Source organism: Sphingobacterium litopenaei, from assembly GCF_014692495.1.
Classification (GTDB): domain Bacteria; phylum Bacteroidota; class Bacteroidia; order Sphingobacteriales; family Sphingobacteriaceae; genus Sphingobacterium; species Sphingobacterium litopenaei.
The window spans coordinates 1-57671 of record NZ_JACOIJ010000021.1; the positions used below are offsets into that span (position 1 = coordinate 1).

44 protein-coding genes, 1 tRNA gene, 1 pseudogene and 1 riboswitch (1 of these 47 running past the window's edge) are annotated in these 57671 nt (G+C 35.8%); of the genes and pseudogenes, 26 read left to right on the plus strand and 20 right to left on the minus strand.

Annotated elements, in window-relative coordinates:
• The 4 genes and pseudogenes from H8B04_RS11215 to H8B04_RS11230 all read right to left on the minus strand — a co-directional run.
• Positions 1-268 (minus strand): annotated as a pseudogene (locus tag H8B04_RS11215) (transposase); the annotation flags it as partial.
• Positions 269-401: 133 nt separating this feature from the next.
• Entirely contained in the window at positions 402-989 is a 588-nt protein-coding gene (locus H8B04_RS11220; RefSeq protein WP_190302405.1) for a YceI family protein, read from the minus strand.
• A 96-nt stretch (positions 990-1085) separates the two neighbouring features.
• On the minus strand, positions 1086-2204 hold the full coding sequence (locus H8B04_RS11225; RefSeq protein ID WP_190302406.1) for an MBL fold metallo-hydrolase: 1119 nt from the start codon (positions 2202-2204) through the stop codon (positions 1086-1088).
• A gap of 127 nt (positions 2205-2331) precedes the next feature.
• Positions 2332-3045, minus strand: a complete 714-nt coding sequence (locus tag H8B04_RS11230; protein WP_223815389.1) for a FadR/GntR family transcriptional regulator — start codon at positions 3043-3045, stop codon at positions 2332-2334.
• A gap of 151 nt (positions 3046-3196) precedes the next feature.
• Between H8B04_RS11230 and H8B04_RS11235 the strand changes: the two genes are divergently transcribed.
• From H8B04_RS11235 to H8B04_RS11260, 6 genes are read left to right on the plus strand one after another with little or no spacing between them, the layout of a single operon-like run.
• The gene (locus tag H8B04_RS11235; protein WP_190302407.1) at positions 3197-4132 is read left to right on the plus strand and encodes a dihydrodipicolinate synthase family protein; all 936 of its coding nucleotides are present in this window, start codon (positions 3197-3199) and stop codon (positions 4130-4132) included.
• Between the two features lie 37 nt (positions 4133-4169).
• Entirely contained in the window at positions 4170-5240 is a 1071-nt protein-coding gene (locus tag H8B04_RS11240) for a Kelch repeat-containing protein (RefSeq protein ID WP_190302408.1), read from the plus strand.
• A 21-nt stretch (positions 5241-5261) separates the two neighbouring features.
• Positions 5262-6488: an MFS transporter gene (locus H8B04_RS11245; RefSeq protein ID WP_165290835.1), complete on the plus strand. Its 1227-nt coding sequence runs from the start codon at positions 5262-5264 to the stop codon at positions 6486-6488.
• Positions 6472-8541, plus strand: a complete 2070-nt coding sequence (locus tag H8B04_RS11250; RefSeq protein ID WP_190302409.1) for a GDSL-type esterase/lipase family protein — start codon at positions 6472-6474, stop codon at positions 8539-8541. The genes H8B04_RS11245 and H8B04_RS11250 overlap by 17 nt, the downstream gene beginning before the upstream one ends.
• A 21-nt stretch (positions 8542-8562) precedes the next feature.
• Positions 8563-10512, plus strand: a complete 1950-nt coding sequence (locus tag H8B04_RS11255; protein WP_190302434.1) for a family 20 glycosylhydrolase — start codon at positions 8563-8565, stop codon at positions 10510-10512.
• A 12-nt stretch (positions 10513-10524) separates the two neighbouring features.
• The gene (locus tag H8B04_RS11260) at positions 10525-11685 is read left to right on the plus strand and encodes a sialidase family protein (RefSeq protein ID WP_190302410.1); all 1161 of its coding nucleotides are present in this window, start codon (positions 10525-10527) and stop codon (positions 11683-11685) included.
• A gap of 69 nt (positions 11686-11754) precedes the next feature.
• On the opposite strand, the gene H8B04_RS11265 is transcribed toward H8B04_RS11260, so the two are convergent.
• Positions 11755-13146 carry an arginine decarboxylase gene (locus H8B04_RS11265; RefSeq protein WP_165290832.1) on the minus strand — a complete coding sequence of 464 codons (1392 nt, stop codon included), beginning with the start codon at positions 13144-13146 and terminating at the stop codon, positions 11755-11757.
• Positions 13147-13254: 108 nt separating this feature from the next.
• Between H8B04_RS11265 and argS the strand changes: the two genes are divergently transcribed.
• From argS to H8B04_RS11305, 8 genes are all read left to right on the plus strand, one after another.
• Positions 13255-15039: an arginine--tRNA ligase gene (gene argS, locus H8B04_RS11270; RefSeq protein WP_190302411.1), complete on the plus strand. Its 1785-nt coding sequence runs from the start codon at positions 13255-13257 to the stop codon at positions 15037-15039.
• A 111-nt stretch (positions 15040-15150) separates the two neighbouring features.
• Positions 15151-16233, plus strand: a complete 1083-nt coding sequence (locus H8B04_RS11275; RefSeq protein WP_190302412.1) for an oxidoreductase — start codon at positions 15151-15153, stop codon at positions 16231-16233.
• A 250-nt stretch (positions 16234-16483) separates the two neighbouring features.
• Positions 16484-17677, plus strand: a complete 1194-nt coding sequence (locus H8B04_RS11280; protein ID WP_190302413.1) for a BaiN/RdsA family NAD(P)/FAD-dependent oxidoreductase — start codon at positions 16484-16486, stop codon at positions 17675-17677.
• A 280-nt stretch (positions 17678-17957) separates the two neighbouring features.
• Complete coding sequence (locus H8B04_RS11285; protein ID WP_190302414.1) at positions 17958-18371, plus strand: response regulator; 414 nt, start codon at positions 17958-17960, stop codon at positions 18369-18371.
• 75 nt (positions 18372-18446) lie between these two features.
• The gene (locus tag H8B04_RS11290; protein WP_165290828.1) at positions 18447-19259 is read left to right on the plus strand and encodes a hypothetical protein; all 813 of its coding nucleotides are present in this window, start codon (positions 18447-18449) and stop codon (positions 19257-19259) included.
• 25 nt (positions 19260-19284) lie between these two features.
• Positions 19285-20373 carry a ThiF family adenylyltransferase gene (locus tag H8B04_RS11295; protein ID WP_165290827.1) on the plus strand — a complete coding sequence of 363 codons (1089 nt, stop codon included), beginning with the start codon at positions 19285-19287 and terminating at the stop codon, positions 20371-20373.
• Positions 20374-20391: 18 nt separating this feature from the next.
• Positions 20392-22551 carry a sensor histidine kinase gene (locus H8B04_RS17280; RefSeq protein WP_165290826.1) on the plus strand — a complete coding sequence of 720 codons (2160 nt, stop codon included), beginning with the start codon at positions 20392-20394 and terminating at the stop codon, positions 22549-22551.
• Positions 22552-22564: 13 nt separating this feature from the next.
• The gene (locus H8B04_RS11305; protein WP_223815390.1) at positions 22565-23647 is read left to right on the plus strand and encodes a hybrid sensor histidine kinase/response regulator; all 1083 of its coding nucleotides are present in this window, start codon (positions 22565-22567) and stop codon (positions 23645-23647) included.
• A gap of 8 nt (positions 23648-23655) precedes the next feature.
• Here H8B04_RS11305 and H8B04_RS11310 read toward each other — a convergent pair whose 3' ends face one another.
• From H8B04_RS11310 to H8B04_RS11335, 6 genes are all read right to left on the minus strand, one after another.
• Positions 23656-24114, minus strand: a complete 459-nt coding sequence (locus tag H8B04_RS11310) for a response regulator (protein WP_165290825.1) — start codon at positions 24112-24114, stop codon at positions 23656-23658.
• Positions 24115-24257: 143 nt separating this feature from the next.
• Positions 24258-24890, minus strand: coding sequence for an MCP four helix bundle domain-containing protein (locus H8B04_RS11315; RefSeq protein ID WP_190302415.1), 633 nt, complete (start codon positions 24888-24890; stop codon positions 24258-24260).
• A gap of 59 nt (positions 24891-24949) precedes the next feature.
• The gene (locus tag H8B04_RS11320; RefSeq protein WP_190302416.1) at positions 24950-25504 is read right to left on the minus strand and encodes a DUF4256 domain-containing protein; all 555 of its coding nucleotides are present in this window, start codon (positions 25502-25504) and stop codon (positions 24950-24952) included.
• A 146-nt stretch (positions 25505-25650) separates the two neighbouring features.
• Complete coding sequence (locus H8B04_RS11325) at positions 25651-26031, minus strand: DUF423 domain-containing protein (protein ID WP_223815391.1); 381 nt, start codon at positions 26029-26031, stop codon at positions 25651-25653.
• Complete coding sequence (locus H8B04_RS11330; RefSeq protein WP_165290822.1) at positions 26031-26711, minus strand: thioredoxin domain-containing protein; 681 nt, start codon at positions 26709-26711, stop codon at positions 26031-26033. The genes H8B04_RS11325 and H8B04_RS11330 overlap by 1 nt, the downstream gene beginning before the upstream one ends.
• A 50-nt stretch (positions 26712-26761) precedes the next feature.
• Positions 26762-28924, minus strand: coding sequence for a S46 family peptidase (locus H8B04_RS11335; protein ID WP_190302417.1), 2163 nt, complete (start codon positions 28922-28924; stop codon positions 26762-26764).
• A 126-nt stretch (positions 28925-29050) separates the two neighbouring features.
• Between H8B04_RS11335 and H8B04_RS11340 the strand changes: the two genes are divergently transcribed.
• Together H8B04_RS11340 and H8B04_RS11345 are read left to right on the plus strand one after the other, a co-directional pair.
• Entirely contained in the window at positions 29051-29992 is a 942-nt protein-coding gene (locus H8B04_RS11340; protein WP_190302418.1) for a hydrogen peroxide-inducible genes activator, read from the plus strand.
• 10 nt (positions 29993-30002) lie between these two features.
• Positions 30003-31790, plus strand: a complete 1788-nt coding sequence (locus tag H8B04_RS11345) for a chloride channel protein (protein WP_165290819.1) — start codon at positions 30003-30005, stop codon at positions 31788-31790.
• A gap of 18 nt (positions 31791-31808) precedes the next feature.
• On the opposite strand, the gene H8B04_RS11350 is transcribed toward H8B04_RS11345, so the two are convergent.
• The 4 genes from H8B04_RS11350 to H8B04_RS11365 form a co-directional block, all read right to left on the minus strand.
• Positions 31809-32399: a riboflavin synthase gene (locus tag H8B04_RS11350; RefSeq protein WP_165290818.1), complete on the minus strand. Its 591-nt coding sequence runs from the start codon at positions 32397-32399 to the stop codon at positions 31809-31811.
• 772 nt (positions 32400-33171) lie between these two features.
• Positions 33172-33243 (minus strand) — tRNA-Arg (locus H8B04_RS11355).
• Positions 33244-33293: 50 nt separating this feature from the next.
• On the minus strand, positions 33294-33887 hold the full coding sequence (locus H8B04_RS11360) for a hypothetical protein (protein WP_190302419.1): 594 nt from the start codon (positions 33885-33887) through the stop codon (positions 33294-33296).
• Between the two features lie 12 nt (positions 33888-33899).
• On the minus strand, positions 33900-36200 hold the full coding sequence (locus H8B04_RS11365) for a TonB-dependent receptor (RefSeq protein WP_223815392.1): 2301 nt from the start codon (positions 36198-36200) through the stop codon (positions 33900-33902).
• Positions 36201-36370: 170 nt separating this feature from the next.
• On the opposite strand from H8B04_RS11365, the gene H8B04_RS11370 reads away from it, so the two are divergent.
• On the plus strand, positions 36371-37426 hold the full coding sequence (locus H8B04_RS11370) for an alpha/beta hydrolase (RefSeq protein ID WP_165290815.1): 1056 nt from the start codon (positions 36371-36373) through the stop codon (positions 37424-37426).
• Between the two features lie 13 nt (positions 37427-37439).
• Here the strand turns inward: H8B04_RS11370 and H8B04_RS11375 are convergent, their stop codons facing one another.
• Together H8B04_RS11375 and H8B04_RS11380 are read right to left on the minus strand one after the other, a co-directional pair.
• Positions 37440-39089, minus strand: coding sequence for an ABC1 kinase family protein (locus H8B04_RS11375; RefSeq protein ID WP_190302421.1), 1650 nt, complete (start codon positions 39087-39089; stop codon positions 37440-37442).
• A 101-nt stretch (positions 39090-39190) separates the two neighbouring features.
• Positions 39191-40204, minus strand: coding sequence for a hypothetical protein (locus H8B04_RS11380; protein ID WP_190302422.1), 1014 nt, complete (start codon positions 40202-40204; stop codon positions 39191-39193).
• A gap of 123 nt (positions 40205-40327) precedes the next feature.
• Positions 40328-40395: riboswitch (Fluoride riboswitch) on the plus strand.
• A 35-nt stretch (positions 40396-40430) separates the two neighbouring features.
• Between H8B04_RS11380 and H8B04_RS11385 the strand changes: the two genes are divergently transcribed.
• Positions 40431-41723, plus strand: coding sequence for a voltage-gated chloride channel family protein (locus H8B04_RS11385; RefSeq protein ID WP_165290812.1), 1293 nt, complete (start codon positions 40431-40433; stop codon positions 41721-41723).
• Positions 41724-41727: 4 nt separating this feature from the next.
• Here the strand turns inward: H8B04_RS11385 and H8B04_RS11390 are convergent, their stop codons facing one another.
• Positions 41728-42513: an ATP-binding cassette domain-containing protein gene (locus tag H8B04_RS11390; protein WP_190302423.1), complete on the minus strand. Its 786-nt coding sequence runs from the start codon at positions 42511-42513 to the stop codon at positions 41728-41730.
• Positions 42514-42824: 311 nt separating this feature from the next.
• Between H8B04_RS11390 and H8B04_RS11395 the strand changes: the two genes are divergently transcribed.
• On the plus strand, positions 42825-43079 hold the full coding sequence (locus H8B04_RS11395) for a uroporphyrinogen decarboxylase (RefSeq protein WP_165290810.1): 255 nt from the start codon (positions 42825-42827) through the stop codon (positions 43077-43079).
• Positions 43080-43115: 36 nt separating this feature from the next.
• Here the strand turns inward: H8B04_RS11395 and H8B04_RS11400 are convergent, their stop codons facing one another.
• Positions 43116-44954 (minus strand): UbiD family decarboxylase, encoded by a 1839-nt coding sequence (locus H8B04_RS11400; protein ID WP_190302424.1) that lies wholly within the window; start codon positions 44952-44954, stop codon positions 43116-43118.
• Between the two features lie 276 nt (positions 44955-45230).
• On the opposite strand from H8B04_RS11400, the gene H8B04_RS11405 reads away from it, so the two are divergent.
• The 5 genes from H8B04_RS11405 to H8B04_RS11425 all read left to right on the plus strand — a co-directional run bounded on the left by H8B04_RS11405 (position 45231) and on the right by H8B04_RS11425 (position 53962).
• A complete protein-coding gene (locus tag H8B04_RS11405; protein ID WP_190302425.1) occupies positions 45231-46415 on the plus strand; it encodes a deoxyribodipyrimidine photo-lyase in 1185 nt (394 codons plus the stop codon).
• Positions 46416-46555: 140 nt separating this feature from the next.
• Positions 46556-49294, plus strand: a complete 2739-nt coding sequence (locus H8B04_RS11410) for a 2-oxoglutarate dehydrogenase E1 component (protein WP_190302426.1) — start codon at positions 46556-46558, stop codon at positions 49292-49294.
• A 65-nt stretch (positions 49295-49359) separates the two neighbouring features.
• Complete coding sequence (gene odhB / locus H8B04_RS11415; RefSeq protein WP_165290806.1) at positions 49360-50595, plus strand: 2-oxoglutarate dehydrogenase complex dihydrolipoyllysine-residue succinyltransferase; 1236 nt, start codon at positions 49360-49362, stop codon at positions 50593-50595.
• 374 nt (positions 50596-50969) lie between these two features.
• Complete coding sequence (locus tag H8B04_RS11420) at positions 50970-52793, plus strand: DUF4859 domain-containing protein (RefSeq protein WP_223815393.1); 1824 nt, start codon at positions 50970-50972, stop codon at positions 52791-52793.
• A 191-nt stretch (positions 52794-52984) separates the two neighbouring features.
• Complete coding sequence (locus H8B04_RS11425; RefSeq protein WP_165290804.1) at positions 52985-53962, plus strand: c-type cytochrome; 978 nt, start codon at positions 52985-52987, stop codon at positions 53960-53962.
• Positions 53963-54008: 46 nt separating this feature from the next.
• On the opposite strand, the gene H8B04_RS11430 is transcribed toward H8B04_RS11425, so the two are convergent.
• Positions 54009-55085: a fatty acid desaturase family protein gene (locus tag H8B04_RS11430; protein WP_165290803.1), complete on the minus strand. Its 1077-nt coding sequence runs from the start codon at positions 55083-55085 to the stop codon at positions 54009-54011.
• Positions 55086-55652: 567 nt separating this feature from the next.
• Between H8B04_RS11430 and H8B04_RS11435 the strand changes: the two genes are divergently transcribed.
• A complete protein-coding gene (locus H8B04_RS11435) occupies positions 55653-57416 on the plus strand; it encodes a redoxin domain-containing protein (protein WP_190302428.1) in 1764 nt (587 codons plus the stop codon).
• 65 nt (positions 57417-57481) lie between these two features.
• Positions 57482-57671, plus strand: partial view of a hypothetical protein gene (locus H8B04_RS11440; RefSeq protein ID WP_190302429.1) — the 5' end (the start) only. 254 nt of this gene lie beyond the right edge of the window; the window shows 190 of its 444 coding nt (coding positions 1-190); it begins with the start codon at positions 57482-57484; its stop codon lies beyond the right edge, outside the window.

Consider the following 57671-nt stretch of genomic DNA (forward strand, 5'->3'; position numbering starts at 1 on the left):
TTCGCGGCATGCCATCTCCAATTTACGACTACTATAAATATTGCTAAGGTAGCCGAAAACTAAAACCTTCAATAACATTTGAGGATGATAGCTAGAGGAGCCTTTAATTTTATAGGCAGCCAATAACCCTTGAATATTAATTCGATTGATTACATCATTTAACAATCCGAACAGGATGTGACTTAGATACCAATTCATCCAGGCTTGGAGGAATTGCCATGATCTGGTCTTGAAAATAAGGTTTAAAGATAGGTACTCTTTTGGCCATAAAAACACGTTGATTACACTATAAATATATGATAATCAATTGATTAAACCAAATTATGAGGCGTTGAAATCAAAAAAAAGAGACTGTCTATTTTTGAGACAGCCTCCATTTTATATTATTGTAGTGTGTGTGTTTAGTTCTTCACCACTTCTACATTTATAGTAATCTGTACTTCAGGAGCTACAGCAAATACGCCAGTTGGCAATTTGTCTGCATAGTTAATTCCATAGTCAAATCTATTAATAGAAGTTGTCGCTGTAAAGCCTGCTCTTGTTTTTCCCCAAGGGTCAGTGATGATACCATTATTTTGAACAACATTAAACGTTACTTTTTTCGTTACATCGCGAATTGTCAAATCTCCAGTTAGTATGTATTTTCCATCATTACCTTTTAGTGTAGCATTTGCTAATTTCATAGTAGGAAATTTAGCTGCACTAAAGAAATCATCCGATTTAAGGTGATTGTCACGCATTTCGACACGTGTATCAATACTATTCACATCAATGCTGAAGTTGATTTTTGCATTGTTGAAATCAGTAGCTGTAGCAGATTCTACATTTCCTTCTAAGGTTTTGAATTGTCCATCTACGAAAGCTATTCCCAAGTGTTTTACTTCAAAACGCGCGTTTGTATGGGCTGGATCTACAGACCATTTGACTTGCGCTACTGCAATGTTAGTAAAAGCTATAAAAGCTGCTAGAATGTTAAATAATGTTTTCATATGTTTCTTATTTAAGCACAAAGTTGACTAATTAAGTTAGTTGAAAACTTAATCTATATTAAGAAATACAAATAATCTGGTGGTTTAATTTTTTATTTAATCAATTCCTTCCCACCAATTCGGAAGTTTAACATAATTATCTAACGACACTACTTGTCCAATTTTTGGCGTAACGATAGGGTAGTTGTTTTCTTCAGCAGCTTTAGCTACACGAATCAATGAATCATCCCATTCATGCATGGCTAAAGCGAATTTAGACGAGTGAACGGGCATAGTATATTTTGCTTTCAATTCATTGGCTGCTGTAATGACCTCTTCTGGCATCATATGAATGTATTTCCACATTTGATTATATTGTCCATTTTCAAGAATAGCATAATCAAATGGTCCATATTGTTCGCCGATTTCCTTAAAATGTTTGCCATATCCACTGTCTCCGCCAATATAAATTTTCTTAGTGATAGAGTGTAATATAAAAGAAGACCACAAAGTGGTATTACGGGTGAATGTACGACCCGAAAAATGGCGTGCAGTGGCTGATGTAAATTTAAATCCATCAACGTAAGCCTCTTCTCCCCAATAGAGTTCTGTGATTTTTTCGGTCGGAAAGCCCCATTTTTCAAGATGCGCTGCCACACCTAATCCTGTCACAATATGTTTTACTCTTTGTTGAATAGCTTTGAAAGTATTATAATCTAAATGGTCCCAATGATCATGTGTGATTACTAAAATATCAATTTCGGGCATATCCTCAGGTTGATAAACATATTCCATCGGAAAAGCTTTCGCACTAATACGAACGGGAGAGGCATATTCACTTAATACAGGGTCTACAAGAATCTTTTTCCCATCCAATTGCAGCAAATAAGATGAATGTCCAAACCATACATACAAATTGCTATCAATAGGAAGATTTTTAAGATCAGTTTTTATTACAGGAAGAGGATTGGAAGGGCTATTTCTAACTTTTTTCTCAAAAAAGAACTTACGAAGCATTTTGCTGTAGGAAGCATCTTCTGCTAAAGCTGGCGTATTTTCAAGATTATCGAATGCGCCATTTTTATAATTGGGTGATTTTTGCATTCGCTCAAGTCTAGCTCCTGCAGCATTGATGCCAAAACGATCCGAGCGCATATATAACATTCCTCCAATTAAAGTAATTAGAAGAATAACCAATAAAATTTGCATAGTTTTTTTGAAGATTTTTCTTGCCATAATTTTTTCTAAAATACTGCTATTTATTTAATTAGAAAGTCATATTACGGTAGTTCAAAAGCTCCTGAAATGAAGGGGAAATGTAGAAAAAAATCAAAGCCATGAAACTATTCATGGCTTTGATTTTTTAATTTAAAATACGAGCAAAATGGTTGTTTAGGTGAGTTCGGATTGCTTTTCTATAAGCATCAGCATCTCGTAGTTTAAGAATGTCAACTAATTCTTTGTGCGAGATAAATTCTCCTTCCATAATGGGTTTGTCCAGGATGCCGGACTGGTGTACATATTGAAAAATAGGAATCAGAAGCTCCTGAAGTTCGAGTAACATGCTATTGCCTGAAATCTCATAGAGTTTTCCGTGAAACTTCTTTTCATCTTCAATACTCCAAGGCAGGGCTGCATCTCCAGAAACAATTTCTTCTGTGATGGATTCCAGCTCCTTTATATCTTCTTCGGTAATATTATTAATGATAAAATCCGCAATTCCCACTTCTAGGGCAAGACGTAATTCGAATAAATCCTTTAATGTACCCTCATCTAACAAAGAAGGATGAAATATTTTTTTGAAAGAACGCAATACATCTGGATTGGTCAGGACCGCACCTTTATGCTTTTTAGATTCAATAAGACCTATACTTTTTAATCGCAATAATGCTTCACGAATGACAGTTCTACTTACACCCAATTTTTCAGTTAGTTCCAATTCCTTTGGAAGACTATCACCAATTTTGAGTTTATTAATCTTTATATATTCTATAATAGATTTTTCCGCTTTGTCTACTAAACTGGAGGTGTCAATATAACTAAACACTGCCATGGACTCATTTAAAGCCTCGTTCATATTAGTTTATAATTTTATATCGACAAATATAGTAAATGAAATTAATATTTGCGTTTGTTATTTGTGTTATGTCTAACATATTTGGTAAATGAATATTAATTTACTACATTTGTTATGTCATACATAATGATATTTATCCGAAAACTAAATTATGAATTATAAGAAAATTGATGGCTTAATAGCTGCTCCCTTCACACCTTTTGACGAAACGGGTGAACTTAATCTAGATATCATTCCAGCATATTATCAATTATTGAAAACTAACCGCGTGAAAGGTGCTTTTATATGTGGTTCTACTGGTGAAGGAGTTTCTTTGACTTTTGCGGAGAAAGTAGAAGTGCTTAAAGCCTGGGGAACAATCACTAAAGAAGATCCAGATTTTACATTGATCATGTTTTTAGGCGGAACTAATATAAAAGAATGTAAAGAATTGGCAAAGATTTCGGAAGAAGTAGGAGCCGATGCTATTTCTTTCACTTCACCTTTTTATTTCAAGCCAGCTGATGTAGTTCAATTAGCTAAATGCTGTAAGGAAATTGCTGCAGTTGCTCCTCGTACCGCTTTCTATTACTATCATATTCCCGTGTTAACGGGAGGGAATTATTCGATGTATGATTTGTTGCAGGAAATAGACGGTAAAATCCCAACTTTCTCAGGTATTAAATATACACATGAAGATTTTATGGATTTCTTATCGTGCATGAATTACCAAAATGGTAAATACAATATGCTGTGGGGAAGGGATGAAAATATGTTATCTTCTCTAGTTTTAGGTTGTAAAGGTGCTGTAGGTAGTACCTATAATTATGCTGCGCCCTTATATCATGATTTGATTCAAGCCTATCAACAAGGTGATTTGGATAAAGCGAATGTCTTGCAACAAAAATCAATTGATATGATTCGCTTACTTGGTAAATATGGAGGAATCGCGACAGGGAAAGCCTATATGAAATTAGTAGAAATGGATTGTGGAGAGTTTAGATTACCCGTTTCCAATATGAGTAGCGATTCTTTCGAAAAATTCAAACAAGATGTCGCATCTTTAGGTTTTGAAAACTTCAAATCTACCTTAAATGTATGTGTCTAAAATTTTTCTTTTCAGTATAGTTTTATCCTCTTGTTCTATGTCTGAACCCGAATTGAAAATAGATTGGTCTGTTGGTGGAATACTTCCAGCAACTGGCGAGAGGTATCATCCTGGTGTAGCAGGACCAGTTTCGGGGATTGCTGAAGATGTATTAGTAGTTGCTGGTGGCGCTAATTTTCCGAATGGTATGCCTTGGGAGGGAGGAGCGAAGCAGTACACTAAAGAGTCATACCATTATTCCATAGCTAATACTCATTTGAAATTAAAGCAGACTGAAGTATTCGAAGATAGTTTAGCTTATAGTGCTAATGTCACTGTTGGGAAGGTATTTTATTCTATAGGTGGTGAAAGAATGGGGCAAGCCACAGCTGATGTATTCTGTTATTTAATGAAAGGTAATAAATTGCATCGTAAAGCTTTATCCTTTTTACCAGAAGCTTTGACGAATGGTGCTGCCACGCAGGTTGGAGATTATATTTATTTTGTAGGTGGAGAGAATGCTGATAAAGTTTCCGATAAAATATATCGATTAAATATTAAATCTTCAAAGTATGCCAATTGGGAGGAATATGCGAGCTTACCTTGTGCAGTATCACATGCTGTGGTGGTAAGTGATGGAGATTCTCGTATTTATATTGCAGGAGGGCGCAAGCGTAATTTGAATTCAAAAAGTAAAATTTATAATGCGTTGTATGAATTACAAATTGAAACAAATAAAATTACGAATGTAGACACATTACCAGAAGCGATAGCGGCAGGCGTTGGTGTTTTTTATAAAGGAAATATCATTCTTATTGGTGGGGATAATGCAAAAACATTTCATAGGGTAGAAGAACTTATTGGTGCTATTAATTTAGAAGTGGATGAAACTAAAAAAGCTGATTTAATACGTAAAAAAAATGCAATTCAAAGTTCGCATCCCGGATTTGTACATGATGTTTGGATTTATGATATAAAAACCAAAAGTTGGAAAAAAACGGATCCTATCAAAGGTGCAAGTCCTGTAACTACTACTGCTATTTTGAAGGATGATTTGATAATTATACCAAGTGGAGAAATAAGGGCTGGAGTACGGACGGATCAAATCTTAATCGGCAAAATAAAATAACCTATAACCAACATCTAAATTATGAAAAACAGCAAAATATATCCTTGGATCGTAGTAGGTCTATTGTGGTTTGTTGCCTTGTTGAATTACATGGATAGGCAAATATTATCCACGATGCGTCCTGCGATGGCTTTGGATATTAAATCTTTAGAAAGTGCTGCGATATTTGGGAATCTAATGGCTATTTTCCTTTGGATATATGGTTGTATGAGCCCTATAGCTGGGATATTGGCGGATAAGATAAATCGTAAATGGTTAATCATTTCGAGTTTATTTGTATGGTCTGGAGTCACACTAACTATGGGCTATGCTACCTCGTATGAGCAATTGTACTTTTTGCGCGCTGTGATGGGAGTTAGTGAAGCTATTTATATTCCAGCAGCACTTTCATTGATAGCTGATTATCATTCGGACAAGACGCGGTCTTTGGCTGTGGGAATACATATGACAGGATTATACTTTGGTCAGGCATTGGGCGGCTTTGGCGCCACCGTTGCGTCGAGTTTATCGTGGCAGAATACATTCATTATTTTCGGGTTTATAGGAATAGCCTATGCTTTAATCTTAAGTTTTACTTTATTTGAAACAACAGAAAGAGCTCAGCCTGTAAAAGAATTCCAAGAGAGGGTTCCAATTTTCAAAGGTATAACTGTTCTTTTTGGAAATATTGCCTTTTGGGTAATCCTATTATATTTCGCTGTGCCAAGTTTACCAGGTTGGGCAACTAAAAACTGGCTCCCTACTTTGTTTGCTGAAAATCTAAATATTCCCATGGAAAAGGCTGGTCCACTGTCTACCATTACTATCGCATTTTCTTCTTTGCTAGGTGTAATTTTTGGTGGTATTATTTCGGATAAATGGGTTCAAAAAAATATAAAAGGGCGCGTTTATACTAGTGCCATTGGTTTAGCTTTGACTATTCCTGCAGTCATTTTGATTGGATATGGTAGTACTATTTATGCGATTGTAGGTGCGGGACTAATCTTTGGATTTGGATTTGGAATGTTTGACGCGAACAATATGCCTATTCTTTGTCAATTTGTAACTTCTAAATATCGCGCTACGGCTTATGGTATTATGAATATGGTGGGTGTATTTGCAGGTGCTTATATTACCAATTTATTAGGAGCTTCTGCAGATAAAGGCGACTTGGGGACAGATTTTGCACTATTAGCTATTATTGTGTTGATGGTATTAATAATTCAATTAGCAGTTTTAAGACCAAAATATAATGAAAAACCTGTTTAAGAGTTTCTCTTTTATATGTCTATTATTTATCGTCTTGCAAGTTTCTGCAAAGAAGCGAGTAGCATGTATTGGAGATTCGGTTACCAAAGGATATGGAATTCAAGACTCGAGTAAAAGTTATCCTTCGCAATTACAACAATTATTGGGGGATGAATTTGTGGTAGGAAATTTTGGGCATTTAGGAGCCACGTTATTACGAAAGGGGCATAATCCTTATCACAAAACACAAGCTTATAAAGATGCTTTAGCCTTTAAGCCGGATATAATTGTCGTTGCTTTAGGTTTGAATGATACAGATCCTAGGAATTGGCCTAATTACAAGAATGAATTTTTGGGGGATTATAGCAATTTAATTGATGATTTTAAGAAAGTAAATCCCCAATTAGAAGTATTCGTCTGTAAGATGACTCCGATCTTTAGTGGTCATCGTCGTTTCTTGTCAGGCACGAGAGATTGGTTTGATCAGATACAAACATTGATTCCTGGAATTGCGATAGCTAATTGCGCAAAGCTGATAGATAATCATGCAATTCTAGCATCACGGATTGATTTATTTGATGATTACTTACATCCCAATGCAAGGGGAGCAGAAATGCTTGCGAAGAATGTTTCTTTGTATTTAAACCCTATTACACAGCCGTTATCTTTACATGAGACTTTGGGGAATCATATGGTGTTTCAACGCCATGTTGTGAATAAATTAAAAGGTAAATCTTCAGCAGGTCAAAAAATCCATGTTAAGTTTAATTCGAAAACCTTTACTACTATAGCTAGTGATTTAGGGAATTGGGAAGTTGAAATTCCTGCACAGTCTGCAGGCGGTCCCTATACCATTGATATAACTACTTCAAAGGAAATAATAAGTTTAAGTGATGTGTTATTTGGGGATGTATATTTGTCATCAGGTCAGTCTAATATGGTTTTTCATTTGCGTGCAGCTTTAAGAGCTGATACTATAATACATCAAACAGACTCATTTGAAAAAATCAGAATTTTTAAGAATAAAAATTTAGTTGAAACTTATAATACAACATGGGATTCCCACACTTTGGATAAAGTAAACGAGTTGGAATATTTCACTGGACAGTGGCAAAAATCTACTCAAGAATCCGTAGCAGAATTCTCAGCAATAGCGTATATGACAGCTGTAGAATTGTACAAATCGCAAGGTGTTCCTATTGGTATCATTGATATTTCAGTCGGAGGTTCGAATACTGAATCATGGATTCCTAGAACAGTTTTAGAACACGATAACCTGTTAGCGACATACATTCATACTTGGAAAACTTCGGACTTCGTCCAAGATTTTTGTCGTGAGCGTGGGGCGAAAAATATTGCACAATCTGTAGTAAAACATCAGCGTCATCCATATGATCCTTCTTACAATTTCGAGGCAGGCTTGTCAAAATGGCTGGATACGAAGGTGAAAGGTATATTGTGGTATCAAGGTGAAAGCAATGCACATAATATTGAACATCATGAATATGTTTTCAAGGTTATGGTCGATTCTTGGCGAAAAGCTTTTAAAGCAGACCTACCTTTCTATTTTGTTCAATTATCAAGTATCAATAGACCTTCTTGGCCAGATTTTAGAGATTCGCAACGCAGATTGTCTAATGCTATTCCCCATGTATACATGGCAGTATCTTCGGATGTCGGACATCCTACTGATGTACATCCTATGAATAAGTTAATTGTGGGGAAGAGGTTGGCTGATTTGATCAGACAACATAGTTATAAGGAAAATATTATTGCTGATTCTCCTCAACCAATTACTTACAAAAAAGATAAGAATAAGCTTGTTGTAGAATTTAATAACTGTAAGAGTTTAAGAACAATCGATGGTAAGTCCATTTCTGAACTTCAATATGTCACGTACATGGGGGAAATAGTAGAAGTGAACCATGCTAAAATAGAACAAAACTGCATTGTCATTCCCATAGATTCTCGCTTGATTAAATATATACAATATGGATATAAACCTTATAGTGAGGGAAATTTAATTAGCGATTCGGGAGTACCTGTTTCTACATTTAGTTTAAAAATCGATTAAGATAGAATTATGATATTAAGAATGATTTATTTCATTATCGCTTTGTTTATTTTGCATACGCCAATATGGTGTTTGAGTCAAGAGAATATTATTCCTAAGCCTATAAAAGCGGAATGGGCTGAGGGAAAATTAGACCTGAGTAAAGGTGTTTATATCAATGAAGCTAATATAAATTTAGCGAATGAATATAAGCTTTTAACTTCTATTCTTAATGATTGGGGCATTAAGATTGTTCAAAAAAGAAAAGGAATTCCTGCTATTAATCTTGCTATTTCAACTCAACAAATAGGAAAGGAAGATGCGTATAATCTTTTGATTAATAGTAAAGAAATAAAAATAACATCACATTCACCAAGAGGAATTTTCTATGGTTTACAAACACTGCGACAATTTTCTGTTGACCATAAGAAAATTCAGTTTGCTAATATTCAAGATGAACCTGCTTTTTCGTGGAGAGCTTATTTAATCGATGTAGGACGAAATTTCCAACCAATGGAAATGATTAAAGAGCAAATCGATGTGATGGCCCAATACAAATTGAATGTATTGCATTTTCACTTTACGGAAGATATTGCTTGGCGTTTGCAAAGTGATAAATATCCAGGTTTAACAGATGCTTCTGTGATGACGCGTTGGAAAGGACAATATTATACGAAGCAAGATTTTAAAGAGTTAATCCAATATTGTAAGGAGCGACATATCACGTTGCTGCCTGAAATTGATATGCCGGGACACAGTGCGGCATTCAAACGATTCTTTGGTGTTGACATGCAATCCGAAGAAGGGATTAAATATATTAAAGAACTTTTAGCTGAATTCAGACAGAATTTTCCTGAATTGGAAATCTTTCACATCGGTGGGGATGAAGTAAAAATTACAAACAAAAACTTTATGCCTGAGATAACTCGATTTGTTGAACAATTGGGTAATAAAAAGACGATAGGCTGGGATCCGGGTAGTAATTTAAAACCTCAAACTATTCGTCAGATGTGGATGGGCGGTCCAAGATTGATTGAAGAAAAAGGAGATTTGGTGTATATCGAATCCAAACATTTGTACATTAATCATATGGATCCGTTGGAAACGGTAACCACACTTTATCACCGACAAGTAGGTGAAGTGGATAAGGAACATAAAAACTTAATAGGTGCTACCTTATGTTCGTGGCCGGATAGAGCGGTTGCAAAACCTATAGACATGTTTTATCATAGTGCTATTTATCCAGCGCTATTGACCTTTGCCGAGCGTATTTGGCAGGGTGGAGGTCGTGCAGGTTGGTTAGCCAATATCGTATCTTCTGATGATTCAGATTATACTGATTTTGTTGAATTTGAAAAGCGATTAATGCATCATAAAAAGCAATATTTCCAAGATAGACCATTCCCTTATGTTTCGCAAATAGGTATTAAATGGGAATTGATCGGTCCTTATGCGAATGAAGGAGATGTACATAAATCTTTTGAACCAGAACAAAACCCTTTTGATTCGAACTTAGAAGTTGATCAAAGTATTGAAGGAGGCACGGTGATATTGAAGCATTGGTTTGGGAATATTATTCAGACTGCTATTCAAAATCCAAAAGCTAATACGACGTATTACGCGCGAACAAAAATTTGGGCAGATAAAGATATGGTAAAACCTTTTTGGATTGGATTCAATAATCACTCTAGATCTTACTTGACGGATACACCAGAATTAGATACTTGGGATAATAAAGGCAGTCAAGCTTTTGTAAATGGTCAGCGTATTGCACCTCCTGTTTGGAAGCAAGCAGGACAGAAAGGTGAATTGGAAGTGCCGTTGCTTGATGAAGGGTATTCTTACCGAGAGCCAACGATGATTTCGTTGAAAAAAGGTTGGAATGAGGTGCTATTGAAATTGCCAGTAGCAGAGTTTAGAGGAAGAACTTGGGACAATCCTGCAAAATGGATGTTCACGTTTATTCCTGTTGAAGAAGAAATAAATAAATAAACACTAAATACTATGAAGAAACTATTTTTAAGTGTCTGTGCTATCACGGCTTCTTTTGTGCTGATGGCGCAGGAAGTGACTGTTTTCAAATCTGGAGATGATGGCTATGCGAGTTATCGTATTCCAGCTATTGTGAAAGGAAAATCAGGAGATTTAATTGCTTTTTCGGAAGGCCGTGTGGATCATGCTGGCGATTTTGGAAATGTAGATATTGTATATAAGGTAAGTAAAGATGGCGGAAAGACTTGGGGCAAACTTCAAATTGCTGTCGATTATGACAAATTGCAAGCAGGTAATCCAGCTCCAGTAGTGGACTTGTTAGATCCAGCATATCCAAAAGGTAGAGTTTTCTTATTTTACAATACGGGAAATGACCACGAAGGAGATGTGCGCAAAGGGAAAGGCTTGCGAGAGGTATGGTACATCGTATCGAATGATGGTGGTCAATCTTGGTCTCAGCCTGTAAATATTACAGCACAAGTGCATAGGCCAAAGCAACCACAAATCAATCCTGAATACAACTTCAAAGAAGATTGGCGTACGTATGCTAATACGCCAGGACATGGTTTTCAGTTTGTGTCTGGACCAAACAAAGGAAGAATTTATATCGCAGGCAATCACAATGCTGGGGATCCACTTCCTGGAAATAAGGATTGGAATGCACATGCCTACTATTCGGATGACCATGGTAAAACTTTTAAGTTGAGTGAGAAAGTTCCTTTTGCCAGTACAAATGAATCTTTAGCGGCGCAAATAGGAGAGAATTCCGTGTATATGTCGTCTAGAAATCAATCTTACACCCCGAAAACACGTATCATTTCTATTTCTCATGATGGCGGTCAAACTTGGATTTCTTCAGCTCCTGATACTAATCTTCCTGATCCCATAAATCAAGCATCGGTATTATCATGGAAAAAAGGTAAGAAATTTATCCTGGCACACAGCAATGCCGCTGATGAAAATAAACGAGATAACTTGACTTTACGCTTATCCAAAGATCAAGGCAAAACCTGGTATTTTAACAAAGTAGTAGCGAAAAGTCCGGAGGGATATAAAGGAGGGGCATATGCTGCCTATAGCGATATAGTTTTATTGAAGAAGAATTCGATTGGCGTATTGTACGAAAAAGATGGGTATAAAGAAATTGTATTCGTACCTGTTGCGATTAAATAATTTAAATTCTCCATTAGTAATAAACAAAAAACGCTGTTCAGATTTTGAACAGCGTTTCTTTTATCTTTTCTATTGGTATCCCAATAGTTTCATTACTTGTTTGGAGTTTTGCTCTTCACCGAAAACTTCATAGTTGAAAGTTTCGTCTCTATTGCGACGTATCAATACGTGCTTAGGTGATGGCAACAAACAGTGGTGAATACCACCATAACCAGATAATACGTCTTGGTAAGCACCCGTATGGAAGAATCCTAGATATTGTACTTTACGAGTTTTAGGCATAAATACGGAGTTCATGTGTGCCTCTTGATTGTAATAATCTTGACCATCACATGTGATACCACCTAAGTTGACACGTTCATATTCCGAATCCCAGTTATTTATTGGCAACAAAATGTATTTTTGATTCAACGCCCAAACATCAGGTAAGTTGGTGATGAACGAACCATCAATCATAAACCATTTTTCACGGTCATTTTGTTGTTTACGGCCTAATACCTTGTATAAGATGCCTGAAGCTTCGGCCACGGTGTATTTACCAAATTCAGTAATGATATCTGGTTCCATTACTTCGTGGTGCGCACAGATTTGTTTGATGCGGTTTACGATTTCATTCACCATGTATTCATAGTCGAAATCATGAACCAATGAATCTTTGAAAGGCATACCTCCACCGATATCCAATGTATCCAAATCTGGATTGATTTTCTTGAATTTACAGTAAAGTGTTACGTATTTCTCCAACTCATTCCAGTAATATGGTGTATCCGAGATACCTGAGTTAATGAAGAAGTGCAATAATTTCACTTTGAAATTAGGGTTATCTGCAATTTTGTTATTGTAAAATTCAATAACATCTTCTTGACGAATACCTAAACGTGAAGTATAGAATTGAGAATCTGGTTGCTCTTCTGATGCAATACGAATACCCAAAGCACAAGGCTCTTCTAATTCGATTTCATCATCGTACAAGTTGAATTCTTCTTTATTATCCAATACTGGTATGATATTCTTGTATCCATCATGAATCATATCAATAATGTACTGCTTGTATTGATATGTTTTGAAACCATTACAGATGACAGTAATATCTTTAGTTACCGTACCTTGACGCTCCAAAGAATCAATCATCGGCATATCAAAGGCTGATGAAGTCTCTAAGTGGATATCATTTTTCAACGCTTCTTCTACAATATGTTTGAAGTGCGATGATTTCGTACAATAACAGTATTTATAAGACCCGCGATAGTTGTGTTTCAAAATTGCGGTTTGAAACAAGATTTTCGCTTGTTGTATTTTTTTACTGACAATAGGTAGGTAGGTAAAACGCAATGGCGTGCCATACGTCTCAATCATTTCCATCAAGTTCAAATCGTGGAAATACAATTCGTCGTCGATGATTTCGAATCCGTCTTGGGGAAAACCAACACTTAAGTCAAGAAATTCCTGATAGCTCTGCATTTTTTATTATTTTTGCAAAGATATACTTTCGAAATGAATACCTAAATACCTAGGGTGTTATTTTTCCTGTTCATTATCAGAAAGATAGAATTATTACGCAATATTTACATGGCTAATTCGATACAACAAACGCTAGTTGAACAAACTGTTGCCGCTGTCAAAGCGCTTTATGGTGCTGATATTCCAGAAACACAGATTTCTCTGCAAGAGACGAGAAAAGAATTTGAAGGTCAAATTACTATCGTTACTTTTCCAGTAACTCGTTTTTCGAAAAAATCACCAGAACAAACTGGTACAGAGATAGGGGAGTATTTACAACAAAATATAGATCCTATTTCGGCATTCAATGTGATAAAAGGATTCTTAAATATCTCTTTATCGGATACCTATTGGATTGCTTTATTGAATAATACAATCGTAGCTGAAAACTTTGGTAAGTTCCCAGCAAATGGTAAAAAGTTAATGGTGGAATATTCTTCGCCTAATACCAATAAACCCTTGCACTTAGGTCACATCCGCAACAACCTGTTAGGTTATTCGGTAGCGGAGATTTTGAAAGCTTATGGTTACGATATTATAAAGGCGAACTTGGTAAATGACCGTGGTATCCACATCTGTAAGTCTATGTTGGCTTGGCAGAAATTTGGTAATGGCGAAACACCCGAATCCTCAGGCTTGAAAGGTGACCATTTAGTAGGTAAATACTATGTGGTATTTGACAAAGAATACAAGAAAGAAATCGAAGCCTTAAAAGCAGAAGGACAAACAGAAGAGGAAGCAAAGAAAAATGCGCCTTTGATGTTGGAAACGCAAGAAATGTTGCGTCAATGGGAAGCAGGCAATAAAGAAGTTATTGCTTTGTGGACGATGATGAACGGTTGGGTGTATGCTGGTTTTGAGAAAACATATAACCAATTGGGCGTTAACTTTGATAAGTTTTATTATGAATCAAATACCTACTTACTAGGTAAAGATATTATCCAAGAAGGTCTTGACAAAGGTGTTTTCTTCAAGAAAGAAGACAACTCCGTGTGGATTGATTTGACGGATGAAGGTTTAGACCAAAAATTGGTTTTACGTGGTGATGGAACTTCGGTGTATATCACACAAGATTTAGGTACAGCACAATTGAAATACGATGAGTTCGGCATGGACGAATCAATCTACGTCGTAGGTAATGAGCAAGATTATCACTTCAAAGTGTTGTTTACTATTTTGAAAAAATTAGGTAAGTCTTGGGCTGAGGGTATGTTCCACTTGTCCTACGGTATGGTGGATTTACCATCAGGTAAGATGAAATCTCGTGAAGGAACAGTGGTGGATGCTGATGATTTGATGGCTGAAATGATTGAAACCGCTCAATCTCGTACGGAAGAATTAGGTAAAACAGAAGGATTTTCAGAAGAAGAGAAGTTAGAGTTATACAATACTATTGGTATGGGGGCTTTGAAATACTTCTTGTTGAAAGTTGACCCTAAGAAACGTCTATTGTTTGACCCGAATGAATCGGTGGATTTCGAAGGTCATACAGGTCCTTTTATTCAATATACGCACGCTCGTATCAAATCGGTATTACGCAAAGCGGAATTCACAACTGATGTTGCGGTAACTGTACCTGCAACAATATCTTCATACGAACGTGATTTGATTCAAGCTTTAGCTGAGTTCCCGAATGTAATCGAGGCTTCTGCAAAAGAATTTTCGCCAGCGCAATTAGCAAACTTTGCATACGAAGTCGCTAGATTATACAATAAATTCTATCACGAAGAGACAATCCTGAAAGCAGAAGATGCTAACGTGAAAACTTTCCGTTTACACTTATCGGCTTCAGCAGCGAAAGTAATCGCAGAATCTATGCGATTGTTAGGAATTCAAGTTCCGGATAGAATGTAATTCATTATTTCTAAATATACTTAGTGAAATAATCTAACCTATTTGGGTTAGATTATTTTTTTTGCGCTTATAGCTGACTATATTTGGCATCTTATATGTACCAATAAAATTATGAAAAGATATAAAGTAGGATTAATTGGTTTTTCAATTGGGGGACATGTTTTTCATGCGCCATTTATTGCAAGCAATCCAGATTTACAATTATATAAAGTAACAGCTCGTAAAGAGGAGCAACAAAAAATGTTAGCTGAGCGTTACCCTGATGCGATTGGGGTATTATCAGCTGATGATATTATTAATGATCCCGAAGTGGATATTGTAGTAGTAGCGACATCCAATGATGTGCACTACAGTCTGACAAAACAAGCTTTGGAAGCTGGTAAACATGTCATTGTAGAAAAGCCATTCACTAATACTACAACAGAAGCGGATGAGTTAATTGCATTAGCAAAAGAAAAGGGATTGTTACTCTCTGTTCATCATAATGCACGTTTTCATTCCGATTATAAAACGGTTAAACGTGTGTTAGCAGAAGGTCGATTGGGTCGAGTAGTGAGTTATGAAGCTCGATTTGACCGTTTCCGTAATTTTTTAAGACCAGGCGCGTGGCGCGAGCAAGCAGGTCCAGGATCAGGAATACATTATGATTTAGGTGCACATTTGATAGACCAAGCTTTGCAGTTATTTGGTCATCCTGAATCGGTGTTTGCCGATCTACGGGTACAGCGGGACGGTGCGGAAGCAATTGACGATTTCGAATATATCTTATCTTATCCAAGACTAAAAGTAACCTTAAAAGGTCAAATGCTTGCGAAAGAACCTACACCTCGATTTGCTATCTATGGTATGAATGGTTCTTTTGTAAAACGAGGTGTAGACCCTCAAGAGAATTTACTCCGTGCAGGTGTAAGACCAGAATCAAAGGCGGATTGGGGAGTAGAGCCAGCTGATATACAAGGTTCCTTGTCTTTGTTGGAAAATGGAAAAGATGTACAAGAATATGTATTAAGCGAAGTGGGTACAGGGCAGGATTTTTATAAGAATATAGTAGCTACTTTGCGTGGAGAAGAGGCTTTATATATCAAGCCAGAAGAAGCTCGAGATGTAATTCGTATTTTGGAGTTGGGTGATATTTCTTGGCGAGAAAAAAGAACTGTACCAGTTGAAGGTGAACTGATTTCTTCAAAATATTAGTTTATTAAAATCCCGGAGTTAGGTATACTTCGGGATTTTTGTTTTCATTCTCTATATCTTTTCATTTTTTCAAGCGAAAAGAAATATGGTTAGAGATCGAATAATAGACTTCTCCTTTCGTTGAAGTGACTGGGAACAATAACGTTTTTATTTTCTATTTCTAATTTCCTACTTCTAACTTTTTACTTATTATTAACTTGCCATATTTCCTAAGACGACCTATCTTTGGCATTCTAATAGAAAAATAGTGGTGAATTACGACGCAATAATAATTGGTGCGGGAGCTTGTGGATTGATGTGTGCTGCACAGGCAGGATTGTTGGGCAAGAAAACGTTAGTTCTCGAGCGCAATGAAAAGCCAGGTGCTAAGATTCTCATCTCAGGTGGAGGACGTTGTAATTATACCAATCTAGGCACTTCCGTAGAAAATTTCGTTTCTGAAAATCCAAAATTTTTAAATACTGTCTTTTCACAATGGACAGTAGAAGATACCATTCAGTTTTTTGAAAATTTTGGAGGTATTAAACCGCAAGAAAAGACATTAGGTCAACTTTTTCCAACAACGAATAAGGCTAAGGATATAGTCGCTACTTTTACCAAATTGCTTTTTGAAACAGGACAAGATTTATGGCTGAATGCATTGGTAAAAGCTGCTCGAAAAGTTGAAAGCGGCTATGAGCTCTCGATAGAACGGAATGGCAAAGAAGAAGTTTTGCAATCTAAGAAAGTAGTTTTTGCTTCAGGTGGTTTGCCTGTTCAAAAGTTAGGCGCTTCGGATTTTGCATTACGTGTAGCGCGTCAGTTTGAGTTGGAAATCGTACAAACTGCGCCTGCTTTGGTTCCGTTGACGATTACCGGAAAAGACGCAGACTGGTATGCTTCTTTATCAGGTAATTCCGTTTTTGCGCGTGTGTACAATGATAAGATTTCGTTTGAAGAGAATATTCTTTTCACACATTGGGGCTTGAGTGGACCTGCTATTTTGCAGATTTCCTCATATTGGAGAGCTGGTGAAACTTTTACAATTGATTTGCTTCCAAAATTCAAATTAGAAGATGTCATTAAGCAAGAGCGCAACAGTGGCGGTAAGCGTTTGGTAGGGCAGATGCTAAACGATTACTTTACTAAAAAAATGGTCGATGCATTGGGTAAATTCTTGCCATTGGATATTAAAATTGCTTCGCTGAGTAAAGCTGATGCAAAGCTAATAGTCGAAACTATTCACAAATTCAAAGTCAAACCAGCTGGTGACAAAGGTTATGACAAGGCTGAGGTGATGCGTGGAGGTATTTCTACTTCAGAATTAAACCCTAAAACTTTGGAATCAAAGAAAAATCCTGGTTTATATTTCGGTGGTGAAGCTGTTGACATTACAGGTTGGCTTGGTGGCTATAATTTCCAATGGGCTTGGGCGGCGGGATTCGCTATTGCGCAGGATATTTAAAAATATCATAGTTTATATCTAATATTATTCAAATCTTTTATGGGCTAATAAAAAGTTTTTGTATTTTGCAGTAGACTAATCATTCTTTTTGGGGAATATTAGGATATATTTGCTATGAAAACATTTTGATTATTGTAGATAATCGATTCAATCTAACCTTTTGTATTCTAGAGTTTTATTGTGAATGACCTGTGAAGTATTATTTGATAGTAGCTCGGATGGTTATTATTAGAATATTGTAGCAATACATAATAAATTAGTACAAAAGGGATTACTACCTATGAGTTCAATGCGCGTAACGCTAGTAGAAGATAACGCTATCTTCTGTTTCTTATTTAAAAAATTTCTGGAAGATTATCCTTCTAGAAAGATAGATGTGGAAGTTTTTTCGGACGGTAAAAAAGCTTGGGATCATTTTTTGTCGATAAAAGATGCGCCTAATTTATATCCTGATATGGTTTTCATTGATATTAATATGCCATTTATGAATGGTTGGGAATTAGTAGAAAACCTGGTGGTTAATAGCTTTGAATTTATTCATACCGCACCGATATACATAGTTAGTTCTTCAAAAAGTTCATTAGATATAGGAAAATTACAAGAATATAAATTCATCAAAGAATATATAATCAAACCGATTGATAGGGAAGGGGTTTATCAGATTTTGGATAAATATAACGAGAATCTATTATAACCGTATGGATTGTTAATGAAGTAGCTTTGTTGACATTCAATATATTATACATTTCATTTTATTGATTATTTTAAAGTGGCACTAGTATTCAAAGAAGGAAGGCCTGTAGTACGATTAAGAGCTTTTAGAGCTATAGATGATCCGAAAACTTGCGAACGCTTTATTGCGGGGCATGAACACGTCCTCACAGCGATTGGCGTAAAAAAAGTTACTTCATCCAAAAACGATTGGATGTATAATCCCGCCGCATTTGTACTTATTGTAGAATCATTAGACGGTGAAAACGTCTATGGTGGTGCGCGTATACATGTAGCTGGAGGTAATCAACCTCTTCCTATTGAGGAAGCTACTGGAAAGATGGATCCTAAGATTTTTGATTTGGTATGGGAGTACGGACAAGAAGGAACTGGCGAAGGTTGCGGTCTTTGGAACTCGCGAGAAATTGCTGGATACGGAATTGGCAGTATTTTTTTGACAAGAGCTGCTATCGCGATTGCTCCTCATATAGGCATCAAATCCTTGTTCGCCTTATGTGCTCCTTATACTATCAATCTTACAAAAAGTGTAGGATATAGGCAGGAAACTGGTGTAGGAAATAATGGTACATTTTATTATCCCAAATTGGATCTCTTAGCGACAACAATGATTTTGGAGGATGTTAATACCTTGGAATTGGCTTCCGAGGAAGATAAGAATGCAATTTTAGCCTTACGTAATACCCAAAATTGCACTCGAATCGAAATGTTACGTTCCAAGGAAATTGAAATTCAATATCAACTGGAACTTGATCTTAAAGGAAGTTGGGATATCAATGAGGTGATAGCCAATGCTCCTAGAAGAGCTGGATTGGATAAGTATGCGGAGGACAGCGATATTCAAATAATGTAACTAAACAAATATTGACGCTATAAATATGAAAGACATCTTGGAAAACCAATTTCCTTATAAACCTACTTTCTTCCGTATTTCGAATAAAGAAGAAAAAGACGCTTTGAATGACCTTAAAAAAATAGGTGATATTGCTTTTACGTACGATGAAATTGAAAGACAGATTAAAGAATTAATTCGTTGCCGTTTCCCGATGGGCGTGAGTGAGCAAGAAGCGGAAGTGTTACGAAAAGAAATTCTAGGAAATAAAACTGTCGAGGAGTTTGGTGTCTGGGTATATTATCCTTGGAGAAAGTCATTGGTTCATATTCTGGATGAGAGGGAGTTTATTGAGGTAAGAACAAATCGTAATCAGCTAAAAATTTCTAAAGAAGAACAACAGAAGTTAGCTTCTAAAAAGATTGGTGTAATTGGTTTGTCTGTAGGACAGTCTATAGCACTAACCATTGCGATGGAGCGTATTTGTGGAAGTTTAAGGTTAGCTGATTTTGATTCGCTGGATTTGAGCAATATGAATAGACTTCGTGCGGGGGTTTTCAATCTTTCGGTACCCAAAGTAGTCATTGCAGCACGAGAAATAGCAGAGATAGATCCTTTTCTTGATGTAGAAATCTATCCGGAAGGTGTCGCAGAAAATAATTTTGAGGCTTTTTTGAAAGGCAACGGAGGCGTAGATGTATTAGTTGAGGTGTGCGATAGTTTTGAAGTCAAAATAAAAAGTAGATTAGAAGCGCGTAAAGCTGGTATTCCTGTTGTGATGGATACCAATGATAAAGGAATGTTGGATATTGAGCGATTTGATTTGGAACCTGGAAGGCCCTTGTTTCATGGTTTAGCGGATGGATTAACAGCGGAAAAACTTTCTACATTATCCCCAGAAGAAAAAATGGGCTATCTGATGAAAATAGTGAATGCTGCTAATCTTTCGAACAGGATGAAACAATCTCTACCAGAAATAAATAAATCATTAGCATCATGGCCACAATTGGCCTCTGAGGTGTTTCTAGGAGGGGCTATTACCACTACAGTATGTCGTGAAATATTACTGGGACATTCTGTCCCATCTGCAAGACATTATGTCGATGTAGAAAGTTTGATAAGAACTGAGGAATAATCTATATACAATCTTCCTATGAATTTTAGAGTTATTCTTTTAGTTATATTAATATTCGCGTCTTATTTAAACGCATTTGCTTATAGTCCCGTTGTTTTCTCAAAAGAAAGTAATGGCAAATATATAGGTAAAAATATTTCTATTTTAAAGGATCCTACGCGAACACTCTCTTTTGAACAGATTGTTCAAATGGGAAATAAGTTTGTTGATAGTAATCAAGATGTACCTAACCTGGGTGTGGATGGTTCGAATAATTGGATTCGTTTTTCGGTAAAAAATGTTTGCGATATAGACGATTTAGTTATTAATCTTTCCCAAGTTGGTATTGATGAAGTAGTCTTTTATTGGGTTCATAATGGCAAAGTCGATAGTTTAAATGCAGATGCGAGGATATCTAGAAAGAAATTTGAATTCCATCATCAATTCTACCTATTTGAAGTTCCGGTTAAAAAAGGTGAACAAGTAGAATGTTATTTAAAACTTTTTAATCATACACAGCTTTCTGCACCGATTTCTATCCATAGTCCCGAAAGCTTGTTTGATACTTTATTGCAATCGGATATTTTCTCGGCAATATATATAGGTCTCATGCTTTCCATGATTCTCTATAATATTTTTCTTTATTTCTCCACACGAGAATCACATTATTTCACCTATGTAAACTATATCTTTTGGGTAGTAGTAGCACAATTGGCCATTCTAGGATTATTGGAGCCACTGTTGGCTATAGAAAGCACTTGGATTAAAAGTCGCCTTTTAACTTTGACTGGAGCTCTTTCTGGATTGGCAGCGATATTTTTCGTTAAGTCATTTTTACAAACGAAAGAGGAATCTCCAAGATTCAATAAGCTATTGAATATTTTTATAGGTGGTTACCTTATCGCTATTGGATTATTACTCGCGGGAATAATAACTCCAGCCTACAAAATGGTCAATATTGTTGCTGGTGGAGGATCTACGATCGTATTGGTATTAGCTTTTCGATTGTCTCGCGAGAAATATCGACAGACAAAATATTTTCTTTTTGCATGGTGTATATTTTTAATTAGTGTATTAGTGTATGTGCTCAAAGATTTTAATGTGTTGCCGTACAACTTTTTTACTTTACGTTCTATTCAAGTAGGGTCGGTAATTGAGGCAATTCTCCTGTCATTCGCCCTTGGGGATAAAATAAATGTCTATCGCAAAGAGAAAGAAGAATCCCAATCCAAAGCACTTAAAATACTACTGGACAATGAACGATTAATTAGAGAGCAGAATGTAATGTTAGAACAAAAAGTAGAAGAACGCACGCGAGAATTGACGGAAAGTAATGAGTCTTTGCAAACAACGCTTACGCATTTGAAAGAAACACAATCTCAACTGGTGGAAGCGGAAAAAATGGCATCATTAGGTCAGCTTACAGCGGGCGTGGCGCATGAAATAAACAATCCAATCAATTTTGTAACCTCCAACGTAGCTCCTTTGCGTCGAGATATAGATATGATTTGGGAAGCCATTAAAGAATTCGAAAGCTTAGCATTGAACGCAGAGCTGTCTTTTGAAGAAAAATCTACTTGGATTCAAAAATATAAGCATGAGCTCGATATGGACTACCTAAAGACAGAGGTGGAATTCTTGCTTAAGGGTATGCACGAAGGAGCAAGTCGCACGGCAGAGATTGTGAAAAGTTTAAGGGTATTCTCACGAGTAGATGAAGATACTTTAAAATTTGCCGATATCAACGAAGGTGTAGAATCGACGATGGTCATCTTGAATAGTTTAGTTAAAGATAAAATCAAGGTGAGCAAATCCTATGGTGATATCCCTTTTGTGGAATGTTACGCAGGGAAATTGAATCAAGTGTTTCTAAATATCCTTTCGAATGCTATATATGCCATTGATAAGAAATTTTCAGAAGATTATGGGGGCGAATTACAAATAACTACAGGTCTGTACGAGGATGGTAATTCTATATTCATCAAGATAGCTGATAATGGAATAGGTATACCTGAAGATATCAAGAATAGAATTTTCGAACCATTCTTTACAACCAAAGATGTGGGTGAAGGGACAGGACTGGGCATGTCTATTGCATACAATACGGTAGACAAGCACAATGGAAAAATATTAATTGAGTCTGAAGTAGGCGAAGGAACGACTTTTATTATCGTTATTCCAATAAAGCAGACTGTTTAGTTAAATGAGTATTATGGAAAAAGTTGAAATCTTGTATGTTGATGATGAGGTAAATAACCTGTTGGGATTTAAAGCAAATTTCAGATTGGATTACATCATCCATATAGCTTCCAACACAAAGGAAGCAGAAAAAATATTAGCAGAGAATCCTAATATAAGAATCATTTTCTGTGATCAACGTATGCCTGATGAATTGGGGGTAGATTTTCTTGCGCGAGTAAGAAAGGAATATCCTCGACCAATACGCATTCTACTGACTGCATATGCAGATATGAGTGTAGTTATTGATGCCATCAACAGAGGAAATATATTCAAATTCGTTCGTAAACCTTGGATCAATGAAGATATTATCTCTTCTATAGAAGAAGCTAATAAGTTTTACATCGCAACCTCTTTATTAGATGTTCGCAATGAAGAATTGCAAAAAGCGTATGATGAATTGGATAAGTTTGCCTACAGTATTAGCCATGATCTTAGAGATCCATTGACTGGTGTTTTGTCTGCGATTACGTATGCTTTAGGCTATGATAAAGTGAAAGATATTCATGAACTGTTGAAGATGATGCAAGGCTCTATATTGAAGCTTGATCAATATATCGACAGTTTAAGGGATTATTATTTATTGCGAAGAGGAGAGTTGCTTTTAAAAGATATTGATTTTAATGAAGTCGCTAATAATCTGAGGGAATTTTATCAAGTATCCGTAGAGCGAACGCAAATTGATTTTAAAGTTGAAGTAGATCAACCTACTAATTTCAAAAGTGATATTTCTTTAATTGAGCTTATCATGCACAATTTATTGAGTAATGCTTTCAAATACCAAAGAGAAGGCGAAGCTAATAAATTTATACATGTAACAATAAAAGTAGCTAAAGGAATAGCCACCATTGAAGTAAAAGATAATGGTATTGGTATTCCAACAGAGGCTAAAGAAGAAATTTTTAAATTATTTTATAGAGCGAGCAATCAGTCACAAGGTATGGGATTTGGATTATACAATGTGAATACCGCTCTAATCAAGATCAAGGGAACTATACAAGTCGAATCTGAATTAGGAAAAGGAACTAAATTTACTATTCAGATTCCTAGTAAATAGCTTTTCTATTAAGACAAAAGCTTTTGTCTTAATAGAAATTCCAATTGTTCATTTGATACTTCCAGCTGCGAAAATTTTTCCATTGTGGATTTCCGATCTGAATAGATTTGATAAGCGCGTTGAATCGTATCATCCAATTCTTCTTCGCTCCATGGTTTAGTCAGATAATGAAAGATTTTTCCTTTGTTGACAGCATCTATTACTGCTCCCATGTCCGTATAGCCAGTTAGCAAAATACGTATTGGCTCCGCATTGATATCTATAACCTTTTCTAAAAATTCAACACCTGTCATTTCTGGCATTCTCTGATCGGTAATAATGATGTCGATAGGCGTTGATTTAATAATTTCTAATGCTTCATTACCACTAATAGCGGTATGTACATTATACTTAAGACGGAAAGTAGCTTTGAAAGAAAACAAGTTGTTTTCTTCATCGTCTACATAAAGCACAGATATTTTGCTCATATGTTTGTTCAATAGATAGAATACTTTAGTAAAAATGGGTTTTACATTCAGTCTTGCAATATACACAAAATATTGTATTTTAATAAAATTTTAGTGCTTTCTGTTGATAATCAATGAGTTGTGTGGATTATATTAAGTGGCTTTTAATTTAAATGATGATCATTAGTTTGCTTTTTGACTGCTAATGGTTTTGCGGATAATACGATTTTCTGTATGAGTATAGAAATAATAATGATTATCACAATCTCTAAATAGGAGAGTATACTTCTCGTATTTGTCATGCTCAAGACTTCATCTAACTTATTTTTTCCTTCATCGACCTGAATAGAAGATAACTTTTTTAGGATTTGAAGTGCTTCTACACTTTGCTGCAAAGCTTCTTGATTTTTTAATGTAGTAGTGGGTTTCTTCATCTCAGTGATGAGAGAAGTGAATCTTGTAAAATTATCTTTTTCTATTTCTGTCAGATAAGTCTTATCATATTTGATATTTATCGAATCAATCTGATCAAGAATAGTTTTAACATCTTTAGTGACTGAAAGATCATTAGATTGAAGATGATGGATAATTTCTTCAACATGGTAAGAAAGTAGTAAGATATAATTGCCAACCACGACTCTATCTTCGTAAATAGAAGTTACTGTCTCGTTTACTCTTTTGATCATCATGCGTTCCTGAAGATTAGTCAAAAGAATCAAACAAAGTACGGAGAAAACTAGCGTTGTGGTTTTAATTTTGTTTTGGGCAGTAAAGCCTAATTTTTTGAATAGCATCATCAGATTTCTTTTACTTATCAGGAAATATTGAACAGATGGATAGTTATTTGGAGTGAAAATTACACGCGAAGAAAACCTCTAAAACCTCTAACGCCATAATATGAATCAGCGCCATTGTGGTAAATAAATACGCGACCAAATCTTTTATCTCCAAAAAGTGCTCCGCCGCGATCCCGTATTTCTTTCGGAGTTTTAATCCAGCTGGAGGTCTTGAGATCAAATTCTCCAAATTTTTGTAATTCAAAATATTGATTCTCATCTAGCAATTCTATTCCTATTTCCTCAGCCATATTGATTGCCGAATTTTCTGGTTTATATTGCTTTCGTGCTTCTAATGCTTCGTGATCATAGCAAATACTGCGTCTTCCTTTCGGCGTTTCTGTAACACAATCTACAAATACTATTTCATTGTCATTACCTTCCCAGCAAATGACATCAGGTTCGCCACCTGTTTCTTCCATTCTGAATAATATACTTAGTTTTAGAGGACTATCTTTTAATTTTTTATAGACTTCTTCCCATTTCACTTCGGGATGACGGTGGGAATTTTTGTGAAATCTTTTTTCCAGAATATTTAATAAATCGGTTTCTTGCTGTATATCTAAAGTTTTCATTGGTTATTAGACTTTTATTTTTTTATTAAGATATCATTCAATATACAAATCTGCTCGCAAAATATAGATGATTATAGAATTATTATTGAAAGTTTATTAATGATTATAAAGGTCTTAACGAAAAATATAAGCGAAAGGCTTTCTTCTTATTTCAAAAATGAGATCAATAATGCTCCCCATCCAATGATCATTAAAAGTCCTCCCAGGGGAGTAATGGGACCCAAGAATTTCAAATTCTTTTTCCAATATTCGGCGAATGACAGAAAGTAAATGCTAAAAGAGAAAAGAATCGTTCCTGCGGTAATACCATATACAGCTAGGCGTTCACTATAAATATCAAAATTTAATTGAAATCCAAGAATCAGTAAAATCAATGTCGAATACATTTGATAACGAACACCTACTTCAAAAGATGCTAACTTTTCGGCTGAAATAAGTTTCTTGAATGCATGAGCACCAAAAGCGCCTAAGATGATGGCACTACTTCCAAATAATGTAGCGATAATAAGTGTAGCAGTATTCATCATTATTTTAATTTTTTCTCTAAAGTTTTAAGAGTAGTTAAACCAGATTTTGACCAAGTTTTTTGGCCATCTTTAAATATATACAATTGGGGAATTCCTGAGATTCCCAGTTGCTTAAGTAAATCTTTGTTTTCATCGGCGTCAATCTTGATTACCTTCAAATTATCTGCTTGCTTTTGAGCTATTTTATCAATTATTGGAGCCAATTCTTTGCAAGGAGCACACCACTCCGCATAGAAGTTAACAAGCACTTTTGGATGACTTTTTGTTAGAGATTCGTACGCGTCAAGGTTGATTCCTGTTGTTTTTTCGTTGGCAGATACTAAAGGTAGATTTGATGCTTCCCATTTCATTATTCCTCCTTCAATATCAAATACTTCGAAACCTTTTTCCGACAAATATTGTGCAGCTTTATTGGAACGTCCACCAGACAAACAATACACATAAACTGGCTTTTTCTTATCTAATTTGCTAGCTAAAGCATCAAAGTTTTCTTTATCATTCCAATTAATATGGATAGAATTTTTAAGATGCTTCTTGCTGTATTCTTCATCAGTTCGTACATCAACGAGCTGAACATCTTCGTTATTTATTTTTTGTAAAGCTTCCGTATTTGCAATTTTGGTTTGCCCAAACGTCATTAGACTACAAAACAAACCAGCTATTGTAATGATATATTTCATGCTTAAGTCTTTTATAGTATAAGAGGTGCCATTCAGCACCTCTTCCAATTTTAAATTCCCATTTCTTTAATGATGAATTGTGCATTGTCAATTTTGTCAGCAATCCACAAGACATAGCGAATGTCGACTCCGATAGAACGACTGTAACTTTCGTTCCAAGCGAAATCATTAATTGTCGCATCATAAGAACGGTCAAAATTCACACCGATTAGTTCTCCGTATGCGTTCATGATTGGCGAACCTGAATTTCCTCCTGTAGTATCCATATTGTATAAGATATTTACAGGGACATCATTAGTTCCTTTTCTTACATATGGACCGAAGTTTTTGGCTAACCATGCTTCTTTAATAGGTTGTGGGTAGTTAAATTCAGGATCTCCAGAATTACCTTTTTCTATAAGACCTTTTACTGTCGTGAACGGAGACATATAGGTAGCATCAGCAGGGCTATATCCTTTTATATTTCCAAAAGTCAAGCGTAAAGTCGAGTTAGCATCAGGAATAAAGTTTTTCGATTGAAAAACTTCTTTTACAGCCACATAATCTCCCATAAGTCGATTTAAAACTCCTTCACGACGTTTTAATTCATCTTTGAAAATGCTGTGTTCGGCATCCAATTCCTGTTGGATAGTTAGAATGTCATCTGAATACGATAATAATGTATTAGCATCTCTTAAAACAGAATTATAAAGACTTTCTGCAGAATTCAATTTAGAATTATCTACTGCATTTTTAATGAATCCAGCAGCTGCATCATCGGAAGAGAAATTTCTTTTTGCGATTGTTTCTACACGATGTTTATCCGTCAATGCCATTGCGTCAGCAAACATTTTTGCAGCAATATTTTTATCAACATCTACATTATAGCTCTCGTAAATAGCATTAAGCTGTTTTTTTACATTGGCAATATTCAAATCAAAAACTTGCTGACGATTGCTTGCTGAAGTTTGTTTTATCAATGCATTCTTGAATGAATTAATCACATTCGCAACTTGCATTGTACGAATTCCCGAATACAAATTATTAAACCATAACTCGCGCAAAGCATCAGAGAAAACCAATTGATAATGTTGGTCAATATCCTGCATCAATGAGCCATATTTGCTTTTCAATTCTGGTTTAGAATTGATGAAATTCTCTAGCTCTTGGTCTTCTTTTTTCTTTGTGCCAATTAAATCAATATTTCGTAAACCTTTAAGTTTTCCTCGGTAATTTTTCATCACATTGGCATTACGCTTAATGCGCGTTGCTAATGCTAATTCCGTTGCTTTATCATTTTTACCCGCTAAAGCCATTTGCTGATTTTGAAAATCATACAATTCAGAAGTGAATGGTAACAAGAATTTTTGTTGGTATTCTATAAACTGTGCTGGTCTGTGTCTGAATGTACGACCTGGATAACCTAAAATAAACACAAAATCATTTTCTTCTACGCCTTTAGGATTTACCTTCAAGTATTTTTTAGGTTTATAGGGTACATTATCTTTAGAATACTTAGCAGGTTTTCCGTCAGGACCTACATAAGCTCTCAAAAATGAAAAATCTCCTGTATGTCTTGGCCACACCCAGTTGTCCGTTTCACCGCCAAATTCTCCAATATCTTGGCGTGGAATATATACGAGACGCACATCTTCAATAGTTTTGTATCGGAATAGGACGTATGTTTTTCCGATAAACATTTCCGACACTTCAGCTTTGATGCTTGGATTTTTGGCTTCAGCTTCTTTTGCAATTTGCTCACGCAATTTTGTGATGGTGTTGATACGTTTAATAGGGTCGGAGATGTTTGCTACGGCATTTAAAATACGTACTGAAACATCTTCATAAGAATCTGTAATGCGAATCCTCAATCCTTTCGCTTCTATTTCTTGCTCTTGAGAACGGGCTACAAAACCATTTTCTAAATAATTATGCTCAGGCGTAGAAGCCAATTGTACCGCGCTAAATGCACAGTGATGATTCGTGATAATAAGCCCACTGCCCGATACGAAAGAACCAGAACATCCTGAAACTTGTACTAAAGCATCGACTAGACCAATTTGTCCCGGATTGTAAATATCTTTTTCACTAATTTTCAAACCGGCTTTTTTCAATCCTGCACGGCTCAATTCGCTCAAAGGAAACATTCCTTCGTCTGGTATAGAGGCTGTAAATACAGACGCTGATCCAAACAAAAGCGCGATTAAAGCTGCTGACTTAAGATTTAATTTCATATTTAAATGTATTTTCTCAAAAATACGAATTCTTTTATAAGCATTTAAAAAGATACGAGAAGAATAGCTTTTGTTAATGTGTTTTACTTATAGGTTTCTTACCTTTGTATAAGAAAAATTTATAGAATGACTTTAGTTCAACTGGAATATATTGTTGCGGTGGATACGTATAGAAGTTTTGTCGCAGCAGCAGAAAAATGTTTTGTAACTCAGCCCACACTGAGTATGCAAATCCAAAAGTTGGAAGAATCCCTTGGTGTTAAGATTTTTGATCGCAGTAGACAGCCTGTGGTGCCAACAGAAGTGGGATTGAAAATCATTGAGCAGGCACGCGTAGTGTTGATGGAAAGCAAAAAAATCAATGAAATTTTACAGGAGAAAAAGGGGGAGTTAGAAGGTGAACTTCGTGTAGGCGTAATTCCTACGGTTGCACCATATTTGCTTCCGGATGTCATTACTGCTTTCTTAAAAAAGTATCCTAAAGTTAAATTGCAAATTTGGGAATATACAACCGAACGTATTGTGCAGGAATTGAAACAAGGGATTTTGGACTGTGGGATTCTTTCTACGCCTTTGACAGATAACAATATCGTTGAAACTCCCATTTTCTATGAAACTTTTGTAGCATATGTCTCGGGAAAAAGTAATCTTTTTCAAAAGAAAATCTTAAGCACGGATGATATTGCCGACGAGAAATTATGGTTGCTTAATGAAGGGCACTGTATGCGTGGTCAGGTGTTGAATATCTGCAACTATAAGCACAATTATGGTTTGGAAGGAACTTTTGAATACAATACCGGTTCCGTGGAGACATTGAAGCGTATGGTAGATATTAATTCAGGTATTACTATCTTACCCGAGTTGAGTATTATGAATTACAATGAAGATGAATTAACTCATGTTCGGTATTTCAAAGCACCAGAACCAGTTCGTGAAATTTCAGTTGTGACGACGCAAAACTTTGTCAAGAAACAAGCTGTTAATACTTTAATTAGGGAAATATTGGAAATCGTTCCAGAGCGTTTCAAATCTAAAAAGAAGAAAGAAGTCATGGGCTTTGATCTGTAAATCATAAGGAATGAATAGATTTTCTATAAAATTACAGCAATTGAATAAATGGCGGATGCAACGGGTTTCGAATAGAAACTTTATTATCATCCTTGCCTTTGTGGTAGGAATTGTCGGAGGGATTGCTGCTTCTTTACTAAAAGGAATGACGCATTCCATTGCCTCTTTTTTGCAGGATGATATTGATTGGCACTATAAATATTCCTTGTACCTGATTTTCCCTCTTATAGGTATTTTACTATCTGTTCTTTATTTGAGGAAAGTTTTGAGAGGTAAGAAATTTGAACATGGTATTACGCCAATTATTTATGCCATATCTCGAAAATCTAGCCGCATTGAACCTCATAATATTTATTCCCAAATAATTACTTCAGCGCTAACTGTTGGTTTTGGTGGATCGTCGGGATTGGAAGCACCTATTGCCCACAGTGGGGCAGCCATAGGCTCCAATATAGGTCGTTTTTTTGGGTTGAGTTATAAGGAAGTAACCATGTTGTTAGCATGTGGAGCTTCTGCAGGTATTTCAGGTGCTTTCAACAGTCCAATTGCCGGAATGATTTTCTCCATAGAAATTCTATTGACTGAATTTTCTATCCCGGTGCTTATTCCGCTTTTGATTTCTTCTGCTTTAGCAGCTGTCGTCTCAAAAATTGTATATAGTGAACCCTTATTCCACACTAGCGTAACCGATTGGAATGTTAACGCCCTTCTATTTTATATTCTCCTTGCAACTATAGTGGGGGTTTATACCATATTTTTCTCCAAATTCAGTCAAGCTGTCAAAGGCTGGCTCGGTAATATTCACAGTCCTTACATGAAGGTTTGGGTAAGTGGGGTGTCATTAGGGGTGTTAATATTTGTGTTTCCTGCTTTATATGGCGAAGGTTATTTGACCATACAACAGATTTTGGATGGTCAGTTCGATGCTATCGTTAAGAATAGTCTATTTGCTGATTTTCGTCATATAGGCTGGGTTATTGTTGCTTATACTACTCTTACTTTATTTGCTAAGGCACTGGCTGCGCTCGTTACGGTAAATAGTGGGGGTAACGGCGGTGTATTTGGCCCGAGTTTAGTCATGGGAGGTTTATTGGGATTTGCTTTTGCATATGGGATTAATCTTACTGGCTTGATAGAACTGAATGTTCCGAATTTTGTGATGGCTGGTATGGCAGGAGCATTGAGCGGGATTATGCATGCGCCTTTAACAGGTGTATTTTTGATCGCGGAAGTGACTGGAAGTTATATGCTAATGGTACCTTTAATGATTGTAACTTCTATTTCGTATCTAATTAATAGAAATGGTATGAAGCATTCTATTTATACGAAGGTATTAGCAGAATCTGGAGATCTAATTTCATATGAGGATAAAGATCGCACAGTCTTGAGCATGATGAAACTTCGTTATATTATTGAAACGAATTTTGTTATTTTACGCCCTGTGGAAACTCCTAATGATCGTAAAACGGATATTATACATTCCAAAAGAAATATCTTTCCTATAGTGGAAGCTGACGGTAAATTTTTGGGAATTATTTACAGTGAAAGGTTGTTTTCTATTTTATTGGGCGAAGAAGATGGTGTTAATCGAAATTTTATGACCTTAGCACAGAAACCCAATGATATTATTCGTATTGATGAAAATATGGATATTGTGATGAAGAAAATGAATAGGGAAGATGTTTGGATTTTGCCCGTCATTGATAAGAATGGAAATTACTTAGGTTTTATTTCCAAATCAGCTGTATTCAACAAATACCGGGCATTACTGATGCGGCAAGGTTCGTACCTAGAATAGAATTAAAAATAATGGCTCTTATCCTCTAAGAGCCATTATTTTTGAAACATATTTTCCTACTATATCAAATTCCAAATTAACCGTCGTTCCTATATCGACATGCTGCAGGTTTGTATGTTCGATGGTGTAGGGGATAATAGCGACAGAAAATTGATCTATTTGTGAATTCACAACCGTAAGACTTATTCCATTTACGGTTATAGAACCTTTTTCTACAGTTATATTATTGGAAGAGGGATCATATTGAAAAGTAAACAACCAGCTTCCATTTTGATCTTCTCGCGCAATACAGACCGCAGTTTGATCCACATGCCCTTGTACGATATGACCATCAAAACGACCATTCGCTTGTGTACAACGCTCTAAATTCACCACGTCACCCACCTGCAAATGACCTAAGTTAGTTTTCTGTAATGTCTCATCAATAGCCGTTACCACATGTGTATTCGCATTAACTTCTACTACAGTTAAGCAAACTCCATTGTGCGATACACTTTGATCTATTTTCAATTCATTTGAAATGGATGATTCAATATGAAAATGAATATTAGACTGTTCTTGTTGAATGTTTTTGACTATACCTAATGTTTCTATAATCCCTGTGAACATGCGAATTTATTTTTTACAAAAATACACAAACTATTCGAGAATAATCTTCCTGCATGAAGAATTGGAGATAAACGTTAAATAAGGAAATAGAATGGGGGGGGAGTATAATAAGGGAACAAAAAAATATATGTATTGATAATGTTACATTGAAGATTAGCTGTAAATTTTAAATGTAATTTATGCTTAATTACTAAAAGAAAAATTCATAAAAAAGGCTTTCAATAATAATATACGCAGTTTTTTATTGTTTAAAAGAATAACAACTTCTTTCAAATGCCATGATTTTTAAACCAAAAGCAATAGTAAAATATTGCTAACAAAAACTTTTTTTCAAAATCATTTGCATATGTGTAAAAAGTACACTATCTTTGGTGTATCATAATTTAGGTTTATAATTGGTTATCGAAGGTTTTCATTCTCCCCGTTTGAAAACCTTTTTTTATTAATATTATCTAATTGATTACCAGAATTTTAATGAACCAATAGTTAAATAAATAATATTTTTTGCAGTAAGTATTTGGAACTTAATAAATTATTTTATTACCTTTGTGAAGGTTTAGGTTGATTTACCTCGTAATGAGGTTTTATTAAGCCTAAGAATTCGCTCGAATTTCTTAGGCTTTTCTTATTTTAAAGAATTAAAAAGGACTTTTTATTTGCGAAAAGTCCTTTTTGTTTTTGTATAAATATGATTTTAATGGAACTTATAGCAGTTTAACACAAAAAATAAAAGCTCATTTACGAAAAGTAAATGAGCTTTTGTGTTTTTAAGTGCCCGCGGCGGGAGTCGAACCCACATCGGCAGAACCGGAATCTGATATTCTATCCATTGAACTACGCAGGCGGTTTCGCAAAAATATCATTTTTAGGCGAAACTAAAATTAGTTTTTGATATTAATGTCCGTGACCTTCTTCTACAAGGTGTGCTTCGAATTTTAAATCCAAATCTATAGCACCTAATTTGATTGCAGTATTGTTCCAATCGGAAGCTTTCAGCGTTTGTTTTGATGCTGCATTAAGATGACGCATGATGTAATTTAATACGACAGATGCTTCTTTTTTCGGCGTGATGTATGCTGTAATACCAACATTATTTTCGTCTCCGTACACAAATTCCAGTGTGGCGTTATCTGCGCCTAATAAGAAAGCTTGGTGACTTTCTGAACGATTTAAGAAGGTTTGCTCTGAAGCCCTTCCAGCAAAGTCTGTAGTTTTCAATGATAATTTATACGTTTCGCCGACATGTAAATCCAAATGCGTACCCACTTCAGGCAAATAGCTTGGTGCTTGGAACTTGATGCTTTCTACTTCTCCACCTTCGATTGACGTATATATAGTTTTACCGTCTTTAATTTCTTTTTCTACAGGACTAAAAGTTAAGGTAGCTGTACTTAACTGTTCTTGATCAACTTCTGGAATTGGATCATCTTTTGTACATGATGAGAATGCAAATACGCTGATCAGAGCTATTAAAATGTAATTTTTCATAATATATAAGTGTTAGAATGTGTAATTTATCTTTAAAGATGTGTTTCTTCCTGGGCTATGTGTGTAATATCTAAATCTGTCCAAATAGTCCTTGTATGCTGTGTTGAAAATATTTTCTACCGATAAAAGCAAACCGATAGAATTCATATTTGGTAATTTCCAGTTGCTGCTAGCTATTAATGCGAAAGTATGATAGCTTGCGGGAGGCGCCGCGAAATCTGAATTCGCTTCATATCGCGTTTGACGTGCTTGAAATTGATGTTTAAGCTTTAAGTAGGAATTATTATTTTCTTTTAGCAAGAATTTGTAAGCAATAGCTTGTTGTATTCTATCCGCTGGGATGTAAGGCAAGTAGCTATTTTTACTTATGTTTTTAGCTCTTACCGAAGAAAATCCCATTTCGTAAATTGTTTTTTTACCTAAATCAATATGCGCCTGTAAATCCAATCCATAGAAGACCGCATTATCCTGCTGATATTGAAAAATTGGAAAGGTGCCTCGAATAGTTTGACGTACAGAATCAGGATAAGGTTGACTGTAGATGTAATTGTCAATCATTTGAGTGAATAGATCCGCATTAACTGCTAACCAAGGAGTTTTGTATTGCAAAGTATTGACCCACTTTAACCCCTTCTCACTTTTCAAATCGATGTTGCCGATTTCATAAGTACCAGTTCCATGGTGTATTCCATCGCTGTACAATTCACTAGCAGATGGCGCACGCCAAGCTAAGGAAATTGTACTTTTCCAAGTGAAGTGTGAATTTATGGCTAAAGTATTGCCCACTACACCCGAAATATTATTGAAATGTCTTCTGTCCTTTAATAAATACTGTGGTACTGTTCCGTCATCGTTCATTTTGTCATAGGCAAATCGATAACCTGCAGCATCGAAATATTTATAATCATAGCGAGCACCTAATTCAACCTGGTTTTGTCCATATAGAATCTTGTAATTGGCAAACAAGGCGATATTATGATTATCAAAGTTTGGAATGATTGGCGTAGTACCTGTACCTGCAGTATTATTGTTTATTTGTAAAGAACCTACTAATCCGACTTGCGTGTATTGATTAGAATAAACAGCTTCTACTTGTTGTGTAGTCAATACCATATCCGCCATAGGTGTATTATCCGATTGGGCGCGACGTAAATCAAATTCCCGACGGTGATTTTGTTGAATACTATAATATGTTTCTAATTTTTGATTCTCATCAATTTGATATTGGTAAGTCAATTTTGCCAATTGATGCGTAACCTTCTGTTTTGGAGCGGCAATTTCATAGGAGAAATTATAGTTTTCGAATGGTCTTCCATATGCAATGCGTGCAAAAATGTCTTCTTTCGTACCTATATGCGCGCCTTGGAAAATTCCTAATTCAGTCCCGAAATGACTGAAGAAAATGGAAAAGTCGTGCTTTTCTTTTTCGTACTGCAGAAATGCATTACCATTTAATTCATTTTTTCCAGTATTTCCGATGTAATAATCTGGTGTTTTAAGATTTCCAGCTTTCATCGCCGTAATGCCTGCACGATAAGAAAAATGGCCTTTAGTTCCTTCCAATTGCGTATTGAGATATCCACCACGACCATTGGTATGTGCCCCAAGACTTACATTTCCTGCTAATTCTTTATTTTTAATAATATCTTGTTGCTCTAATTTTATCAGACCACCTAAAGCGTCCGCTCCGTAGCGAATGGCTTCTGCATTTTTGAGAATAGAAATTTTTTGGAATGCAAAAGGGTCAATTTCAGGCGCGTGATCCAATCCCCATTGCTGGCTTTCATGTCTCGTACCGTTATTCAGCGTAATAATACGATTACCATATAAACCATTAATCATTGGTTTGGCAATAGTTGCCCCAGTACGAAGAATGCTTACACCTGTGATATCAGCTAAAGCGTCTGCTAAGTTTTTGCCTTGACTTTCTTTACGTTGCTCGATTTTTAAGGTGTTTGCAGTATTGTTTGGACCTGCTTTATGGACATTGACCTCGTCTAAATCAATGGATTTTGGTGTTAGATAAATATAAAAAACAGTGTCTTTTGAAAGGTTTACACTTAGCTTTTGAGCTTTATAAGCGACATGTGAAATATCTAGATTTAAAGTTCCTTTTGGAAGTCCATTTAAATTAAATTCACCTTGGTGGTTAGATAATACCGTGATTTGATTGCCGATCCGTATATAGGCGTGAACAATGATTTCTTTCGTGTCATCGTTTAATACTTTTCCCGAGATATGGATTTTTTGTTGAGCTTGTACAGCTCCAAAGAAGACTAAATTGTATATCAAAAAAAGTATAATTCGATTCATGAAAAATTCGTTGTTGCAACAATGCTACAAAATTATATCAAATGCATCAAAGTTGCAAATTAAATGCATCAAAGTTGCATAAACTTTTCTCAAACCAAAACCTGACTTAATTGTCTTATATTGGATAATAATAAAAATCTATGCTTTTCTGTCTTTTTCAGAACTTTAATATGAGATTATTCTTTTATTCAATTTTGCTTATTGGGTTATGTATTTCATGTGGAATACAGCATAATGCACCCACTGCGGTAAATCCCAATCGTCAAATTCCACCGCGCACTACGATTGCATTTGTAGACCAGTATGGAGCATTCTATCCCAACGATTGGAGTAAAGTGTATGGTATCCCGCCTCGTAATGGGAAGAAGAATGCATATTCTTTGAGTAAATTAGCAGAAGAGAAATCCTTGTCCAAGGATTTAGAAAAATTCGAAAAAGAATACCTCAGCCTTTTAAAGAAACATTTACAGAATAAGAAGCGTGTTTTTATTTTAATTCATGGATTCAATGCTAAAGAACGAGAGGTAACACGTAATTACGAGCGTATTCAAAACAAGCTTAATCTTACCAATTCGGATGAAGTCATTCAATTCTATTGGGATGGATTGTATACCAAAAATCCTTTCTCCAGTTTGAAAACGTGGTTCACAGCTTCGGATTATTCTCAATATGTGGGAAAATTCGCGTTGCGAAAGATTTTAAATAGTATTTCAAACAAGGATGTGTATTTAATTTCGCACAGTAGGGGAGCATCGGTCATTATGTCCGCATTGAGTTCGGCGCCGATAGATAGTGTGAAGATGTCTGATGTGGTAGAAAACCATTATATAGATACTGCAAGTTTGCAAAACGACCTTATCCGCAATCAGAAAAATAGGATTTATGCTATCGCGTTGGCGCCTGCTATTGGAAAATCAGATTTTGAAATTAAACATGAGGACAGCATTTATAATGTGCTATTTACACCACAGCTTAAAGCTTTTCATATTTCTACGAATAAAGACGATTTAATGCTCAAAAAAGTGGTTGGTTGGCTGTCCAATAAATTACATCCTACAGATTTAGGTTACAAAAGCGACTCTTTTGAGGAATTGTCCCAATCATATAAATTTTTGAAACGAACGGATTTTTCTGGTTTACGATCCCATCATTTTATAAATTACATTCAAGACAAGCACTTCAATGTAATTCTCAAAGAATATAAGCTAAACAAAGTAAAAAAATAATATGTGGGGTACTCTAATTATTCAACTTGTATTTTTTGAGCATCATTTTAATAAAAATAGCAAAAGAGAATGCAAATAAAATCCAAGAAATAACAGATATGCCTTGATAATTTACTTGCTCTACATTGGCTAATAGACATCCACCTAAAAATAGCACAGCGGAAATAACAAGCATTCTATTCAACGAATTGTTACGAAGTTCTTGCGATCGGAATCTTTCAAATTCACGGTAATTGACCGAAACTTTGAATTCTCCTTGATTGAACTTGTCGATAATAGAAGTGAATGACTGAGGAGCGCTATGTAGCATACGACGCATTTCCCAAAGCGTCCCCACATTGTCTTTCAACAATTTTTCTGGAGATATACGTTGCGTAGCTATTTTAGTAATGTATGGTTTTACTTTGTCCACAATATTGATTTGAGGAGAAAGTTCCCGACCAATTCCTTCCATAAGTACAATACCTTTGACCAGAAGATAAATATGTTCGGGCATAATGATATTGTTTTCATTCAAAAGATGAGAAAATTTGCTAAACAAGGCTTTTATATCCAGTTCTTCTAAAGAATGCGTATTGATTATGTCCAACATTTCTTGAAAAGCACGAATCAATAGTTTATCATCCTTGATATCAACATGCAGTGCCATTTTCTTTAATGTGTTCACTAGTCGATTAGCGTCTTTATAAATGAAGTAAACAACGAAGTCTTCTAACAAATCCTTGTCGTTTGGAGACATTTTAGCAACCGCGCCCAGATCAATAAAAGAAACTTTTCCAGTTGGAGTAACCAAAATATTGCCTGGATGCGGATCCGCATGAAAGAATCCATGTTCAAGCATTTGGGTAAGGTAGAGATTGAAGCATTTGTCCAATATCGCTTCAGGGTTAAGATTTAAGGCTTGAATACCTTCCTTATTATTAATTTTAACACCTTCTATATAAGAAATACACAATACATTATCATTGCTCAACTCCGGATAAACTTTCATGGTCTCGATGTCCGGATTTCCTCTAAAATTCCGTCCGAAAAGTTGAATATTCTTTTGTTCGTTTGTAAAGGATAATTCTTCTTGAATACTTGCTGCAAAAGCATCGAAAACATGTAAAAGGTTTATTTCGCGTACAACGCTGTAATAGTTTGTCAATAATTCGATGATATCTTTCATCAACAGCAGGTCTGCATGAACGATTTCTTTGATACCTGTCCGTTTGAGTTTTAGGATAACCTGTTCTCCAGATTGGAGTTTGCCTACATATGTTTGAGCAATGGAGGCTGAAGCGATAGGCGTATTATCAATTTCAGTAAAATAATCACCTACTGCTATTTCCAGTTCCTTCTCAAGATGAGGAATCAAATCAATCTCTTCGGGAAGCACATTGTCCTGTAATTTTTTGAATTCTTTGATTAAAGCGGAAGGAAACAAATCTTCACGCGTGGATAATGTCTGTCCAAATTTCACATAGGTAGGTCCTAGTTCTTCAATAGCACGGCGTACACGTTCATAAAAAGCGGAATCTTGCGCTATTTTGGCCTCATCGGTACTGTCGGAATTATTATCGAGCTTTGACTTAAAGTCTTCAAAACCATACTTCGTTAATATTTGCATGAGTTTAGCTGCTCTTTTAAGCTTGGCCTTTTGTCTGTCTAAAATTCCGTCCATATGAATTACTGTTTTTGTCTACCCATGCATAAATAATACCTAATTGCACTAAATTGTTTGTATTACAATAAAAAAATAAGGCATTAGAAATTTCTAATGCCTTATTTTTTCCAAATAGATTGGTCAAATCTATACCGTAATGTAAACGCTTGTTGATTATCCATTCCATCTTTATGAAAGTGAAAAGAGGCGGTAAATTTCCCGTCTATGTTTTTGCTTTTAAATGGTATCCAGCCTAAATCTAGTCTATTGTATTTATCACGATGATAAAATGAGTCGCCGTTAGGAAGATTGATTGCATCTCCTAAATACAACGTGTTATGTAAAAAGACTTTCTTGTATCCTAGATGAATGTTGTTTATAAAAGCTTTGCTGTTTGTATTATATTCCGTTCGTACACGGTCGTAGCCTAAAACTGTTCCTGCATCAATTGTCAACGAATCCAATGCTGTACTCGCGGAAAAATCCAATCCTAAACGTAATACTAGCACAGCGTTATCTTGAATATGTGTGGTCGGATCTTCCACATTCGTCAATGCATTGTGATAGAGTGTTCCATCATTAGCAAAATACCCTTTGCCAAATTTATAATGTCCTGAAATACCTGCTATAAATCGTTCTCGGTTTTCTGAACCTTGTTTGCTCAGCCAATCGATGTAAAGAGACTGCAAAATTTTGCTTGTATGGTAGTTGAAAAATATTCCTTCCAAATTGGGCCTGTCATATAATAAAGTATCAGCTAAAACGACTAGTGGAATGTTTTTTAGCTTTTCGTGACGTGGTATGAATCCAATTCCAAAATCAATCCGTTCAGAATTGTAGTTATAATAAGCTATGGGATTGACTTTGTTCTTATTTTCGGAATTTATACCAAAATCTTGATTATAATGTAAGCCACCTACTAACTGATGATTTCTGTCAAGCTTGATGTAGAGTTGAGGCGAAAGAATCGCGCCAAAAAAGGTTTTGTCTATGGTATATGGAGCTTTATACTCTCTGTTGTCGGCATAGCCAAAAAAATCAATCTTTGTTCCTACTTCTTGGCCTTTAGTATGATGAATGGAAATACAGCAAAGAGTACAAACGGTTGAAGCAAGAAATTTTGATAAGTTCATCGCTGGGATTTTGTTTTACACAAAAATAGAAAAAGAGGTAGAACTTTAGGGAAGAAGCGTGAGAAATCACAAAAAAATAAAAATAGGATTGAAAAATGGGATGAACGCTTATATTTGTGTCAAATAATTAAAGGAAATGGTGTTCTTCCTTAACCAACCGCTAAAAAATAGCTGATGACGCCTGATGAGTTATTCAATTTATTTTATAATTTGATCAGGAGTTTTTATGTCAGAAAATAATCAAACCAAATCAAACATTCTTACGGCTGTATTGAATACTAAATCTATTTATGCCTATGCATTGAAATGGATCGGTCTTAGTTTATTGCTTTCGATATTAATAGGATCTGCTTCAGCAGGATTTCTTATTTCATTAGAATGGGTAACAAACTACAGAGAAAGTCATCTTTGGATTATAGTATTTTTGCCGATTGTAGGTTTTCTAATCAGTTGGATATACGACAAATATGGCAAAAATTCTGGTCAAGGAAATAATCTGCTAATTGATACTATTCATGATGGCGAAGAAAAGATTCCGTTTAGAATGGCACCTTTTGTTTATATAGGAACAATTTTAACGCATATGTTTGGTGGTTCTGCGGGACGTGAGGGTACTGCTTTGCAAATGGCTGGAGGAATTGCAGATCAATTTTCGAAATCATTAAAACTTAATAAAGAAGATCGCAGTATACTGTTAATTGCGGCTGTGGCAGGAGGTTTTGGGGCGGTGTTTGGTACGCCATTGGCAGGTGCAATATTTGCTTTGGAGTTTTTTTTAATAGGTCGTTTGAGGTATAATGCACTATTTCCAGCGTTACTAACTGCAGTTTTATCAGATCAATTCACCACACTTTGGAATGCACACCATACACATTATTCTATAGATTTTGTGCCTGAACTTAATTTTCAAGGAATTTTGTATACCCTAATAGCAGGTGGACTTTTTGCTTTATGTGCTGCAACGTTTAGTAAAGGGATGCAGTGGATGTCTGGTTTTTGGAAAGCAAAAATCCAATATGCCCCTTTACAAACCTTTGTAGGAGGGCTGTTCGTGATTGCTGCAGTTTATCTATTGGGAACTTCAAAATATATCGGGCTGGGTATTCCCACTATTGTTTCTTCGTTCAATCAGCCTTTACCGGCTTATGATTTTGCGTTGAAAATGATTTTCACCGTGGTGACTTTATCTGCAGGATTCAAAGGGGGAGAAGTGACGCCATTGTTTTTTATCGGAGCGACTTTGGGTAATGCCTTGAGCTTTTTTATTCCATTGCCCATGGGGTTGCTTGTCGGAATGGGGTTTGTGGCTGTATTTGCGGGAGCCACAAATACGCCTATTGCCTGTACCTTAATGGCCATAGAATTATTTGGTGCCGATTGTGCGGTATATGTTGCGATAGCTTGTTTTACTTCGTATTTGTTTTCAGGAAATACAAGTATCTATAGAAGACAGATTGTAGGCGAACCCAAAAATCCAGCTCAACGGGATATCCTCGGTAAAAGATTGAACGAATTGTAGTGAATTATTCTTCATCAAAAGTTCCTTCAGGAACATAGAACATTTCTAAATCTTTTTTAGATTCAATTCTTCTGCATCCACCATTTTGTAGAAGAACTATTCTTGTAGCAGTTTCGAGTACAGTTTGGTAGTGATGATCTGAGATTATAAAGCCTTTATCATTGTGTGAAAGAATGATTTGTTGAATTCGTTCTTTCATATAAGGTGATACTCCCGAAAAAGGTTCGTCTAATAAATAAAAATCAGAATTTTTTTGTAATAAAAGCATGAGTTCCAAATAACGTATTTCTCCGCCAGATAATTCTGCAACCTTTTGATTTTTGATGGTGACGATGATTTCGTCGTCATTTAATAAGGCGTTTTGTTTAATCTTATCCTCTACCATTAGTTTGATTACGTCTGTCACTGCTAAATAATTGGGAAGGAATTTTTGCTGAGGTAAATAGCAGATATTTTTTGACAAATATCCTTTGCTATACCTAATGTCATTAATTCTAATGAATGCCAATTTTGGTTTTATAACACCAAAGATTATTTTCATGAGGGTTGACTTTCCACAACCATTTCTACCTAATAATCCGACCACTTCGCCTATTTCGCATTGAATATGAACCCCAGTTAATATATCGACGGAATGTGTGTAGGAAAATTCTATCGAATCAGCGTACAATAGCTTTTTTAGAGTATCCATAGCAACAGTGAAAATAGACTTGAGATAACTGTATTGATTAAGAATGTATATAAGATTATTCTTGTCTTCGAATATCCGATGTTGAGATATACGTACCAAACACTATGGTAGAAGTAGAGGTAAATAGCTATTGTGCTCATAAATCCAAATGTCCCAAAAGTAAGGGGAAAAGGATTAGAACTCACTAAACTAAAAGCAATTGAGATTGCTAAGTTTATAAAGAATAATTGCTTGTATGCGAACCAATAAACTTTCATGCATGAGGATGGTTTGTATAAAAATACTAATATTTGGATTTGCTGAAGAGGGATTCACACTATTTAACAATATATCTATTTGTTAGAAAGTGCTGAGTTAAATGATGTTCAAACAATGAAGGTTTATTTGTGTTATTTGTAAAAGTTTCAACCATGGACAATCTTATCACCCAAATTAGTGGCTACGCAGCTTCATTTTTCTTAATTATCTCTTTTTTGATAAAAGACCAGATAAAATTGAGAGCAGTGAATTTAATTGGTTGTATATTTTTTGTGATTTATGGCTTTCGGTTAGATTATGCTTGGCCTATTATTATTCCAAATGCTATAATTGCATTTACGCAGATTTATTATTTATGGATAAAACCGATTCCAAAAGAAGAAAGTCAAGAAGATAATATAAACTAAAAGCATCGAAATTTCGATGCTTTTAGTTTATATTATTTAACCTATTCCGTGTAAAGAACCACCTTTTGCAAATAGACGGTCAATATGTCGTTCTACTGTTTCATCTTTTATCAAATCAGGCGCATGATGCGGCTTACGTCGTGAATCGATGATTATTGGCCCTTCGCAGCCCCAATGTTTAAATCTAGTAAAGGATTTGATTCCGTATATATCGTATGCTGGATTTGATTTAGTGAAAGTTTCCCAAACAAAATTATTTTCATTTGCACTCGCGAAATTAGCATTATTCACCAATACTAGAAGTTGAATTCCATCAAAATTAACTTCTTTGGCAGCATTTGTCCAAGCTTCTAATACTTTTTCTTCATTTTCGTAAGAAGTGAAATCCGCACCTTCTAGGACTAAAATGCCTGGTAAAGCAAGTTTAGCCTTATTAAAAGGTCTTGGTAAATCTATATTTGCTAGAATTTCAGTCGCTAGCTCTCTTTTTTTAGCTCCAGCAGCTGCAAAGATAACTTTCGAACCAGCATTCAATCCATCACCTGTATAATCCAAGGTGTCAATAGTCGTGTTAGTTTGGAAATGTAAATCTCTTGTGTTGTCAATTCTTTCCAAAATATGGGTGAAGAATCCTTTGATATCATGTATGTCCAAATTGGGATTATCTTCTCCAGCAGCAATAAATAGATATTTTGCTAAGCTTAGTTGATTCTTACCTAAAACCTGATTCGCAATTGTCAAGATTTCCTGCGGTCTATCAACTTTTTGGTATGGCGTATACGATTCACGACCAATAGCAAATAGAAGTGGGTGTACGCCAGCTGGGTCTACCGCGTGAATTGCTTTCAATCCGTTAATTTCTTGCGGAATAGCTGAGCCTGTGATTTCGTGAATCAAAGCACCAAAACTTGTATCTTCCTGAGGAGGACGGCCGACCACTGTAAAAGACCAAATCGGATCTTTCTTGTGGTATACGTTGTGCACTTTCATCAACGGGAAATCATGTGTCAAACTGTAATAACCGATATGATCTCCAAAAGGTCCTTCTGGTTTGTTCTCACCTGGATAAACTGTTCCTGTGATTACAAAATCTGCATCTGCTGAAATACAAAATCCCTCCTCATCGTAAAAATAACGGAATCTTCTATTGCCTAAAGCTCCGGCAAAAATCATTTCAGATAAACCTTCTGGCAACGGCATTACTGCCGAAAGGGGATGCGCTGGAGGACCACCAACGAAAATACTTACTTTAAGTGGTTTGCCTATGGCATTAGCTTTTTGTTGATGAACCCCGATGCCACGGTGCAATTGGTAGTGCAAGCCTATCTCTTTATCTTGTATATAATCGTTTCCTGATAATTGGATGCGGTACATACCCAAATTGGCTTTCATAATGCCGGGTTTGGTTACGTCTTCTGTGTATACTTGTGGCATTGTCACGAAAGTGCCACCATCCATGGGCCAATTGACAATTTGAGGAAGCTTGCTGATTTGTGTTTTACCATATAAAATGGATGCACCAGATTTCTTTTTCCAAGGTAATGCGCTTAAAGCTACAGCGGAAGAGCCAATATATTGAAAAGGATTTTTAAGCACCGCAGTAGGATCCATCTTCACATCTACTAATTTTTTGATGTGATCTAAGGTATCCCTAAACATAAACTTCGAACGATCGAGCGTGCCGAATAGATTGGAGACAGCAGGAAATTGTGAGCCTTTGATATTTTCAAAAAACAAAGCTGGACCTTCTGCATCAAATACACGCATATGTATAGCCGCCATTTCTAAATATGGATCTACTTCTTCTTTGATTCTTATCAAATGACCGTGTCTCTCTAAATCAGCCACACATGCTGCCAAACTTGGGTACCCCATAATTTTTCGAAGTATTTGTGAATTGCAAAAATAACAGATTATTTCACTTTATCGTACTTTGTAAATGCTTCATATATATTAAATATCTGTCACCACTTATGTTTTTCTACGCTCAAATTCTTGATTGTGTAGGATAACCTGTATTACTCAATTATTGTTAGATTTATATTGTTAGAATTGTGTAATATTGGGTTGCCAAAGTTTATTTATACAGATAAATACAATATCTTTACGAATTAACATTCTAAATTAAGAGGGACTTCGCACAATTTTATAATGAGTAGAAAGGTAATACTAGTTTGGTTTCGAAACGATTTACGTACATCTGATAATGAAGTATTGTTCTCAGCCGTTGAAAAATCAACTTTCGTAATTCCTGTATACATTTTTGATCCACGTTATTATACCGAAGGAAAATACGGATTCTCCAATACAGGAGATTTACGGCAGCAATATATTGTACATTCTGTAGCAGCTTTGAAAGATAAGCTACAAAAACTTGGTGGCGATTTATTGACTTTCGAAGGTTATCCTGAGGAAATCATTCCGCAATTAGTTCAAAAATATGAAGTAGATGAAGTCTACCATCATCGTGAAGTTGCTAGACGAGAGACACGTATTTCTGAGCTTGTAGAAGAATCATTGTGGCAAGTAAAACGTAATTTGAAGCATTTTATTGGTCATACAATGTACCACAAAGAGGATTTACCTTTTCCTATTAAAGACATTCCAAACGATTTCAATACGTTTAAAAAGAAAACAGCTAAGGAAAGTTTCGTACGTGCGTGTTTGCCGGATTTAGAACAAATTTCATTGCCACCTCATTTAGAAAAAACGGATTTCCCATTCGAGATAGATACCAATTCCTTAGTAAATTATGGTGAGTTGGCTGCTCAAAATGCGCTGGAGACTATTTTGTCAAATACAGATAACAAAAGAGATTTGTATACCACTATTTCTCCATTTTTAGCATTAGGTGTATTGTCTGCTACACAAGCCTTCCATTTTATTCAGTCTAAAATTACAGCGCAGAATAAAAAGAAGATAAACTTTATTTTGGACGGTTTATTGTGGAGAGATTATTATCGCTTTATGCTGAAGAAATTCCCTAACTGTTATTTCAAATCTTCAAATGCGTTAAATAATGATTCACAAATCGTTCAGTCATTTATTGAAGGGAATAGTGATGATGGAGAAAGTAATGCTTTGGTTCAAAAATTGAACGAGAGAGGAGAATTGACTAGAGCGGAGCGCGAATATCTAGCTTTGTATTTTATCTATGAACTAAATCAAAATTGGTTGATTGGTGCATCTTACTTTGAACAGCAACTGATAGATTACGCTCCAGCTACAATTTATGGCTTTTGGGCTCACGTAGCAGGAGAGGGAACAAGTGTGAAAAACAACAGGTCTAAAGCGGACTGGGAAAGAATAAAAAAGAGTAAAGAACAGGTAGTATAAGATTGAAAATTATCCATAAAAGTCAAAAATATTTCAGTAGCTAAAACTTTGATTTTTATGGGACAAAATATCAAATTTCAATAGGTATTACTGCTTTTTTATTCTTAATTTTGGCAAATTATTTAGACTATAACAAAATAATGGATAAACTGACATATTTGAGTAATGCCGATTCAAGTTACATTGACGGCTTATATCAAGCTTACAAACAAGATCCAAATTCGGTAGATTTTGGATGGCAAAAATTTTTCGAGGGATTTGAATTTGGCCAAAGTTCTGAGGGCGTGGTAATTGAAGATGAGAACGTATCAGAACATGCGCTTAAAGAAATCAATGTATTGAATATGATTCACGGGTACAGAGACCGTGGTCACTTATTTACAGATACTAACCCTGTTCGTGAGCGTCGTAAATATTACCCAGGCAAAGAATTAGAAACATTCGGTTTGTCAGAAGCTGACATGGATACCGTTTTCAATGCAGGTATTGAAATTGGTCTTGGTCCAGCGAAATTGCGTGATATTCGTCAGATGATTGAAGATACTTACTGTCGTTCAATCGGTGCTGAGTTCAAATATATCCGTAATCCAGAGAAAATTAAATGGTTGCAAGATCGCATGGAAGCGGATCGCAACAAACCTAATTATACAGTAGAACAAAAGAAACGTATTTTACAAAAAATCAATAGAGCAGTAGTTTTTGAGAGCTTCTTAGGAACGAAATTCTTAGGTCAAAAACGTTTCTCTTTGGAAGGTGCTGAAAGCTTAATTCCTGCATTGGATTCAGTAATTGAAAAAGGTGCGGACTTAGGTATCCAAGAATTCATGATTGGTATGGCGCACCGTGGTCGTTTGAACGTATTGGCAAACATCATGGGGAAACCATACAAAACTATTTTATCAGAATTCGAAGGTAAAATGTACAAACAAGAAGATCCTGAGTTGCAATTTGGCGGTGACGTAAAATACCACTTAGGTTATTCTTCAGATATCAAAACTGACAACGGTAAAAGCATTCATTTGTCATTAGCACCTAACCCATCACACTTAGAGACTGTAGATCCTATCGTAGAAGGTATGGTTCGCTCTAAAATTGACATGAAATATGATGGTGACTCTTCTAAGATTGCACCTATCTTAATTCATGGTGATGCAGCTATTGCTGGTCAAGGTGTTGTGTACGAAGTGACTCAAATGTCTAAATTGGATGGTTACAAAACTGGTGGTACAATTCACATTGTAATCAACAACCAAGTAGGTTTCACTACTAACTACAAAGATGCGCGTTCAGGAACTTACTGTACTGACGTAGCTAAAATCACTTCTTCTCCAGTATTCCATGTGAATGGTGACGATGCTGAAGCTGTAGTATACGCAATCAACTTAGCGGTAGAATACCGTCAAAAATATAAAACAGACGTTTACATCGACTTATTATGTTACCGTCGTTTCGGTCACAACGAAGCGGATGAGCCTAAATTCACGCAACCTTTGTTGTACAAACTAATTGAAAAGCATGCTAATCCTAAAGAAATGTATGCTAAAAAATTAGAGGCTGAAGGTACTATCGATTCGAAATACGCTAAAGAAGTAGAGAAAGAATTCAAAGATTACTTGCAAACACAATTGGATGCTGCTAAAGCTGTTGAAGTTTTAGTTGATGAAGTTCCAATGTTTAGCGGTGCTTGGAAAGGTTTACGCCCTGCTAAGAAAGCAGATATCTTCAAACCGGTAGATACTAAAGTTGACGATAAAACTTTCTTAGAATTAGCTAAAGAAATTACCTCTTTACCAAAAGATAAAAAATTCTTCCGTAAGATCTCTAAATTGTATGAAGACCGTGCAGCAATGATCGGTAAAGATTCATACGATTGGGCAATGGGAGAGTTGATGGCTTACGCTACATTGTTGAATGAAGGTAAACGTGTTCGTATCTCAGGACAAGATGTTCAACGTGGTACATTCTCTCACCGTCACGCGGTATTGACATTAGAAGATTCAGAAGAAAAATACGCTCCTTTGGCTCAAATTAAAGGTGGTGATAAATTCAATATCTATAACTCATTCTTATCAGAATACGGTGTGTTAGGTTTTGAATACGGCTATGCTTCTGCCAACCCTCAATCTTTGACAGTTTGGGAAGCTCAATTTGGTGACTTCTACAATGGGGCTCAAATCGTTGTTGACCAATACTTGAGTTCAGCAGAGACAAAATGGAAACGTTCAAACGGTTTAGTAATGATGCTTCCTCACGGTATGGAAGGTCAAGGTCCAGAGCACTCTTCAGGTCGTATCGAAAGATTCTTGGAATTGTGTGCTAACGACAACTTAATCATTGCGAACTGTACTACGCCAGCGAACTACTTCCACTTATTGCGTCGTCAATTAGTACGAGACTTCCGTAAACCATTGGTCGTATTTACTCCAAAAAGTTTGTTGCGTCACCCTAAAGTAGTTTCTCCTTTAGCTGACTTTACAACAGTTAACTTCCAAGAAGTAATTGATGATACTGCAGCTGATACAAAAGCAGTAAAACGCGTATTGTTCTGTTCTGGTAAAATCTATTACGAATTGTTAGATCGTCAACAAGCTGACAATCGTACTGATGTAGCAATTGTTCGTATCGAACAATTGTATCCTTCACCTGTAGAACAATTGCAAGCTATTCACAAGAAATACAATAAAGCAACAGAATTCATTTGGGTTCAAGAAGAAAATGAGAACATGGGTGCATGGCCTCACTTCTGCCGCAAGTTCCGTAGAACAGACATTGAATTCACGGACGTAATCGCAAGAACTGAAAGCGGAAGCCCTGCAACAGGTTATATGAAACAACACGTTGCACAACAAGAAGCAATTATTAATAAAGCATTTGCATAAACAAAAATAGAAGACCGGCGTTGTAATAGATAACTATTGCAACGTTGGTTTTAAAGAATAAACACATGAGCTTAGAAATCAAAGTCCCTACCGTTGGTGAATCAATCACCGAAGTAACATTAGCCCAATGGCTAAAACAAGATGGTGATTTCGTCGAAATGGACGAAAACATCGCTGAATTGGAATCAGACAAAGCTACATTTGAATTACCTGCGGAAAAAGCTGGTATTCTACGTATCATCGCGCAAGAAGGCGATACGTTGGAAATCGGTGCTGTAGTATGTACTATCGAAGATGGTGATGCACCTGCTGGTGAGAAAAAAGCTGACGCTCCTGCTGCTGCTGAATCGGCTGCTCCAGCTGCTAAGGCAGAAGAAGCATCAGAAGATACTGACTCGTACGCTGCTGGTACAGCTTCTCCTGCTGCCGCAAAAATTTTAAGAGAAAAAGGTATTGATTCTTCAACTATAAAAGGTACAGGTAAAGACGGTCGTATCACAAAAGAAGATGCAGGAAAAGCACAAGCTAAACCTGCAGCTCCTAAAGCGGAAGCAAAACCAGCTGCTGCTGCGCCTGCTGCTACTCCAATTGTTGCTGGTGCACGCAATGAGCGTCGTGAGAAAATGAGTTCTTTACGTAAAACTATCGCTAAGCGTTTAGTTTCTGTGAAAAATGAAACTGCTATGTTGACTACATTCAATGAAGTAAACATGCAACCCATCATGGATTTGAGAGCTAAATACAAAGACGTTTTCAAAGAGAAACATGGTGTAGGTCTTGGTTTCATGTCGTTCTTCACTAAAGCTGTGACTACAGCATTGAAAGAATGGCCTGCAGTAAACGCGCGTATCGAAGAAAACGAAATCGTTTATTCTGACTTTGCTGATATTTCAATTGCAGTTTCTGCGCCTAAAGGTTTAGTAGTTCCTGTTATTCGTAACGCGGAATCACTTTCTTTACAAGGAATTGAAAAAGAAATCATCAACTTAGCTACTAAAGCGAGAGATAATAAATTAACTATTGACGAGATGACTGGTGGTACATTCACTATTACTAATGGTGGTGTATTCGGTTCGATGATGTCTACGCCGATTATCAACGCACCTCAATCAGCTATCTTGGGTATGCACAATATTGTGCAACGTCCTGTAGCGGAGAACGGTCAAGTGGTAATTCGTCCAATGATGTACATCGCATTATCATACGATCACCGTATCATCGACGGTCGTGAGTCTGTTAGCTTCTTAGTTCGTGTTAAACAATTATTAGAAGATCCAGCTCGTTTATTATTAGAAGTATAATAGTATCCTATATTTTATACTCAAAAGCCTCATCATATTTGGATGGGGCTTTTGTTTTCAGTTTGCTTCCATTTTTTGTATAAAACATGTAATCAACCTAACTTATTATTTCTCAGTAACTTCTTTTGTGCGAGAATATGGTTGTTATTGGTTAAGTTTTGATTGTTTTGGATAAAATATCTTATCTAATTTCGATATACGTTGTTGAGTAGTTTTTATTACTTGTTGTAAATCAATATGCTATAATTGCCGGAATTTACTTAGCAAATTAATTTTCAAGCATTATATGCTAATTATAAACTTATAACATTACCTTACCCATGATCAGCTTATATCAAAAAAAATCGAATTTCTACAAATGGCTTTTTGTCTTCATGATGATAAGTTTAGTACCCTTTTATTCTTGTGGTAAAAAAGATGTTATAGAGGAACCTATTGTGGAAGAGGAGCCTGTAGAGGAGCCAGAACCAAATAATTCCCTTAAAATATATATACCGAAAGAATTTGCTAGTTCAGGTTTTGAATCCAATGTCAACAAGTGGGCTTACTCACGTAGCAAACAGTCTGAGCATTTTATTTTATTCTGGGAATCAGGTTATGGTGATTTGCTTCCTTCGGATAGTAAAGTCCCAGCTGATTATCGAGTGGATATTGACAATGTAATTCTTAAAGCTGAAGAATTTTACAAGTTAAATGTGGACCAGTTGAAATTTGCAACGAAAGACAACAATTCATCTAAGTTGGAATCCTATAAAATGATGATCTTTTTGCATTATACAAAAGACTGGATGGCATACGGAGGAGGTTATGATGATGTTATTGGAGCTTTATGGATTAGTCCTAGTACTTGTCAACCTGTGGGAGCTACTATAGCACATGAAATTGGACATAGTTTTCAGTATCAGGTACGATGTGATTTAGGAGCTAATCATGGGTTTAGATATGGTTTTGGTGGAAATGACGGAAACGGTTTTTGGGAACAGACCGCCCAGTGGCAGGCTATGCAAAGCTATCCGGAAGAAATTTTTGCTACACACCACTTTCCTGTATATCTGGATAATCATCATAGACATCAGCTTCATGAGAATTATAGATATGCTAATTATTTCATTCATTTTTATTGGGCAAGTAAGCATACAAATCAAATTATTAGTAAAATCTGGAGAGAGTCAAACAAACCCGAAGATCCCATTCAAGCCTATATGCGTCTAACGAATATTAATGCGCAGCAGCTTAACGCTGAAATTTATGATATGGCTTCAAAATTTGCGACTTGGGACTTGAATGAACTACGTGCTAGGGGTAAAAATTATATAGGTAGACAAACTAATAAATTTGATGTGCTTCCGAATGGTCAGCTTCGAATCAAATATGTACAATGTCCAGGAACGACAGGATTTAACGTTATTGGTTTAGAAGTACCTCAATCAGAACAACAGATCACAGTAGATTTTGAAGGTTTAGTGAATGCAACAGGATATAATACTGTTCAAAATCCAAGTCGCGCAGGTTGGCGTTATGGTTTTGTGGCTCTATTAAAATCGGGAGCACGTGTGTATAGTCCTATGTATGAGGATGCAAAATCTACAGTTTCTTTTTTGGTTCCTAATCAATGTGAGAAGTTGTTTTTTATAGTTACAGGAGCTCCTTCAACTTATATGCCTCATCCTTGGGACGAAAATGAAAATAATGACGATCAATGGCCATATCAAATTAAAGTTTCGGGTACAGAGGTAATTGGTTACCCTAATATTGATAATTCGCAAGAACCAAAAGATATAACTTTTACGCATAATTTGGAGATACCCTTTGATGCAGTTTCTTATTCTGGCGTTACGGTTCAAGTAGATCAGAGTGCATTAGCAAAAGCATTTGTTTTACATCCAGATGCAATAAAAAGTTCAATTGGTACTGTTATTAAATTTTATGCAGTTGAAAAAAATGGCGATCTCAATGGTAATAATACTGCTCAAGGATTGGGACATTGGTTTTCTGCCGAAGGCAATGTAACAAATTGGGGATCGTCTGCTAAAGTTTTTTCTGAGTTTAATAAAGATGGTTTACTGTTTACAATAGGTCAATATCCTAATCAAACTAAAGTTGGAGATACATTTACTATCAAACAAAAATTACAATATGTACTTAATGATGGGCAAAAAGTCAGCGCTACTTTTGTCTTTAATATCAAAATAATCTAGCATAACTAGGGAGATTAAGGCGGTTTAAATTTTTTATAGTACTTCATTTCAAAAGTTCGAATTAATAAAAGAGAGCTTTTAGAATGAAGTATTTATTTATATTTTAATTCTATATTAAAATAAATCCTAAAAATAAAAATATTTTAATAATTTTATTTTCAATTTACTAACCAACTTAGTTATCTCTATTTATGAATAAACTTTTCAAAGTTATCATAATAGTACTCGCTTTTGTACTATTATTGGTGCTGTTTGCAGGAGTATATCTCATCACCTTTATGCCTAATATTAGTCCCGCTCCACAACTTAATGTAGAAAAAACGACGGAACGGATTGAACGAGGGAAGTATTTAGCTCATCATGTCACGGTATGTATGGATTGTCATAGTTCCCGAGATTGGTCCAAATTTTCTGCTCCGCTTGCAGGACAGTTAGGTGCTGGAGGTGAAATCTTTAATAATGATATGGGCTTCCCTGGCACCATATATTCCCTTAATATAACCCCATATAATTTACAACATTGGACGGACGGGGAGATTTTTAGAACCATAACGACAGGAGTGGATAAAGATGGTAAAGCATTATTTTCGGTGATGCCTTATCATAATTATGGGAAGATGGATAAAGAAGACATTTATAGCATTATAGCTTATATACGCACATTAGACGCGATAGATTCTGAAGTTCCGGAAAGAAAATTGGAATTTCCTGTAAATCTATTAGTAAATCTTTCTCCTCAAGAAGCAAGTTTTAGTACTATTCCTGATGAATCAGATCGCATAGCCTACGGTGGTTATTTGATTAATGCAGCCGGATGTGTGCATTGTCATAGTCAAACAGAACAAGGTGCTATTGTGCCAGGAACCGAATATGGAGGCGGAATGGAATTTGTGCAGCCTGCAGGAATTGTTCGTGGTGCAAATATTACGATGCACAAGACAAAAGGTATAGGTACTTGGACAATGGAATCTTTTGTTAAGCGTTTTAAGCATTACGCGGATAGTAGCTATGTGCCAGAAGATTTAAAACCTACAGATTGGAATACACCTATGCCTTGGACCATGTATGCAGGGATGAAAGTTTCAGATTTAGAAGCTATTTATACGTATTTGAGTTCTTTAGAACCAAAAGATAATACAGTCGTCAAGTTCTCGCCACATAAACGCTAAAAAGTAAAGGGGCAAGATTTCACTAACCTTGCCCCTTTATTTTCTCTTATTTATAAGCTGGTTTTGCCATCAGCTTGATTACCTTAATATGGGATAGAAAAGCTTGCCAGAAGGATTTATACTCAATGTATGGAATGTTATGTTCCTCGCAAGTTTGTCTCACGATTTTATTAAGTGCAGGGTAGTGTACATGACTGATTTTAGGAAATAAGTGATGCTCTACCTGGAAGTTTAATCCACCTAATAACCAGGTCAAAACTTTATTTTTCGTAGAAAAATTTGCTGTTGATTGCAATTGATGTATCATCCACTCTTCTTCAACCATAGAATTATTTATAGTTTTGAATTCTGTATCGGTAACCACATGCGCTAATTGGAATACAATTGCTAAACACAAGCCGCATACAACGGCTGTAATCAATAATCCCAATAGAGCTGTAGCCCAACCTAACATATAAATAGGAATAACTATAAATAACACAAAATGAAATATTTTGGAAGACCAGAATATTAATTTCTCGTGAAGAGGAAAGTGAAATTTATCCTCGGAATGCGGAGCCATTTTTTGTCTAAAATATTTTTCATAATCCTGATAGAATATCCATGCTAAATAGGAAATACCATACAGAAATATAAAGTAAATATGCTGATATTTATGATGTTTCTTAAGTTTTTGATCGTGATGTATGCGCATAAATTTTACTTCAATATCATGATCTTCACCATCAATATTGGTATAGGTATGGTGTGCAATATTGTGTTTTAATTTCCAGAAGTAAATGTTACCACCTAATAAATTAAGACTGTAGGATAGTACAGTATTTAACTTTTTATTGTCCGAAAATGAATTGTGGCCTGCATCATGCATTATGTTAAATCCAATAGCGGCCAGATTCACACCGAATATTAAACAAAGTAAAATGCTAATGGACCAATGGGGTTGGACGAATACTAAGATGCTATATATTGCTAAAAAAGAAACGAGCAATACAGATGCTTTAATGAAAATTCTTCTATTTCCGGTTTTTTTGGTGAAAGTGCTACTAAAATAATTATTAGTTTTTTGCTTTAGGCTTTTTGAGAATAGTGAATTCTTTTGATTGAACTTGATTGTTTGAGTCATTATTTATTTGACTTATTTGGGTGTTGGATAGTCACTTCCAATATTAATTTCTTTAAATATACTTATAAGAAATCAGATATTTTTCTTTTTAACATAATTTGACAATTATTCTGTATACTGATGATATTTTTATAATTTTCTAAATATTTATTACATACTATAGTGCATGGGCTACTACTGTATACCGTTTTTGGAGGGCGTCGGAACCCTGTGGCGCGGTGGTGGTAGTCCAACTATAGCTACGCCTCCCGAGACTCACCATTTATAAATAAAGGCGAGTTATGAAAAAGCAACTGTACAAATTAATTATTTCAGCTCCGGAATAGTTCTGGATCCCCTTAAGACATATTCTGTCTTCATTTACCGAATCTGTGTTTGAATTCTACATATTTAAGGTAGGATGATCGCTAACGACCAATTATACACGCCACAATTCGGCAATCAATTCTTTTATTTAATGTTAGCTGACGTTTATAAATAGGCAGTTTTTCAGGGATCTAAAAATTATCTGCTGGATATTCCTTTTATAAACCGGTTAACTTTTTACTTACTTATAATACTTGGAAAATGAAGAATTTTTACAAGCCAGGACTTCGTATGTCCATAATACGACTGCACTTATACCTAATAAAATTTCTTGCTGATATACTGATATTCATTATTTCTTTTATTGGCAAAGGAGATGACAATACAAATTCTGATTTTTCTAAAGGGAATTCTAAAACGAGTAGCTCGAGAGCTAATAAGAAATCTAGAATTCTTATGCTGTCGGGGATATTATTTTCCAAAAGAGCTGTTAAAAAGAAAAATGATCAGCAGCAAGAGGAACAGGACTCCTATGGCCAGTACCTCTCGAATAAAATCTATGAACATCAGCTTTCCCTTGCAAATCGAGAAAAGGGGATTAAGATAGCTGAGGACATAAAATCCAAGCGCGGAGCCTTAAGATTTTCTAAAGGCTATTTTCCGTATGCTCAAGATTTACTTTGTGGTTTCGCTTTGCTGTTTATATTTTCTTTTCTGAACTTTAGCAGTTATGCTCAAGCTAGAGAAGCCACTGAGCCAGAAGCACTTCAAGTAGGGGATACTGTACCTCAGGATTTGTGGGAATTACCTATCCATGTTGTGAACGATAATTCGAAAAACGTAAGATTAAGAGATTTTAGAGATAAAAAAATAATTATTCTTGATTTCTGGGCTACCTGGTGCGGTCCGTGTATCAACTCGCTATATAAACTGGACTCACTGCAGCCTGCATTTTCTAAGGATGTTCAGTTTATTCCTATTTCTAATGAAAGTGCAGAGAAAGTAAAAACATTTCTTGATACAAGAAAAATAGGTCTTCTCTCGGGTCATGGAAACTCTGATATATCAAAATATTTTCCTTATCGTAGTATCCCTCATCAGGTTTGGATAGTGGGGGAGAAAATATTTGCTACTACCGATGGAATAAATACTACCGGGGAGAACCTTGGAGAACTTATTTCAACCGGGCATGTGCAACTACGAAATAAAGTGGATAACATGAGCGTGGATCTACAGAAGCCCTTGCTTATCGGCGGCAATGGGGGGACTGCTGAGCGGCTTGTTTACCGTTCTTTATTTATGAAAAGGATTCAGGCTGACATCGGGGGTATATCTTTTGATAGAGGGGCCAATAATGTGCTGATGTATAATGTAACTCTAGCCATGATGCTTACCAGAAGCTTTTTATATGATCTTCCCTTAGCGCTACGAAAGGAGAATCGGATAGTTTTTGAATGTTCGGATTCTTTGATGAATACTATTACAGCCCGTAATTTAAAACGTTCGAGTGGAAACTACCAGGATGATGTTGCTTACCACAACTGGATGGATAGTAACCTTTATTGCTATAATCTTATCCTTAATAGGAAAATTCCGCAGCGTGATGCTTTAGAAATCATGAAATCTGATTTAAAAAACTTTTTGCTTTTGGAGAAGGGTATAGAGGTGAAATTAGAAAAGCGAGTCACACGTACCTATGTACTTCAAAAAATGGACAGCTATAAAAACCTTACTACAGCCGGAGGTAGAAGCTCCCTTGAGGCTAGCAATGGTGAGATTTTTCTTATTAACAACTATATGAGCGCATTAGTATCCTCGGTGTCCAATGCGCTGGATAGAAAAGGAGACCCCTATCCGGTAACGGATGAAACGGGGATAAAACATAAGATAGATTTACGGCTAGCAATAAGCCGTATAGAGAATATCGATCAGCTCAATGGAGCCCTTAAAAGATATGGCCTTGAGCTGGTTCTTAAGGACATACCTATGGAGATGATCGTGTTAAAAGAAAAAAATTATAACTAATAACCTTAAGAAATATGAGAAAGAAGATATTCTATAAATATATACCATTAATAGCAGGAATGTTAATGACTCTTACCGGACATGGTCAGCAAATTGCGCTTAAGGGCAAGGTAAGGGGTAAAGGCAGCAATGCCGGACTTCAAGGAGTAAAGATACAAGATCTAAAAAGCCGAAAGGTACAATATGCTGATGTGGAGGGTCTATTTGAGGTTCGTTATAATTTAAGGGATACACTAATTTTCAGCGCTCCAGGTT

Bases quoted from the DNA above. Each gene is read 5' to 3' on its own strand.
- H8B04_RS11245 (WP_165290835.1), top strand. From the start codon at position 5,262: ATGAAAAACAGCAAAATATATCCTTGGATCGTAGTAGGTCTATTGTGG.
- H8B04_RS11250 (WP_190302409.1), top strand. From the start codon at position 6,472: ATGAAAAACCTGTTTAAGAGTTTCTCTTTTATATGTCTATTATTTATC.
- H8B04_RS11350 (WP_165290818.1), bottom strand. From the start codon at position 32,399: ATGTTCACAGGGATTATAGAAACATTAGGTATAGTCAAAAACATTCAA.
- H8B04_RS11315 (WP_190302415.1), bottom strand. From the start codon at position 24,890: ATGATGCTATTCAAAAAATTAGGCTTTACTGCCCAAAACAAAATTAAA.
- H8B04_RS11235 (WP_190302407.1), top strand. From the start codon at position 3,197: ATGAATTATAAGAAAATTGATGGCTTAATAGCTGCTCCCTTCACACCT.
- H8B04_RS11360 (WP_190302419.1), bottom strand. From the start codon at position 33,887: ATGAAAAATTACATTTTAATAGCTCTGATCAGCGTATTTGCATTCTCA.
- H8B04_RS11435 (WP_190302428.1), top strand. From the start codon at position 55,653: ATGAAGAATTTTTACAAGCCAGGACTTCGTATGTCCATAATACGACTG.
- H8B04_RS11330 (WP_165290822.1), bottom strand. From the start codon at position 26,711: ATGAAATATATCATTACAATAGCTGGTTTGTTTTGTAGTCTAATGACG.
- H8B04_RS11320 (WP_190302416.1), bottom strand. From the start codon at position 25,504: ATGAAAACTTTAGATATACAGCAAGAAACCGATTTATTAAATATTCTG.
- H8B04_RS11255 (WP_190302434.1), top strand. From the start codon at position 8,563: ATGATTTATTTCATTATCGCTTTGTTTATTTTGCATACGCCAATATGG.
- H8B04_RS11425 (WP_165290804.1), top strand. From the start codon at position 52,985: ATGAATAAACTTTTCAAAGTTATCATAATAGTACTCGCTTTTGTACTA.
- H8B04_RS11220 (WP_190302405.1), bottom strand. From the start codon at position 989: ATGAAAACATTATTTAACATTCTAGCAGCTTTTATAGCTTTTACTAAC.
- H8B04_RS11430 (WP_165290803.1), bottom strand. From the start codon at position 55,085: ATGACTCAAACAATCAAGTTCAATCAAAAGAATTCACTATTCTCAAAA.
- H8B04_RS11225 (WP_190302406.1), bottom strand. From the start codon at position 2,204: ATGGCAAGAAAAATCTTCAAAAAAACTATGCAAATTTTATTGGTTATT.
- odhB (WP_165290806.1), top strand. From the start codon at position 49,360: ATGAGCTTAGAAATCAAAGTCCCTACCGTTGGTGAATCAATCACCGAA.
- H8B04_RS11345 (WP_165290819.1), top strand. From the start codon at position 30,003: ATGAATAGATTTTCTATAAAATTACAGCAATTGAATAAATGGCGGATG.
- H8B04_RS11260 (WP_190302410.1), top strand. From the start codon at position 10,525: ATGAAGAAACTATTTTTAAGTGTCTGTGCTATCACGGCTTCTTTTGTG.
- H8B04_RS11335 (WP_190302417.1), bottom strand. From the start codon at position 28,924: ATGAAATTAAATCTTAAGTCAGCAGCTTTAATCGCGCTTTTGTTTGGA.
- H8B04_RS11410 (WP_190302426.1), top strand. From the start codon at position 46,556: ATGGATAAACTGACATATTTGAGTAATGCCGATTCAAGTTACATTGAC.
- H8B04_RS11380 (WP_190302422.1), bottom strand. From the start codon at position 40,204: ATGAACTTATCAAAATTTCTTGCTTCAACCGTTTGTACTCTTTGCTGT.
- H8B04_RS11420 (WP_223815393.1), top strand. From the start codon at position 50,970: ATGATGATAAGTTTAGTACCCTTTTATTCTTGTGGTAAAAAAGATGTT.
- H8B04_RS11240 (WP_190302408.1), top strand. From the start codon at position 4,170: ATGTCTGAACCCGAATTGAAAATAGATTGGTCTGTTGGTGGAATACTT.
- H8B04_RS11325 (WP_223815391.1), bottom strand. From the start codon at position 26,031: ATGATGAATACTGCTACACTTATTATCGCTACATTATTTGGAAGTAGT.
- H8B04_RS11295 (WP_165290827.1), top strand. From the start codon at position 19,285: ATGAAAGACATCTTGGAAAACCAATTTCCTTATAAACCTACTTTCTTC.
- H8B04_RS11400 (WP_190302424.1), bottom strand. From the start codon at position 44,954: ATGGGGTACCCAAGTTTGGCAGCATGTGTGGCTGATTTAGAGAGACAC.
- argS (WP_190302411.1), top strand. From the start codon at position 13,255: ATGGCTAATTCGATACAACAAACGCTAGTTGAACAAACTGTTGCCGCT.
- H8B04_RS11375 (WP_190302421.1), bottom strand. From the start codon at position 39,089: ATGGACGGAATTTTAGACAGACAAAAGGCCAAGCTTAAAAGAGCAGCT.
- H8B04_RS11370 (WP_165290815.1), top strand. From the start codon at position 36,371: ATGAGATTATTCTTTTATTCAATTTTGCTTATTGGGTTATGTATTTCA.
- H8B04_RS11365 (WP_223815392.1), bottom strand. From the start codon at position 36,200: ATGAATCGAATTATACTTTTTTTGATATACAATTTAGTCTTCTTTGGA.
- H8B04_RS11265 (WP_165290832.1), bottom strand. From the start codon at position 13,146: ATGCAGAGCTATCAGGAATTTCTTGACTTAAGTGTTGGTTTTCCCCAA.
- H8B04_RS11385 (WP_165290812.1), top strand. From the start codon at position 40,431: ATGTCAGAAAATAATCAAACCAAATCAAACATTCTTACGGCTGTATTG.
- H8B04_RS11285 (WP_190302414.1), top strand. From the start codon at position 17,958: ATGAGTTCAATGCGCGTAACGCTAGTAGAAGATAACGCTATCTTCTGT.
- H8B04_RS11405 (WP_190302425.1), top strand. From the start codon at position 45,231: ATGAGTAGAAAGGTAATACTAGTTTGGTTTCGAAACGATTTACGTACA.
- H8B04_RS11310 (WP_165290825.1), bottom strand. From the start codon at position 24,114: ATGAGCAAAATATCTGTGCTTTATGTAGACGATGAAGAAAACAACTTG.
- H8B04_RS11395 (WP_165290810.1), top strand. From the start codon at position 42,825: ATGGACAATCTTATCACCCAAATTAGTGGCTACGCAGCTTCATTTTTC.
- H8B04_RS11275 (WP_190302412.1), top strand. From the start codon at position 15,151: ATGAAAAGATATAAAGTAGGATTAATTGGTTTTTCAATTGGGGGACAT.
- H8B04_RS11230 (WP_223815389.1), bottom strand. From the start codon at position 3,045: ATGAACGAGGCTTTAAATGAGTCCATGGCAGTGTTTAGTTATATTGAC.
- H8B04_RS17280 (WP_165290826.1), top strand. From the start codon at position 20,392: ATGAATTTTAGAGTTATTCTTTTAGTTATATTAATATTCGCGTCTTAT.
- H8B04_RS11340 (WP_190302418.1), top strand. From the start codon at position 29,051: ATGACTTTAGTTCAACTGGAATATATTGTTGCGGTGGATACGTATAGA.
- H8B04_RS11305 (WP_223815390.1), top strand. From the start codon at position 22,565: ATGGAAAAAGTTGAAATCTTGTATGTTGATGATGAGGTAAATAACCTG.